Consider the following 56567-nt stretch of genomic DNA (forward strand, 5'->3'; position numbering starts at 1 on the left):
GCGACGGCACTCCTGCGCGGCGGCGACGAGCCGGTCCCGAAGGCCGGGTGACACGTCCGCCGACCGCAGTTCGTCCGCCCTCAGCACGTGCACCAGGTCGTCGATCATGATCTGCGCGCCCTGCCTGGTCTGTAGCGGCTGCGCGAACACGGAGATGGCGGCGGCCGGCACGACGAGGGCGGCCACGAGCGCCGCCGCGCACGTCACCCACGTACGGCGCCCCGGAGTCCGCCACAGGGCGAGGACGAGCATCACGAAGACGGGGATCGCGGCGACGAAGGCGTTCTTGCGGACGAGCATGGCGTAGGCGAGGAACAGCACGCCCAGCCAGAGCAGCGCCCACCGCACGGCGGGCCGGGGCCGGGTGTCCCGCAGCCGCAGCCCGGTGAACGCGACCGCGCACGCGGCGAGCAGCGCGAACGCCGCGTGGACGTCCTTCCACACCACCCCGGCGAACGTCAGCACGAAGGGCGTCAGCCCGAGCCCGAGCACGGCCAGCGAACCGCCCCGGCTCCCGGTCAGCGCCCACACGCACCGGGCCAGCGCCCAGAGCGCGCCCCAGAAGACGACGGACTGGAGGACGAGCATGGAGGTGATCGAGCCGGTCACCGCGATCAGCGCCCGCCACACCAGGCTCAGCACGGGCGGGTGCCAGTCGGTCAGGGGCCGCTTGCCCTCCGCCTGCTGGAGCTGGTCGAGGCTGTCGGGACTCAGGTACCCGGGGGCGAAGACGAGGACCGTGGCCAGGCAGCAGACCGCCGCGAGGGCGGCCAGTGCCCAGGCCCAGCGCTGCCGCACCCATCCTGTTTGTCCCATATGCCGGATGCTAGCCGGTCGCCGGGCGCCGGCCGCTCAGGGTGCGACGAAGACGTAGCGCCGGTAGGCGTAGAAGCGGAACAGCGTCGCGAGCGCCCAGCCGAGGATGCGGGCGGTGTTGTCGCTGAGCGCCGAGTCGAGCCCGAGCAGGTTCCGGGAGGCGAAGACCGTGCCCGCGGTGATGGCGAGCCCGACCCCGTTCGCGACGAGGAACAGGGCGAGTTCGTGGCTCACCTTCTCGCGGTGCTGATGGCGGTAAGTCCAGTAGCGGTTCCCGGCCCAGCTGAAGAGGGCCGCCGCAGCCGTGGCAATGACCGACGCCTGGACGGGGGCGTCCCGCATCGCCCCGCCCGCGGCGCCGCCGGGCAGGCCGAAGACCAGCAGGTTGTAGCCGCCGTTGTCCACGACGAAGGCCAGGGCGCCGACGACCCCGAACTTGGCGGCCTCGCGCCAGATGCCCCTGAGGGTGTCGCGCACGCGCAGCGTCACAGATGCGAGGACCGGCACACGGCGAGCGTAACGACCCGGCGCGCCCTCACCGCTCAGACGCGCTCATATCGCATGATTTCCTACCGAATGAGACATCGGTCCGGGTGAGGAGTGGTCGTGGAACCGACGATCGCGTGTGTCGTGCCGTGTCACAACGAGGAGGCGGCCGTCGGCAAGGTCGTCCGCGACCTGCGCGCCGCCCTCCCCGAGGCCGACGTCTACGTGTACGACAACGCCTCCACCGACCGCACGGTGGAGATCGCCCGGCAGGCGGGCGCGATCGTCCGGCAGGAGCCCCGCAAGGGCAAGGGCAACGTCATCCGCCGCGCCTTCGCCGACGTCGACGCGGACGCCCTGCTCATCGTCGACGGCGACGACACCTACGACGCCTCCCGCGCCCGGGACCTGGTGGACCTGCTCTTCGAGGGGCCCTACGACCAGGTCGTCGGCGCCCGCCGGGTGACGGCCGACGGGGCCTACCGGGCCGGGCACGCGGTGGGCAACAAGCTGCTCACCGGGGCGGTGCGGTCCCTGTTCGGCAACGACGTGACCGACATGCTCAGCGGCTACCGGGTCTTCTCCCGGCGCTTCGTGAAGTCCTTCCCGGCCCTGGCCCGGGAGTTCGAGACCGAGACCGAGATGACCATCCACGCCCTGCACCTGCGGCTCCCCACGGCCGAGCTCGTCGTGGACTACCGGGTCCGGCCGGCGGGCGGCGAGAGCAAGCTGCGCACCTACCGGGACGGCTGGCGCATCCTGCGGGTCATCCTCGACCTGGCGCGGCGCGAGCGGCCCTCCCTGGTACACACCGTCATCGCGGGCGTGCTGGCCCTCGTCTCCGTCGTCCTCGGCATCCCGGTCATCACCGAGTTCGTACGGACGGGCAGCGTGCCCCGCCTCCCCACGGCGGTCCTCGCCGCCGCGATCATGACCATCGCGGCGCTCGTCCTGCTCGTGGGCTACATCCTCGAATCGCTCACGCACATGCGGCAGGAGCAGTCCCGGCTGGTCCACCTCGCCTACCCGGCACCGGCGCGCTCCCCGCGCCACACCCCCCACGGCGCCGGCACCGGCCCCGTACCGGTCCGCAAGACCGCCGGCGGGCCCTGAGCCGCCAGGGGACCGGCACGCGCGCAGTACGATGATCGGAACCCCGGGTGTGCGGGGTCCCGTGACTGAGGAGATGCGTGCCGGTGCCTGCCCGACTTCCTTCGTGGGCCTGGGTGACCGGGCTGACCGTGGGAGCGATCGCCGCGGTGACGGTCCTGGCCGTGCAGGCGGACCGGGGCCCGCACCCCACCGCCACGTCGGCCAAGCCGAGCAGCTCGGCGTCGGCGCAGCCCACACCGACGGCGTCCGCCCCGGCGCGGGTGCCCGACGGCTCCGGCACCGGCCGGCGCATCGTCTACTCCCTCGGCGAGAAGCGGGTGTGGCTGGTCGACGCGAGCGAGGCGACCCGCCGTACGTTCACGGTGTGGCCGGGCACGGTCAGCCCCGACCCCGGCACGTACACGGTGTCGTCCCGCAACGCCGCCACCACCGGCTCGGACGGCGTCCAGATCGAGCACATCGTCTACTTCGCCGCGAAGTCCGGCGTGTCCGTCGCCTTCTCCAACGCGGTCGACGGAGCCTCGCCGCCGCCCGCCGCCTCCGGCACCCAGACGGGCGGGGTCCGGATGCGGAAGGCGGACGGCACGGCACTGTGGGCGTTCGGCACGGTCGGCACGACCGTCACCGTGGTCAAGTAGCGGACGTCTCCGACCGCGCGGCCGTCAGCTGGTTGACGATCAGCACGACGCCGCTGAACAGGAAGATCCGGGTCGCGGCGTCCAGCCCGTTCCAGCTCTTCGACTGCCACATCGAGAACCACTCACCGCCGATCGCGATGAACCCGGCCCCGAACAGCAGCATCACCATCAGCAGCCCGTACGTCGACATCCGCCGGGCGCGCACGGCGTCGCGTCTGACCCACAGCCAGGTCCCGTATATGAGGACGAGCGCGGCGACGGTCTCCCACGCGATGATCGCCACGTAGGCGGCGTCCTGGAGCCCCTGACTCGTGATGGCCCGCCACATCAGGTCCTCGTCCTTGAACGTGGTGTCCATGGCCAGCACATGACGGACGAACTGCTGGTTGGTTCCGAAGTCGGTGATGTTCCCGAAGGCGACGAGCGCCATGTAGAGGGCGATGGTGCCGGTGAGCAGCAAGGCGGCGAGGGACAGCCCGCCGCGTGAGCTTGTGGAGGTGGCCATGACGATCATTCTCCCCGGACGCGGCGGGAGTTGTCCCCCCAACGGTTGAGCAAGAATGACGGCGGAGTCCGGCCGGGCGAGGCAAGGGGACGTACGGATGGCGCAGGCGAGACCGTCGATGCAGGAGCTGATACGCCGGCGCAGCCGGGCCGGTTTCGTCGGCCGGGCCGCCGAACGGTCCGCCTTCCGCGCCAACTTCGACACCGCGCCGGACGACGAACGCCACCGCTTCCGCTTCCACGTGCACGGCAACGCGGGCGTGGGAAAGACCTTCCTGGTACGGGAGTTGGAGCAGATCGCCCGCGAGCGGGGCGCGCTGACCGCGTACGTCGACGACAGCGCCGGCAGCGTGCCGGAGGCGATGGCGGAGATCAGCCGCCAGTTCGCCGCCCAGGGCAGGCGCCTGAAAGACCTGGACCGCCTGCTCGCCGCCCACCGGGAACGCCGGCACGAGGCGGAGCTGGCGGCGCTGGCCGCCCTGGAGGCGGAGGCGGAGGAGAACGGCCGGCCGTCGGCGGGCGGGCGGCTGGTGGCCCGGGCGGGCGTGGTGGCCGCCGGGATGGTGCCCGTGGTGGGCCCGCTGGCGGGACTGCTGGACTCCGACCAACTCGCCGAGGGCGCCGACCGGTTGCGCGAGACCCTCGTCGCCCGCTTCCGCGACCACGAGGACCTCCAGCTGGTCCTCGCCCCCGAGCAGGTCCTCACCCCGGTCCTCCTGCGCGAGCTCTCGGACGCCCCCGCCCCATGGATCGTCCTCTTCCTGGACACCTACGAGCGGACGGGCCCGTACCTCGACCCCTGGCTCCACACCACGATGACGACCGACCGTCACGGCCCCCTGCCCGCCACCACGGTGGTGGTCACGGCGGGACAGCGCCCCCTGGACACCTCCCGCTGGGGCGGACTCGCGGACTTCGTGACGGACCTCCCGCTGGCCCCTTTCACGGAGACGGAGGCACGCGGCCTGCTGGCCGCCAAGGGCGTGACCGCCGAACCGGTCGTCGAGGAGGTCCTCCGCCTCACCGGCGGCCTCCCCGTCCTGGTCTCCACCCTCGCCGAGTCCCGCCCCGCCGACCCGGACGACGTCGGCGACCCGAGTGCCACGGCGGTGGACCGCTTCCTGAAGTGGGAGCGGGACCCGGCCCGGCGCGCCGCCGCCCTGTCCTGCGCGCTGCCGAGGTGGCTCGACGGGGACGTGTTCCGGGCGGCGGCCGACTGCCCGGGCGAGGACGCGGAGGCCGTCTACGACTGGCTGCGGTCCCTGCCCTTCGTCACCGACCGCGACGGCGGACGCCTGCGCTACCACGACGTCGTACGGGCACCGATGCTGCGCGCGGAGCGGCGCCGGTCGCCGCGCGGATGGGCGGAACGGCAGCGGCGGCTGGCCCGGGCGTTCCGGGAATGGCGCGAGGAGGCCGGCGCGGGCCGGGACGCCGGGGAGCTGTGGGCGGACGAGACGTGGCGGGAACTGCGGCTGGCCGAGACGTACCACCTGCTGTGCGCGGGGGATCGGGACGCGCTGGCGCAGGCGCTGCGGGACTTCGTCCCCGCGTGCGACGCCGGTGCGGGCGTGGCGGCGCGGTGGGCCCGCGCGCTGCTGGACGCCGGGCAGGACGCGGACGCGGAGGCGACGGCCCACTGGGGGAGGGACCTGACGGCGGCACTCGACACGGAGGGCATCACCACCGCCCTCGGGCTGCTCCTGCGCCACGCGGCACTCGACGCGCCGACCCAGGCCCGGGCCCGGCTCGTACGGGGCGACGAACTGCGCGGCGAGGGCGCGTACGCGCAGGCCCTCGCCGAGTACGACCAGGCCGTCGCCCTCGACCCGGAGCTGGCCCCCGCCTACCGGCACCGGGCCGGAGTCCGGGGCGAGCTGGGCGACCACGACGCGGCCATCGCCGACCTGGACCGGGCCGTCGCGCTGGAGCCGGGCAACGCCTGGTACCTCGCCCTGCGCGGCGAGCACCACCGGATCGCCCGGCACGACGCCGAGGCGATCCGGGACCTGACCGAAAGCATCCGCCTCGACCCGGCGGCCGAGTTCCCCTGGGCGTCCCGGGGCGCCACGCACGCACGCGCCGGAGACCTGGAGGCCGCCCTGGCCGACCTCGGACGCGCACTGGACCTCAATCCCGACTACGCCTGGGCGCTCGCCCGCCGGGCCCGGGTGTGGCGAGCCATGGGCGACTCCGCACGTCAGTTGGCCGACCTCGACCACGCCCTCACCCTGACCCCCGACTGGCCCTGGGCCCGCTGCGAGCGCGGCGACGCGCTGCGGGCGGCGGGCCGCGACGAGGAGGCCGTCGCCGACCTGAACATCGCGCTGACCCTCGACCCCGCCTACACCTCGGCCTACGCGAGCCGCGGCGCCTCACTGACCCACCTCGGCCGCCACGCGGAGGCACTGGCCGATCTGAACCGGGCGGTGGAACTCCGGCCGGGGTACGTCTGGGCGCTGTGCCGCCGCGCCGTACTCCACGCGGCCATGGGCCGGTTGGACGAGGCCCGGGCCGATGTGGCACGCGTCCGCGAACTGGATTCCGAAGCGGTGGAACGCTTTTCGGATACCGACCGCGCGGTACTGGGCCCTGTCCTCGCCGGGTGAACAGCATGCGAATTACCTGTGTGCGGGCGTAATCCGACCGTGACGTAATGCGCCCGGGTGGGGTAACCTTTGAGCCAAGAGGCTTGTGGTCTGGTCGAGTTGATTTCTGGGAGGTGTGCGATGGTGCGGCGGCTGATACCTGACGAATCCCACCACCAGTCGGCACCCTCGCTCCCGGCCCACAGCCGTCCCCGGTCCTGACGCACTTCCGCCGGACCGTCCCCACCCCCTGGATTTTTCCTTTCAACACCCCTGCATCAAAGGAGGCATCGGTGTTCGACGAGCGCAAAGAAGCGGAAATGCGGCTGTACTCCGAAAAGCTGGCGCGGGAACTCGCCCTGAAGAAGGAGCGCGAGGAGGACGCCGAAAACGCCGAGAACGCCGAGAAGTCAGAAACGCCCCACAGCCAGGACTGAAGCCGGTCGCCCCGGGAACGGGGATGATCAGGGGCATGACCTCTCAGAACCACGGGCCCTCCGACGCATCGGCCGTCCGGATCGGTGCTCTCGTTCCGCTGACCAGGCCCGGCTGGGTCGAGGCGGGCCGGCACCTGCTCGCCGGACTCGAACTGGCCGTCGACGAAGTCAACGACGACGGCGGGATCGCTGGAAGGCCACTGGAACTGGTGGTCCGGGACACCGCCGCCGATCCGCAGAAGGCCACCGCGGCCGTGGCCGAACTGGCTCGCCTGGGCGTGGCTGCCCTGGCCGGCGAGTATCACAGCGTCGTCGCTCGCGCCGCCGCCGCCGAGGCAGACGCGCTCGGCCTGCCGTTCCTCTGCTCGTCAGCCGTGCTCGACGGGCTCACCGAGGAGCCGACGGAACGGGTCGCGCGTATCGCCCCCGCGCAGTCGCACGGCTGGCGGATCTACGCGGACTTCCTCCTCGGCGCGGGCCACAGCCACATCGCCGTGGCAGCCGAACCGAGTGTGTACTGGGCGTCAGGGACCCGCATCCTCCGGGACCACCTCGCACCACGCGGCGGCACGGTCACCGAACTCGACCTGCGCGCGCTCACCCCCGCGGCCGTGTGCGACGAACTCGCCGACAACGGCGCGACAGCCCTTCTCCTTCTGGCGGGCTTCCCGGAGCCGGCCGTGCCGATCGTCAAAGCCGTCCGTAGCGACCAGCGCCTCGCCGAGATCATGATCGGTGCTCCGGCGGGCCAACCGGAGTTCACGGAATGGTCGACGCTGCTGGGCGACGACAGCGCCGCGATCCCGTTCCTGCGCTACCTGCCCGAGCGCCTCGGCCCACTCGGCCTGCGAGTCGAGACGGCCCTCCGCGAACGGCTGGCCGAAGCGCCCTCCTTCGTCGCGTTCGAGGGCTACGACACGGTCGCGGTCCTCGCCGACATGCTGCGCTCCCACGGCCCGGACCGGACACGCCTCGCCGCATCCTGGCCGCACGTCGCAGTCGAAGGCACCCGCGGCCGGATCCGGTTCTCCCGCACGCCCGGCATCAGCGTGTGGCAGTGGGCCTGGCCGCCCACCCAAGTCGTGGACCGTGATCCGGCGCAACCGGACCGCTTCCGGATCCTCCACGTCGGCTGAGAGGGCCGATTGAGAGGATCAGCGTCCCGCCGCGAACTCCAGGAACTCGCACCAGGCCCCGTCGCTGAAGGCCAGACGGGCGCCGTCCTTGTTCTTGGAGTCGCGGATGTGGATGGTGGGTTCCGATATCGCGACCTCGACGCAATCAGGGCCGTCGTTGCCGCTGTAGCTGCTCTTGATCCACGTCAGCGGAGTGGGCTTCACGTCTCTTCTCCCAGCACTTTTTCGATGAAGGCCAGTGACTCGCGGGGCGAGAGGGCCTGCGCCCGGATCATGCCATAGCGCATATCGAGAACCTGTACGTCCTTCGGATCGCTGATCACCCGGTCGTACAGCTGGCTTTCCGTGTGGCCGAGCGCTTTGCCGTCCTGGAGCTTCAGCAGCCGGAACGAGCCCATCACGGCCGCGTGGTCCTCCCTGTTCATGGGCATCACTTGGATCTCGACGTGCCGCAACTCGGCTACCTGCAACAGGTGTTCGAGCTGGCGGCGCAGCACCATTTTGCCTCCGAGCGGCCGCCGCAGTGTCATCTCTTCCTGGACAAAGGTGACCAGCGGCCGGGGCGCCCGATCGAAGACGACCTTCCGTGCCATGCGCGCGGCCACATGGCGCTCGATCTCGTCCTCGGAGTAGGCCGGCCGCCGCATCTCGTACAACGCCTGGGCGTACTCCGGCGTCTGCAACAGCCCATGGATGTGCAGGGCCGCATAGGCCCCTAGCTCGACTGCCTGATCCTCCAGCTTTGTCAGATCCCGCACAGTCTTCGGGTACCGAGCCTTCTCCACGTCCTCCTTCATCGCGGAGATCTTGCCGCCCGCGCCCAGCACTTCATCCGCCTTGTCGAGAAAGTCCGGCTTGGGGATCCGCCGCGCCCGCTCCACGGACGACACCATCTCCTCGCCGTACCCGATGGCCGACCCCAACTCCGCCTGCTTCAGACCCGCGGCCTCGCGCCACATCTTGATCTGCCGCCCGACCGCCGCTTCCTCGTCCTCCACGCCTTCCCCTCCTGACGTACGAGCCGGACGACCCCGACACGCGTCCGGACAGTCACGCTCCGTACCGGGGTCGTTGCTGTTCAGAGTAGGGACGGATGGCCACGCTGGGTGACATGAGTCAGAAATCCCTCGCTGAAATCTCCACGCCCGTGCGCCACTTCACGATTCAGCTGTCGGCCACTCGAAGGGGTGCGCGACTGGCCCGCCTGCTCACCGAGCGCCAACTCGACGAGTGGGGCGAGCCGTACGAGGCTGCCGCGCACGTGGTGGCGGAGCTGGCGTCGAACGCGGTGCTGCACGGACGCGTCCAGGGAAGGGACTTCAGGCTGGGCGTGAAGCTGCACCCGGACCGCACCCTCCGCATCGAGGTCACCGACGCCCGGGGCGACCGGATGCCGCGGATCCCGGACCCGGTGGCGGACGACGCGGAACGGGGCCGCGGCCTGCGGATCGTCTCGGCGTACGCGGCCCGTTGGGGCGTGGAGGCGGCACCGGCTCACGCCAAGACGGTGTGGGCGGAACTGACGCCGGATCGCGGCCCGTCATGACCCGGCCGGTCCCGACGCCAACAACCAAAGAACCCGGGAAAGAACCAACCCGCCCCCACCGCCCCCGCGGCTCACCCGCAGGAGTGAACATCACCAACTCGGCTGGCGCGGAGGGCAGTCCGTGGTGCACCGTCGGCACAGATAACCGCACAAACGAATACGGCCCCCGCCGGGACTGCCATCCCAGTGCGAGGGCCTGATCACCAAGGAAGCAGGACCTTCCCGATGACTGACCAGCAGCCTAGCGCGCCCCACGCGCGCAGTCCGGCACTTCCGGTGTCCAGCACGTGACGGAACGCCACGACGAGAACTTCACGGTGGTCGGCAACCACCTCGCCCAGCACCCGGACCTGTCGCTCACGGCGATCGGTCTGGCGGTCCACATCCAGTCGCTGCCCGCCGGAACGCCGGTCGGCATCAAGGCACTGGCGGCCAAGTTCCGCGAGGGCGAGATCCGGATCGCCGCGGCCCTGCGGGAACTGGAGACCCACGGCTACCTGACGCGCACCAAGGAGCGTCTTCAATCGGGCCGAGTCGTAACCCGCACGGTCTCGTACAACAAGCCCCACTCCCCGGTCGTCCCCGAGCGCCGCCCGGCCTCCCCGCCGCCCAGCACGGAGCCCGCCGCCCCGAAGCCCCACCGCACCGCCGCCGACCTCCTCACCGGCCTGCGCGCCCTCGACTCCCGCCTGCTGCTCAGCGAGCGCGACGTACACCGCCTGGTCCCGCAGGTGTCGGCCTGGCTGGAGCGGGGCGTCCCCGCCACGGCGGTCCAGCGCACCCTGACGACCGGCCTCCCCCAGGACCCGATCCAGCACCCGGCGGCCTTCCTCGCCCACCGCCTCACCACCCTCCTCCCTCCGCCCCTCCCCACGGCACCACCCTCCACACCCACCTTCCGCCCGGCCCCCCTCCAGACCTGCGACGGCTGCGACCGCGCCTTCCGGGCGGCACAGCCGGGCCGCTGCCGCGACTGCCGGACCGGCGAGCAGAAGGTGGCGTAGGCATGGCAGACGGCCCGTACGGGCCGCTGATCCCCATGCCTCAGCTGACGCCGGACGCGCTGCGTGATGCGCACCCCTGCGCGCATTCGTGCACTCCTGGGCGTGTTCGTCGCGATCGAGCGTCACCCTGCTCGTGCCGAGCGCCTGCGCGAACTGGAGCGCATCGTGGACGCCGGCCCACTCAGAACCACTCAGCCCACACCCCACACTGTTCCGCCCCCTGAACCCCCCGTCCCCGTTCGAATACAGTGCTGAGCTGTCGGACGTATGGACGGTGCCCTGGGGAGGTCTAGGTGGGTGCGACTGCCGGTGCCGTCTGGGGCCGTACGGAGCAGCAGGACTTTCGCAGCCGGGTGCGCGGGACGTTGCTCGGCGTGGCCGTCGGGGACGCGTTGGGGGCGCCCGTCGACGGGCTGAGCATCGGGGGGATCCGGGAGGCGTACGGGGCCGAGGGCCTCGTGGACCTGGCGCCGGCCTATGGCAGACGCGGTGCCGTCACGCACCTCACGCAGCTCACCCTGTTCTCCGTGGACGGGCTGATACGGGCCCAGGTGCGGCGGGACACCGGCGCCTGGCATCCGCCGACCGATCTGCATCGCGCGTACCGGCGCTGGGCCGCCACCCAGCGGGACTGGGGGCCCGACGAGCGCCGCAAGGACGACGGGTGGCTGGCGCGCGAGGAGTGGCTGTACGCGCGCAGGGATCCCACCCGCGCCCTGCTCCTCGGGCTCGGCGATGACACCATGGGGACCCCGGACGCGCCCAAGAACCCCGGGGAGGCCGGGCCCGAGGCGGCTGCCCGGTCCGCACCGTTCGGGTTGCTCGTGGGGTGGGAGCCGCAGCTGGTCGCCCAGCTCGCCGTCGAGTGCGCCGCCCAGACCCACGGGCATCCCACAGCCTGCCTCGCGGCGGGCGCGTACGCCGTGATCGTGCACGCGCTGGCGCTCGGGGAGAGCCTCGACGGTGCCGTGCAGCGAGCCTTCGCCCTGCTCGCCGCCCGGCCCGGGCATCAGCCCGTGGCGGATGCGTTGCAGCACGCACTGGGCGCCGTGCGGCAGGGCATGCCCGGCCCCGAGCGCGTGGCCGAGCTGAGCGGGTCGGGTACGGCGGAGGGGCTCGTCGGTGCCGCCGTGTACTGCGCGCTGGTCGCCGCCGACGTCCGGCACGGGCTGTGTCTCGCCGTCAACCACGACGGGCCCTCCGCCGCCACCGGCGCGCTCACCGGCGGCCTCCTCGGTGCCCTGCACGGCGAGACGGCCCTCCCCCCGGCCTGGCTGGCCGAGCTGGAGGGCCGCCCCACGATGCTGGAACTGGCCGACGACTTCGCCATGGAGATGACCCAGGGCCCGGCCCTGCACGGCCCGGCGGGCTCGTCCCCGGGCTGGCTGGCGCGGTACCCGCGAGGTGCCTAGGGCCTGTCGTTTGGATCACGCCGCAGACGCGGGGTCTGGCACGCACATCTGCCGCGTTGTCGAACGCTACGGGCCATGTGACAGGGTCTACGACCTGTTCCGCCGCTGGCAGCGGGAGGGAACCTGGGCCCGGATCCTCACCCAGCTCCAGGCCGAAGCCGACGCCAAGGGCCTGATCACCTGGGACGTGAACGTCGACTCCACCATCTGCCGGGCCCACCAGCACGCCGCTGGTGCAGCAAAAAGGGGGAACTGCAAAAGGAGCCGCCTGGCGGGATCTCCGTCGAGCCGGCCGACCACGGACTCGGACGCTCTCGCGGCGGACTGACCAGCAAGATCCACCTCGCCGTTGAACAGGGCCAGAAGCCCTTGTCCCTCGTGATCACAGCCGGTCAGCGGGGAGACTCCCCGCAGTTCGAGAGGGTGCTGGAAGCCATCCGGGTCCCCCGGCTCGGGCCCGGCAGGCCGCGCAGGCGCCCTGACCGAGTACGGGCGGATAAGGCGTATGACTCCCGCAGCAACCGCTCCTACCTGCGCAGACGCGGGATCACGGCAACGATACCCGGGCCTGCGGACCGGGTCCGCAGCCGGCTCAACCGCGGCTCACGCGGCGGCCGACCGCCGAAGTTCGACAAGGACGTCACTTGCGCCACGGACGCTGGACCCGGGCGGCACTCAGGTGTGCGCTCGACCGTCCGGAAGTCCACTGGTCCGCCCGCGCAGGGCGAGGACGACGAGCACGACGAAAGCCGAGATGCCGCAGAGTGTCCGGGCGTCGTTGAAGAGTTCCCAACGGCTCAGCAGTGCCGCCGTCTCGGGCTCGGGACCGCTGACCGCCCACTGCTTGATCCTGCCGTTGATCGGCACGTTGCCGAAGCGGGTGATCAGGAAGGACGCGAAGGTGAGCAAAGAGGCCGCGGCGGCGGCGAGGCGGGTCCCGCCGCGGGTGAGGACGGCGAGGGCGAGTGAGCCGAGGGTGGAGACGACCATCGCGCCCTGCACGGTGATTCCGTTGGTTTTCATCAACTCCGTGTGGAAGTCGAACCGCATGTCCTGCGGTACGGCGTCGAAGGTGGGTACGAGGTTGGCTGCGCCGTACCCGAAGGCGCCAGCGAGGAGACCGGTGGCGAGCAGCGCGACCCCGTGCACGATCCGGACCCGCGCCCTCACTTCGCCCGCTCGCTCGCCTCGGCGGCCGGCAGGGCACGGGTGAGCTGGTGCGCCCGGCGCATCCGGCCGTCCTCCGTGAACTCCCCGAAGAGATGCACCTCCGTCGAGGTCGGTCCGCCTTTGCGGGTCCGCGCGTGGATGGTGAGACGGGCGGCGATCCGGTGGCCCTCGGCGACGGCCTCGTGCACCTCGAAGCGATAGTCGACGACGTTCTTCCGTACCGGGCGGAGGTGGGCGAGAAGCCGGTCGTGGTCGAGCGGCAGGCCATCGCTGACCTGGACGACGTCGGGCGTGTAGTGACGGGCCATCACGGAATCCGGGGCATCACCCCGGACGGTGGAATCCGTCAGGGAGGTGAAGAAGTCCGCGACGAACCGTGCCGGGTCGGGGGGAGAGGTGGGCATGACGCTCCGATCCAGAGACGCTACGATCTCTTACACTTCTGTAAGATATTGGCCGTCGCCAACTTAGACAAGGCTGTAAGAGATGACTGCACCTGGGGAACCTGCCGCGCCCCGCGCCCGCCGACGCCGGGCCGACGCCGAGCGCAGCAGGTCGGCCATCCTCGACGCGGCCGTCCGCCTCCTCCGCGAGCGACCGGAGGCCAGCCTGGAGGCCGTCGCCAGGACCGCCGGAGTGACCCGGCAAACCGTCTACGCCCACTTCTCCTCCCGTGACGAGCTCCTCGCCGCCGCCGTCGACCGCGTCACCACTGAGGCCGTCGCCTCGATGGACGCCGCTGCCCTCGACGAGGGCCCCGCCGTCGCCGCTCTCCTGAGGTTCCTCGACGCGTCCTGGCAGGCGCACGAGGCCAACGCTTTCCTCCTCCAGGCCGCCGCCGCACGCACCATCGAGAACCAGAGCGGCCGGGAACGTCACGAGCCCGTCACAGACAGGCTCGCCCGTCTCTTCGAACGGGGCATTGCGACCGGCGAGTTCGTGACCCGCCAGGACTCTCGCTGGCTGGTCGCAGCCGTGGTCGCACTCGGCCACGCGGCCGGCGACGAGATCACCGCCGGCCGCCTGACGGCCCCCGAGTCCCAGGCCGCCCTTCGTGTCTCCGTGTTCCGCCTGCTGGGCGTCGAGGACACCTAGGGCCTGTCGTTCGTGTCACGCCGCAGAGGCGCCCTGGGCGAGACGACCGCAGGGCCGCTCCGAAGATCGCCCGAGGGTTCCGAAGACCGCCCGAGGACTCAGAGCGCGCCCCGGCTCCACGGGCCCGTGATCGCGAACGTGATGCCCGGCGTCTGGATGTTCACGAACAGCCAGTTGCCGTTCTTCGGCTCGAACACCGAGCCGGCCCACTCCGAGCCCCGGTGGTCGGCCGCCGGGACGTTCTTGCCCGCGGTGCCGCCGCGCAGATCCACGTCGTTGGCGGCGAAGCGGAAGATCTCGCCCTCGGTGGTCAGCCCGTGCACGTACTCCGTGCCGCCGCCGTCCTCGCAGAGCACCAGGCCGCCGCGGGGGCTGACGCACATGTTGTCCGGGGCGTTGAGGACCTCCGCGCCGGGCGAGGCGAAGAGCACGCGGAACTCGTCGGTGGCCGGGTCGAGTTCGAAGACCTGGCCCTGGCGGGCGGGGCCGCCGTCGGTGGTGATGACGTAGATGCGGTCGTTGCCGTACCAGGCGCCCTCCAGGCGGCTGAACACCGCCGCGCCGTTGGCCTGCGCCTGGAGCCGCACCGTGTCCGTCGCCGGGTCGACGTCCTCCACGGGCACCCAGGAGACGGTGCCGTACGCCTTCTCGCCGTCGAGGCGGGTGTCGTACTTGGCGGTGCCGATGCGCAGGGCCTCCAGCCGGCCGCCCTTGGACAGGTCACCGGGGACAGCCGGGACGAACCGGTACAGGCAGGCGTCGCCGCGGTCCTCGGTCTCGTAGACGTAGCCGGTCGCCGGGTCGACGGCGATCGCCTCGTGGTTGAAGCGGCCCATGGCCTTGTAGGGCTCCGGGTTGCCCTTGCCCTGCGAGGCCACCTCGAAGATGTAGCCGTGGCGCTTGCCCGCGGTCGTGGAGAAGGTCTCCTCGCAGGTCAGCCAGGTGTTCCACGGGGTGGGGCCGCCGGCGCAGTTGCGGAGGGTGCCGCCGAGGCTGCCGTAGGACTCCAGCCACTGGCCGGCGTCCGGGTCGAAGACCAGGGTGGTGGTGCCGCCGCCGGCCGCGGGGTTGTAGGCGGGGGCGGTGAAGGCGGGGCCCTCGCCGCGCTCGTGGTTGCGGACGAGGTGGACCCGGTCGCCGTAGCGGAAGGCAGCCATGCCGTCGTGCGCGCCCGGGGTGCGCACGCCGTCGTCCATGAGGTCGTTCGTCCACCCGTAGGAGATGTACTCGAACCCGCGCGGCAGTTGGAGCAGCTCCAGGCCGGTCGCCTGGTCCTTCACCGGGCCCAGCGGGCCGTACCCGGCGTCGAAGGCCTGCTTGACCGGCGCGGCAGACGCCGTGCGCGCGGCCAGGGCCTGGAAGGGGACGGAGGCGGCCGCGGCCACCGCCGCCCCGCGCAGGAGGGTGCGTCGTTCGAAACCGGGACCGGCCGGTCTTCCTGCGGACGTGCCTGTCATGGGAGTCCTCTCGATGCCATGAACGGGAAGAACCGGGGGGCGGCGCCCGTCACCCTAGAAGGGAACGCTTCGACCGATTACGAACAGAAAGTGAGCATTGGAAGAACCTCTTCCGGCCACCGGACCGCCGCGTTCCCATTGCTCACCGCCCTGGCATGACCGCGTCACCAGGCGGCGGCCACCCCGTCACCTTCGGTCCTGAGGATCTGCACGGCCCGACGCGGGGATCACCTCCCCGGCGTTGCCCCACCGGGTCTCGTCCGTTCTTCCCCCCTTCGTGGAGGCACTGTGCGCAACCTGCGCGGGACACAGACGGCCGCGATCCTCGCGGCCCTGACGGCCATGGCGGTCCTGCCCACCTCGGCCCAGGCATACGACTCCGGGCTTCCGGGGGTGACCGCCACCACCGAGACCCCGGCCCTGTACGGCGACGACGCCGGCGGCAACGCCGACGCCGACGACCCGGCGATCTGGCGCAACGCCGCGAACCCGGACGCCAGCCTGGTGATCGCCACCGCCAAGGAAGGCGGCCTGCGCGTGTACGACCTGGCCGGCAAGGAGGTGCAGTCGATCCCGGCGCCGCCCGCCCCCACCCCCGACGACAAGCCGGGCCGCTTCAACAACGTCGACCTGATCTCCGGGTTCCCGCTGCCGACCGGCCGCGCCGATGTCGCCGTCGTCACCGACCGGGGCCGTGACCACCTGCGGATCTACCGCATCAACCCGGGCGCCGACCGGCCGCTGACGGACATCACCGACCCGAACGCCCCGCTGGTCTTCTCCAAGACCCTGGACGAGGTCAACGACCAGACCACGCCCTACGGCCTGGCCACCTGGCAGGACAAGGCCACCGGCCGCTCCTACGCCGTCGTCAGCCAGCGCAGCCGCACCCGGCTCGCCCTGCTGGAGCTGAAGACGACCTCCACCGGAGCCGTCACCTACCAGCAGGTGCGCACCTACGACCTGCCCGCTTCCTTCACCCTCCCCAACGGCCGCTCCTGGACCCCCTGCGCCGACCCCGGTGACCTCCCGCAGGTCGAGGGCATGGTCGTGGACCCGGTGAACAAGGTCCTGTACGCCGGTCAGGAGGACGTCGGCATCTGGCGGATGCCCGCCGACCTCGGGGGCAAGCCCAAGCTGATCGACAAGGTGCGCGAGTACGGCGTCCCGGCCACGTACGACGAGGCCACCGAGGAGTGCGTCGCGGGCGCCGACCCCGGCTACGGCGGCACGCACCTGTCCGCCGACGTCGAGGGCCTGACCATCCTCGACGAGGGCTCCGGCGACGGCTACCTGCTCGCCTCCAGCCAGGGCGACAACACCTTCGCCGCGTACGACCGCGAGGTGGCGGACGACAACGAGTACGAGAGCGGCTTCAGGATCACCGCCGGCACCGTCGACGGCTCCGAGGAGTGCGACGGCGCCGCCGTCCTGAACGCCCCCCTCGGCTCCCGCTACCCGAACGGCCTGCTCGTGGTCCAGGACGGCCACAACACCCCGGCCGAGACGGACGCGGACGGGGAGGTCCGCGACAACACGAACTTCAAGTTCGTCGACCTGGGGAAGGTCACCGGCGCGCTGGACACGGACGACTGAGCAGCACGTAGGCCTCCGCCCCTCGGGGCGGAGGCCTACCGGTCAGTCCCTCACCGTCGTGCGCACGGTGTCCTCGACTCCGCCCGCCGGCGCGGGGATCGCGGCCGCCGCGGCCCCGTCCCCGTCCGTGTTGATCTTCTCGATGATCGCGAGCCGCTCCGGGGTGTCCTCCGGCTTCACGAAGCCGATCAGGATGTAGAGGATCAGCGACACGGCCAGCGGGATCGACACCTGGTACTGGAGCGGGACACCGCCCTCGACGTTCCAGTTGATCGGGTAGTTCACCAGCCAGAAGGCCAGCAGACCCATCGACCAGCTGGCGAGGGCCGCCGTCGGGCCGGAGCGGCGGAAGGGCCGCAGCAGGCCGAGCATCATCGGGATGGCCATCGGGCCCATCAGACCGGCCACCCACTTGATGACGACGGTGATGATGTCCTTGAAGGTGGGGGAGTTGACCTGCGTCGCCGCCGCCATGGACAGGCCGAGGAAGACGACCGTCGCGATCCGGGCGACCCGCAGGCCCTGTCCCTCGCTCCACGCCCGCGCCCGGCGCCAGATCACGGGCGCGCAGTCCCGGGTGAACACCGCCGCGATGGCGTTGGCGTCGGAGGAGCACATGGCCATGGTGTGCGAGAAGAAGCCGACGATGACCAGGCCCAACAGGCCGTGGGGGAGGAGCTGTTCGGTCATCAGGGCGTAGGAGTCGGAGCCGTCCGGCTTCTGCGACTCGACCAGCAGCGGCGACATCCACATGGGGAAGAACAGCACCAGCGGCCAGACCAGCCAGAGGATCGCCGACAGCCGGGCCGACCGCTCGGCCTCCTTGGCGTTCGGGGTGGCCATGTAGCGCTGGGCCTGGTTGAGCATGCCGCCGTTGTACTCGAAGAGCTTGATGAAGAGGAAGGCGAGCAGGAACACCGTGCCGTACGGTCCGACCAGCGGTTTCTCGTGGCCCTGGAGTTCGGGCGAGTCCCAGACGCCGAAGAAGCCGCCGTGGTCGTCGAGCCGTACGAACACCGCCACGAACATCGCGATGCCGGCCAGCAACTGGATGATGAACTGGCCGAGTTCGGTCAGCGCGTCCGCCCACAGGCCGCCGATGGTGCAGTAGATCGCCGTGATGCCGCCGGTGATGAGGATGCCCTGGTTGAGGGAGATCCCCGTGAAGACGGACAGCAGCGTGGCGATCGCCGCCCACTTCGCGCCCACGTCGACGATCTTCAGCAGCATGCCGGACCAGGCCAGCGCCTGCTGGGTCTTCAGGTCGTAACGGTTCTTCAGGTACTCCAGCGGGGAGGCCACATGGAGCCGTGAGCGGAGCCGGTTGATGCGCGGGGCGAACAGCTTCGACCCGATGGCGATGCCGAGGGCGATGGGGAAGGACCAGGTGACGAAGGACGTGACGCCGTAGGTGTAGGCGATGCCCGCGTACCCGGTGAACATCACCGCGCTGTAGCCCGACATGTGGTGCGAGATGCCGGAGAGCCACCACGGCATCTTGCCGCCGGCGGTGAAGAAGTCGCTGACGTTGTCCACGCGTTTGTGCGACCAGACGCCGATCGCGACCATCACGGCGAAATAGCCGATGAGCACGGCCCAGTCGAGACCGTTCATGTGCGCCCTCCCAGGGATCAGCCCGGCGCTCATCGTGGGCGCTGTCGCGTGAACACGACAAGTGACCGTATGGTCAAGGCGAGGTAAAGATGTTCGGCGTGATGGCTTTGGTTCAGCTATCTGAACGTCAGCGCATCAGCTCCCCCGCGTTGACCAGCAACGACTGCCCGGTGATCGCCCGCGCCCGGTCCGACGCCAGGAACACCGCCGCGTCGGCCACATCCGTGTCCGTGGCCAGATCGGGCAGTGCCATCCGTCCGGTCAGCCGCTCCAGAACGGTCGCCTCGGACACGCCCTCCGACTGCGCCGCGAACCGCACGTACGCCCGCACCGGCGGCCCCCACATCCAGCCCGGCAGCACGGTGTTGACCCGGATCCGGTACGGCCCGAGCTCCCGGGCCAGCGAGTACATCGCGCTCGTCAGCGCCCCCTTCGACGCCGCGTACGCCGCCTGCCGCACCTGCGACGGCGCCGCCACCGCCGACTGCGTCCCGACGAACACGACCGATCCGCCGTTCTGCTTCAGTGACGGCAGGCAGGCCCGGGTCATCCGCAGCGTGCCCAGCAGGTTCACGTCCAGCACGGACCGCCAGGCCTCGAAGTCGGCGTCCTCCAGCCCGCCGAAGTAGCCGTCCAGTGCGGCCACGTTCACGACGGCGTCGATCCGTCCGAACCGCTCCACCGCCAGTCCGGCCAGCGCCTCGCACTGCGCCTCGTCGCAGATGTCGGTGGCCCGGTACGCCGTGCGCGCCCCGCCCGGGTCCAGCTCCTCGGCGGTCTTCGCCAGCTTCGCCTCCGTGCGGGCGCCGAGCACGGCACGCCCGCCGTCCCGTACGACCGCCGCCGCGACCTGCCGCCCGAGCCCGACCCCGACCCCCGACACGACGACAGTCTTCCCCGCGAGCAGCGACATGGCAGGACCTCCCCGGACCTCTGGCGCATTATCTGACGGGCCGTCAGAGTATGGGCCAGCCGCCAAGGAAGGGGAAGGGCATTGAGCGACGACACCCGCAGCGAGCTGTACGCCGAACTGGCCGCCGTCGGCCCCTACGGCACCCGCCCCGGCCACGCCCTGATCACCATGGTCGAACCGCATCCGGGCCACGAGTACGCCTACAACCGCTGGTACGAGGACGACCACTACTACGGCGGCGCCATGGCCATGCCCTGGATGTACGCCGGCCGCCGCTGGGTCGCCACCCGGGACCTCCAGCTCCTGCGTTACCCCGAGAAGTCGGCGATCGCCCAGCCGGTGACCGCCGGCTGCTACCTCTCCACGTACTGGATCACCGCCGGCCGCTACGACGACCACATGCGCTGGACGGTCGCCATCAACAGGCGCCTCAACCGCGACGGCCGCGTCTACCACGACCGCACGCACGTCCTCACGGCCTTCCAGGACCACGAGGCGACGGTGTACCGCGACGGCGCGGCCGGACCCCGCGACGTCCACGCCCTCGACCACCCCTACACGGGCCTGGTCCTCCAGGTCGTCGAGTCCGGCACCTCCGAGCAGCGCGCCGCACTGCTGGAGTGGCTGCGCACCCGCCACCTCCCCAAGCGCCTCGCGGGCTCCCCGGCCGCCCTGGTGACCGTCTTCCGCCCGACTCCCCTCCCCGGCGACCGCATGACCTACGTCAAGCAGGTCGAGGGCGTCGACACCCGCCTGACCCTGCTGTGGTTCCTCCAGGCGGACCCGAGGGAGTGCTGGGAGCACTGCTTCACGGGCCTGGACACGGCGGTGGCGGAGTCGGGGCTCGGCAGGGTGGAGCTGGTGGCGCCGTTCATCCCGACCGTGCCGGGGACCGACCGGTATGTGGACCGGCTGCGCTGAGGGTCAGCGCAGCTCCTCCGGACACGGCGTTCCCCGGGGCAGCTGGTAGGGCGCCGCCAGGCGGTACGTGCCCGCCTTCGGGGCCAGCAGCTCCGTCCACCGGTCGCCCTGCGCGTCCTCCTCCGTCTCCCGCAGGCAGCCGTTGACGTTGACGTACGTCTTCGGCTCGCCCTCGGGGCGGTCCTTGGACTCCTCCGTCTCCTGGGGCGGCTTCAGGCTCCTGCCCTCCGCGTCGACGATGCTCAGCCACGGCGAGTACGGGATGCGGACCAGGATCCGGCCCGCCTTCTTCACCCGGAGGACCATCTCGCCCTGCTCGGCCCGGTCGACCACGGCGTTCGGCTCGGCCAGCGGGGTGGGGGCGGTCACCTTGAACAGCTGCCAGTTGGCGTCGCCCCAGACCTGGGTCAGATACGGCAGCCCGCGCTGCACCAGCGCCCGCTCCCGCTCACCGCCGTCGCCGTCCGGCTCGTCCTTCGGCAGCACCACGTAGTGCACCGCCCAGCGCTTCAGCCACTCGTGGTAGTTCGCCGAGTTGAGCGTGTCGTCGTAGAAGAGGGGGTTGCGCTCCATGTCGGCCTGGCGGTTCCAGCCGCGGGCCAGGTTGACGTACGGGGCGAGAGCGGAGGCCTCGCGGTGGGAGCGGGCGGGGACGACCTCGACCCGGCCCTTCTCGGCACCGACCTCCTGCAACTCGTTCACCAGCGGCGCCAGCTCGCGCGACCAGGACGCCGCCGGGGCCGTGTGGACGATGTCGTCGACCGACTTGAAGCCGATCCACACCGTGAAGCCGGCGAAGGCGACCACCACCGCGTACCACTTGCGGCTGCGCGGCACCGTGAACGGGAGCGCGGCGACCAGCGCGACACCCGCGAACAGCATCGCCAGCCGCGTGATGTTCGAACCGATCTGGGAGCTGATCAGCCACACCAGCACGACCGCCAGGCCGTACACCGCGGCCGTGAGCCGGACCGTCTTCCAGTCCCGCGGCACCAGCAGGAAGACCAGGACCGAGAACGCGAACGGCAGCAGGACCGAGGCGATCGTCATCGGCTGCGTCCCGGAGAAGGGGAACAGCCAGGCCGACACCGCCACCACCGCGCTCGGCGCCAGGCCCAGGGCCCACGCGCCGGGGCGGCGCTTCTGGAGGAACAGCGCCACGGCCACGAACCCCACGAACAGGCCCGCGACCGGGGACGACATGGTGGCCAGCGCGGCCAGGGGCGCCGCGCACAGGGCCTTCGCCCAGCGCTTGTACCGCCACCGGTACGGCCAGCAGAACACGACCGCGACCGCGCCGAGCGCGAACATCATGCCCAGGCCGAAGGTCACGCGGCCGGACACGGCGTTGCAGAACAGCCCGAAGACCCCGGCCAGGGACGCCCACAGGGGGTTCCGGACAGCGCGGCTACGGAGCAGGAGCAGGGTGAGCAGGCCGGCCGAGACCGTGCCCGCGATCATCATCGTCGTCCGCACGCCGAGCACCGACATCAGATACGGCGACACCACGCTGTACGACACCGGGTGCATACCGCCGTACCAGGCGAGGTTGTACGCCGAGTCCGGGTGCCGGCCGACGAACTCGGCCCACGCGTCCTGCGCGGCCAGGTCGCCACCGCTGTTCGCGAACGTGAAGAACCAGACGACGTGGAGGACTCCGGCCAGCCCGGTGACGGACAGCACCGGGTGCCGCAGCATGCGCTCACGCAGGGTCAGCACGAAGCCCTGGGTGCCGTCCTCCGGCGGTGCGGGCAGGCGTATTCGCGGGCCGGATACCGGGCCCGGATCGGCGTCGTCGGCGTGTGTCGGCTCCGCAGTGGCCACTCGAAGGCACTCCCCGTGTCCCGTCTTCCGTTCTCGTCTTCTTTTCTTGGCCGCGTCCCGTTGGTCAGCGGTTCACGGCCTGCCCGGTTCGCGACGCTAGCACGCACCCCGCCGGGCGGCGCCCGGACGGGCCGTTACCGGCGGGGTGCGGTCGTGCGGGGCGGCGTCCCGGGTCAGCCGAGACGCGTGAGCTTGTCCGCGAAGCCCGGCTCCACCAGGTCCTCCTGGAGCGCGACCGGGACCTTCACGGCGCTGGTGGTGCCGTCGCCGACGGTGAGCGTGCCCACCTTCGTGCCGGCCTTCGCCGTGTGCGGCAGGTCGTCCGGGGCGAAGGTCAGCTTGACGGACAGGCCCGCCCAGCCGACGGCCGTGACGTCCTCGGTGACGGCGACCGGCGTCCGGCCGCCGAGACCGTCGTCGGCGTACCCGACGATGTCACCCTTCTTCAGGATCGTCGCCGACTCCAGCGCGCCCTGCGCGGCCCGGATCAGCTTGTCGCCCTCGTGGAGCGCGGCGCCCAGGATGGTGTTGTCGGGGCCGCCGGCGGGCTGGCGCACGACCGCGCCGACGATCCGGCGCGTCTCGCCGTCGACGTCCTTCCTCGCCGAGAAGACGAGGTTGCCGAGCGCCGAGGTGGTGGTGCCGGTCTTGATGCCGGTGACGTCGTTGGAGCCGACCAGGCGGTTCCAGTTGTCGTGCCTGACGCCCTTGTAGTCGACGTACGACATCATCGCCGCGACCTCGCGGAAGGCGGGCTGCTCCATGGCCGCCTTGGCGAGCTTCACCTGGTCCACGGCCGTGGAGACGGTCGTGTTGTTCAGGCCCGACGGGTCGGTGTACGTCGTGTTCTTCATGCCGAGGTCCTTGGCGGCGTCGTTCATCTTCTGCACGAACGCCTTCTCGGACCCCGCGTCCCAGCGGGCGAGCAGCCGCGCGATGTTGTTCGCGGACGCGATCAGGATGCTCTCCAGGGCCTCCCGCTCGGTGATCTTGTCGCCCTTGGTCACGTCGACGGTGGACTCCTGGCCGGCATCGGACTGGTCCTCGGCGGCCTGGTCGATCTCGATCTTCGGCCCCTCGTCACCGCTCTTGAGCGGATGGTCGCGCAGGATGACGTAGGCGGTCATGACCTTGGCGACGCTGGCGATCGGCACGGGCTTCTGCTCGCCGGACGAGCCGAACGAACCGATGCCCTGGACGTCCAGCGCGGCCTGGCCGTCGGTCGGCCAGGGGATGTCGACCTTGCCGCCCTCGAAGGTGTAGCTGTCCTCGGCGGTGAGTTCGAGGGTGGGCGCGGGGAGCGGGCGCACACTCTGCACGACCGCGAAGACGACCACCAGCAGCAGCACCAGCGGCGTCCAGATCTTCACCCGCCGTACGGCCGTCCGCAGCGGGGTGTCCGGGGGCGGCGGGGTGTTCGTCAGCTCGGCCAGCAGATCCAGCGGCGGCTTCGGCGGCAGCGGCTGCTGCGTGGTGCGCTCCGGGCCGACGGTGGGCACGGGGGCGGTCGCGTCGGCGGGGGCGGCCGGCTTCCGGGCCGAGGGGTCGTCCAAGGGCTTGAGCGCGACGAACTTGCTCGTCCGCTCAGACTCCCTTTCGGGAGTCTCCGGAGCGCCCTTGGCCGCGCCGCCGAGCTTCAGCATCGTGGTGGGCTGGTCGACCGGGGGCCGTACGGCCTTGAAGACGGCGGTGGGCTGGTCGACGGGGGGTGTGGCGGGGCTGTCGCCGTCGGCCTCGTCCGACTTGGCGTCCTTGCCGCTGCCTCCGGCGCCGGGCGCGTCGTCGGCGTCAGCGGCGGGCTCGGTCTTGCTGCCCTTGTCGGCGTCGGCGGGGGTGTCGTCCGCGTCGGTCTCCGGCTCGGCGTCGGCGTCGTCGGACACACGCGGGTCGACGGGCTCGGCGGCCTTGCCGCTCTGCCGGTCGGCCTTCACCTGGGCATCGGCCTCGGACGCGGCAGGGCCCGCCTCGTTGCCCGAGCCGTCCACCGCACCACCGCCAGTGCCGGAACGGTCCGCCTCGGCTTCAGGGGCCCCGTCAGGGCCCTCTTCGCCCTGGCGGTCGGAGTCGGCCTCCGTGGGCTCGCCCGCGCGTTCGGCCTCAGGGCGGTCCTCGGCGTCCGTGTCGGCTTCGGGGGTCCCGCTGGGCTTTCCGGCGTCCTGGGCGTCCGTGGGCTCGTCCGCGCGCTCGGCCTCAGGGCCGTCCTGGGCGTCCCTGTCGGCCTCCGGCGTCCCGGTGGGCTCCTCGGCCTCCTGGGCGCCGGTGTCGGCCTTCCTGGGCTCCTCCGCGCCATCGGCAGCCCGCTGGTCGCCCTCGGCGTCCTTGTCGGCGCCCTTGGCGGCCGCAGGCTCCTCGTCCTCGTCCGCCGACGCGACCCACGCGGCCACGGCGTCCCGCAGCCGCCCGTCACCGGCCGCAGCGTCACCGCCCGGCTCACCGGAGCCGGAAGCCCCACCAGAGCCCTCAGCAGCCGCCTCCGCAGCCCCCTGGCCCGCCGCAGCCGCCCCCTCGGCCCCCGAGCCGCTCTCGCCCCGCTCGGCGTCACCCGCCGCTGCCTCGGAGTCCCGCTCGGCGTCCGCCCCCGCGGCCTCGGAGTCCCGCTCCGCGTCAGACGGTCGCTTCTCAGAGGTCGGATCCTCAGCCGTGCGTGCGGAGAGGACGCGGGTCGCCGTATCGACACCCCCGCGCGTCGAGGACTTCTCCGTGTCCCGGGCCACCGCGAGGCGGGGGTCACGCGGCTCGCGTGTGTCCGCGGCCTCGCTCCTGGCCTCGGGAACCGGACCCGCGCTCCCCGACGTCGGTTGTGCCGACGACTCGCGCTGCTTCGACCTGTCGGGGGACTCGCCCGCCACCGATGCCTCCTCCTCGCGCCGCACTCCCCGCGTGCGCGTACCGAAACCGTGAACCGCCGCCCTGACACCGCTCCCCGGCGATGTCCGAACCATGTACCAGTGTCCTGTGTGCGGACCGGACCCATCCGGTAGACGAGAACGACATACCTACTGGTTCCACTACGAACCGGTCACGCACCCTCGACAGACCAATGTGAGAGGGGTCACCCTGTCATTCATCCACGCGGGGAGGCATGGATGGGCAGGAGCCGCAGAACACTTCCGGAGGAGCTTCTGCTGCTGGCATTGGACCCGACCACGGGTACCACTGCACAGCCGCAGTCGCTCGACCTCGGTCTGGCCGGAGCACAGCTAGTAGAGCTGGCGCTGGCCGGACGGATAGCCCCAGACGGGGATCGTATCGCCGTGGTTGTACCACGGCCGACTGGAGATCCAACGTTGGACTGCGCGTTGGAGTTGCTGCGTAGGCGCGGCGCTCCCGTGCGGGCAGTGAACTGGATTGGCGGGCCGCGTCTCGGGCTCCGCCAGACCTACCTCTCGCATCTGGAGCGGTGCGGCATGGTGCATGCCGTGGCGGGCCAGATGTGCGGAGTGCTGCCGACGACTCGCTACCAGGCGACGGACACCGAGATCAGCCGGGAGATCAGGGCCCGGCTGGACTCCGCGATCCGCACCGGCGTACCGCCGGACCCGCGGACCGCGGCGCTCGCCGCCCTCGCACACGCGGTCGGCCTCGGCAAGCACCTGTATCCGGGTAACGAGGGACGTTCGTCCCGCTCCCGGCTGCGGGACCTGATCAGGCACGACCCCATGGGCGGTCTCGTCGCGCACGCGGTGATGGACGTCCAGAATGGCGTGGCGGCACAGCCGCGCCGCAGCCCGGCCCCGCCCGGCCGTCCGGCCGCCGGCGGAACCAGGGCAGCAGCGGAACCCGCCCGCGGTGTTCCGATGCAGCCGCGCCGCGGCACCATGGCGCGCGCCGCGGCCCACTGAGCCGCGCCGCACCAGCACGGCACCGCACGACCAGCAGCACGGCACCGCACGAGTACGGCCTACGACCGGCACACGCAGCACGGGACCCCCAGAACCCGGTCACGGGAGCCGCGGTCCGAGCGGGGCGGAGAGAGTGCAGACTCTCGCCGCCCCGCTCGGCATGCCGTGCCCGAACTGGCGTGTACCCGTCGCATATCCACCGTTTCCCAGCGGTAGGAAGCACCTTGGTGGCAGTCTGCTCAACAGCAGATACGCAAAGTAGAGGCACGCAGCCGGAGGTGCACGTCCCGTGGCGTCCAATGTCAATCCCACCGTCAGGCGGCGCCGGCTGGGCCAGGAGCTCCGCAGGCTCCGCGAGCTCAAGGGCATGACGGCCGAAGAGGTGGCCGAGCGGCTGCTGGTGTCGCAGTCGAAGATCAGCCGGCTGGAGAACGGGCGGCGCAGCATCAGCCAGCGCGACGTGCGCGACCTGTGCGGGGTCTACGAGGTGGAGGACCAGCGCATCGTCGACTCGCTGATGCAGATGGCCAAGGATTCCCGGCAGCAGGGCTGGTGGCACGCCTTCGGGGACATTCCGTACAGCGTCTACATCGGCCTGGAGACGGACGCCGAGTCGCTCCGGGTCTACGAACCCCAGATCATCACCGGCCTGTTGCAGACGCGCGCCTACGCCGAGGCCATCATCCGGGGCGGTTCGCCCGAGGCGACGGAGGCGGACAACGACAAGCGCGTCGAGGTCCGGCTGCGCCGGCAGGGCCGTATCACCGCCGAGACGGACCCGCTGCGGCTGTGGGTGGTGCTGGACGAGGCGTCCCTGCACCGGGTCGTGGGCAGCAAGGAAGTGATGCGCGAGCAACTGGAGCATCTGATCGAGATGTCGCAGCTGCCCCACATCACCGTGCAGGTGCTGCCGTTCGAGGTCGGCGCGCACGCCGGCATCAACGGCCAGTACTCGATCCTGGAGTTCGCCGACGCGGCCGACTCCAGCGTGGTCTACATCGAGGGCGTCACCAGCGACCTGTACCTGGAGAAGCCGCTCGACGTGCAGAAGTACACGGTGATGTACGAGCACCTGCGCGCGCAGTCGCTGAACGTGGACCAGTCGCGGCAGCGCATCGAGCGCCTCGCGAAGGAATACGCCCGCTGACGCTCCCTGGGACGAGGACCATCCGTCGGGCAAAGCGCGGGATGCTACACCCCTGACACGCCTGACTGGAAGTCTCCCCTGGAATATGCCATCCGGTCGAGTGAATGGCTGCTCCGAACGAGGATGTTGGCGAGTAGCGTCGATCACGCCAGCCACCAGCACGGGTTGGCGTAAACGCAACTGGCAACGGAGCGAACATGGCAATTCGTCTGGGCGCCACGGAAACGTGGACGACGTCCTCCTACACCAACAACAACGGCGCCTGCGTGATGGTCAGGTCGACCGTCGAAGAGGCCCTGGAACTCGGAGACACCAAGATTCCCGAGGGTCCCAAGCTGGCGTTCCCCGCCGACGCGTGGAACGCCTTCGTGGCCTCGGTCAAGGCCTGACCCCCGCGACCACCATCGCACAAGCAGCACCGACAGAGCCCTCTCGACCAGCATCGCCGTCCTTGCCGAGAGGGCTCCGCTTGTGCCCGCGGGCTTTTGAAGGGGATCAGCTCACCGGGAACGCCACGTCGCAGACCGGGTCCTCGGCCCCCGCCGTCGGCCAGTCGGCGAAGTACAGCTCCCGGCAGGGTCCGGTCGCCGTCAGCCCCTGCGCCGCCATCCACTCCTCCACCGCCTCGAAGGCGGCCAGGATCTGCGGGTGCGCCACCTGCGCCTTGGTGATCCTGGTGTACGCCAGCCGCCCGGCCGGCTCCACCCGCACCGCCGTCTCCCGCGCCCGCCCCTGCCGCTCCGCCCAGGCCCGGGCCGCCGCCTCGTCGGCGACCGGCACGCAGGCCTCCGCAGGGCCGTCGCTCTCCATCGACACCTCGGCGTGATAGGCGACGTACGGCACCCCGGCCACGCCCCCGCACTCCCGCGCCGCTTCCTCCAGCCGGCCCAGCGCCGCCCCGATCCAGGCCGGCAGCTCGTCCGCCAGCGTGTGCCGCTTCTCGGTGATCACCACCTGCGCGGGCATCTCCACCGTCTCGACCGTGAACTTCCCGTACATCTCGGAGCTCCTCCCCGACAGTCGTCCACGGAGGTACTCGGCGAGCGTCCGCTGCCCCGCCACCCGCGCCTCGACGTCCGCCCAGTACGCGCCGAGCAGCTCGGCCGCCGCGGGCCCGTCGCCCGCCGCGACCACCTCGGCGATCCGGGCGAGCGGCATGTCCAGCTGCCGCAGCAGGGCCACCAGCCGGGCGCGTTCGACCTGGCCGGCGCGGTAGTAGCGGTAGCCGCTGACTTCGTCGACGTACGCCGGGGCCAGCAGCCCCAGCCGGTCGTACAGCCGCAGGGCCTTGGCCGACAGCCGGGCGCGCGCGGCGAACGCCCCGATGGTGAGCAGCTCCTCGTCCGGTACGTCCACCACGGCATCCTCCGTCATCGGGCGGCTCTTCCGCCCGATGACAGGGACGCTCGGCCCTGCCCCAGGGGCAAGGTCAACCGGTGTGGTGTCAGGCGAGCTGGGCCTCGATCGCCGCCACGAGCTCCGCCGCCTCCGGCTCGGTCTGCGGCGAGAAGCGGGCCACGACCTTGCCGTCGCGGCCGATCAGGAACTTCTCGAAGTTCCAGCGGATGTCCCCGCTGTGCCCCTCGGCGTCGGCGAAGCCGGTCAGGCGCTCGTACAGCGGGTGCCGGTTCTCGCCGTTGACCTCGACCTTCTCGGTCATCGGGAAGGTCACGCCGTAGGTCGCGGAGCAGAACTCGGCGATCTCCTCGGCGCTGCCCGGCTCCTGGCCGAGGAACTGGTTGCAGGGCACGCCCAGGACGGTGAAGCCGCGCTCGGAGTACCGCTCGTGGAGCTTCTCCAGCCCGTTGTACTGCGGGGTCAGGCCGCACTTGGAGGCCACGTTCACCACGAGCACCGCCTTGCCCGCGTACTGGGACAGGTCGGCGGAACCGCCCTGGAGCGCACCGATCTCGACATCGAGGGGAGAGGAACCGTTGGTAGTCGTCATGAGCGGATGCTAGCTCCGCCGGGTGTCGGGCCGGTTCTGGGCCTCCACGAGCACCTGCCCCGCCGCCGTCCGCGAATACAGCACCGACCTGCCCGCCCGCCGCCGCTCCACCAGTCCCGCGTCCAGCAGCACCCGCAGATGCCGCCCGACCGAACCGAGCCCCTGGCCGGTCACGGCCACCAGCTGGCTGGTGCTCAAGGGTGAGCCGAGCCGGACCAGCACACCGGCGCGGGCGGTTCCGAGCAGCGCGGCGAGGCTCTCGGGCACGGGCCTGCCGCCGGGGTCGGCGAGCGCGCCGGCGCACGGATAGACGAGCGCGTACCGGTCCGTCCCCTCCCACGACACCCAGCCGATCCGCTGCGTGGTGATGGGCACGAACACCAGCTCGCCGCCGGGGATCTCGCGCGGCGGATACGCGCGCGCGTTGACCTGGAGCCGGTTCTCCCCGAGCCACCGCGTCCCCGGCCGCAGCGTGTCCAGCGCGCTCGCCCAGCCGCCCCGGCTCACCTGCGCCGTCCGCGCGACCACATCGGCTTCGAGGATGCGCCGCCGCCGGGACCAGTACGGCCGCACGGCCGTGGTCCAGACGTACGTCAGCAGGTCCGCGGCGCGCTCCGGCAGGTCGTCCCGCTCCAGCCGGGCCGGGACCGGGCCGCGCAGGGAGACGGTGAGGTCGGCGCGGGCCGCCCGCGGGCAAGCCGCCCGGACCTGCGCGACCCCCTGCTCGAAGGTCTCCCCGTCGCGTGGGGTGGGGGAGAGGAAGTCGGCCGTCCAGTCGGCCCCGATCCCGGCGTGGACGAGCAGCGCGGTCACCGGGTCCCGCGCCAGCCGCCGCCGGTAGTCCGGCAGATGGGCGTCGAGCCATCGGCGCTCGCCGGGATGTGCGGCCTCGGCCGTGTGCAGCAGCCGCAGACTCCCGAAGGCCTCCGCGAACGGCGAGATCACGAACCGGCTCCCCGCGAGGGTGTCGGCGTTGATCTGCCACCAGCCCACGTCACGCCCTCCTTTCGCGTGTGCGCGAAACACTAACCCCGGCCTCCGGGCCGGTCGGAGACTCCGCGCATGCGCAGCTACCGCGAACTGTTCCGCACACCCGAGTTCACCCCGTTCTTCCTGGCCGCGTCGGCGCAGACGGTCGCCCGGACGATGGCCGGACTGGCCCTGGGCACCCTGGTGTACCGGGAGACCGAGTCGCCGCTGCTGTCCGCGGTGAGCATGTTCGGCTCGTCGCTGGTGCAGGTGCTGGGCGCGACGTTCCTGCTCTCCGCGGCCGACCGTCTGCCCCCGCGCGCGGCCCTGACGGTCCTGCCGCTGCTCTTCGCGGCGGCCACCGCGGCCCTGGCCCTGCCCGGCCTGCCCGTCTGGGCGCTCTTCGCGATCGTCCTGGCCACAGGGCTGGTGGAGTCGGTCGGCGGGGGAGTGCGCTGGGGCCTGCTGAACGAGATCCTCGCCAAGGACGGCTATCTGCTGGGCCGCTCGGTCTTCAACATGATGAGCGGCCTCATGCAGATCGCCGGCTACGCCACCGGCGGCGCCCTGGTGGCACTGCTGTCCCCGCGGATCTCCCTGCTGGTGGCCGCCGCCCTCTACCTGCTGTCGGCCGCGGTCGTCCGTCTCGGCCTGACCAGCCGCCCACCCCGTACGACGGGCCGCCCCTCGGTGACGGCGACCTGGCGCGCCAACGCGCTGCTGTGGTCGTCCGCGCCCCGCCGCCAGATCTATCTGGCCCTCTGGATCCCCAACGGCCTGGTCGTCGGCTGCGAATCCCTCTACGTCTCCTACGCCCCCGACGCCGCCGGCACCCTGTTCGCCTGCGCCGCACTGGGCATGCTGGCCGGGGACGTGCTGGTGGGCCGCCTGCTCCCGGCGCGGCTGCGCCCCCGCCTGGGCTTCCCGCTGCTGCTGCTCCTGGCCCTCCCGTACGTGCCCTTCCTGCTGCGTCCGCCGCTCCCGCTCGCGGCGGTCGCCGTCACCCTGGCCTCCGTCGGCTTCGGCGCGAGCCTCGTGCAGCAGGAGCGGCTGGTGGCCCTGACCCCCGACGGGCTGACGGGCCACGCCCTGGGGCTGCACTCGGCCGGGATGCTCACGATGCAGGGCGTCGCGGCGGCGCTCGCCGGGTCGGTGGCCCAACTGACGTCTCCCGCCGCGGCGATGACGGCGATGGCGGTGGCGTCGGCCGCGGTGACCCTGGGGCTGATGGCGGCGGCGAGGCGGGAACAGCGGCCGACGGCGCCACTGCCCGGACAGTGAACCGCCCTCGCGATTCCGCTACTTGGGGCCGAGGACCTCCCCGGCCTCCACGAACACCTCGGGAACCGCGTTGTCCACCACGACCCGCGACAGCAGGACGGCCAGCCGGTCCCGCTCGGGGCCGCTGAGCCCGGACGGCAGCGCCTCCATCCGGCGGCAGGTCTCGGCGTAGAACTTCTCGGCGAGCGCGGCCCCTTCCTCCGTCAGTCCCACCCGCACGGCCCGCCCGTCCCGCTGGTCGGCCTCCCGCCGTACCAGCCCCCGCCGCGCCGTCCGGTCCACGAGCCCGGTCAGACTCGACTTCGCCAGCCCGAGCGTCTCGCCGAGCTCACCCATCCCGTACGGCTGGGACATCAGCACGCACAGCAGCTGCCCCTGCTGCGGCGTCAGCCCGTACGACCGGCTGGCCTCCGCGTACACCCCGTCCACCAGGAACGCCGCCCGCACGAGCGCGGCCACGACTCCCACCCGCCCGTCTGCCCCTTTCCCCATCCGGTCAGGGTACCGACCGGTCAGTCCCGCCCGGGTCACTCCTCGTCGGGGGCCTCGCCCTCGATGAGCCGCTCCGCGATGTCGTCGGCCCACTCCTGGGCCCAGCGGCGGAGCCCGGCGACGGCCCCGGCGTCGAGGCCCTGCGCGGTGAACGCGCTGTCGTCGAGCCAGTCCGTCCCGGTCAGCCGGGCCTGGAGGTCGGTGAGGTCGAAGGTGTCGGGGGCGTGCCGGCGGCCGAGCTCCTCGAGCTCGGGGTGGCTCCAGCGGGCCGAGGCGGCGTGTACGTCGACCAGGTCGCGGGCGAGTCCACGGTCGGCCAGGTCCCGCACCCGGGTGCCGACGAGGTCGTCGAGGGAGAGCGCCGGCCCGAGCCCCGTGAGCACGGGCGGGCGCCACAGCACCTCCTTGTGGAGGCCGACCTCGAACTCCTCACCGCTCGCCGCGTCCGTGACGAGGAACTGGGCGGCCAGCGGGTCGGTCTCCAGGGTCCGCACGAGCCAGCCGCGTGCCACCAGCCCCGTGCGGACGGTGTCGGCGATGGCGTCCATCCCGGCGGGGTGCTCGGTGGCGACGTCCACGTCCTGCCCGGCCCGCGCCACCAGCCCGTGGGCCAGCACGGCGTACCCACCGGCGAGGACGAGGGAGTAGGCCTCACCCACCGCGACCAGATCACCGAGAAGGCGGAGGCACGGCTCCGGGACGGGGGGTGGGGCGGACATGTGCTGATTATCGCGTGAGGGGCGCGGCGGGGGCCGGGGTGACGGACCCGGACGGGTGAAGGGGGCTTCTTGCTCAGGGGCGCGGGGCTCCATCGATGTGCGGCTCCGCCGCGTGGGCGCGACCAGCCCCCACGACGCCGCACCGAACCACGGTCTACGACTTCCGCCCAACACCGCAGTACGCATCCACGGCACCGGCATGGCCCCCCTCGGACGGCCCAGGCCGCCACTCCGGCACCCGCACCACCCCCGGCTCGACCAACTCCAGCCCGTCGAAGAACCCGGCGATCTCGGCAACCTGCCGGACGTAATACGGCACGGCCCCACTCGCGTTGTAGGCCTCGGACGCGGCGATCATGCCCTCACTCGCCGTACTGTCACTGATCACCAGATGGCTCCCGGCCGGCAGCCCGGCCATGAGCCGCCGCACAAGCTCGCGCGCCCGCTCGTACTCGGCGACGTGCCCCAGCGTGTTGAGGATCATCAGCCCGACCGGCCGCGAGAGGTCCAGCGTGCCCGCGGCGGCCTCCAGGACGGCATCGGGGTCGTACAGGTCGGCGTCCAGATACGCGGTCCGGCCCTCGGGCATGCTGGTGAGCAGGGCGCTGGCGTGGGCCAGGACGATGGGGTCGTTGTCGACGTAGACGATCCGGGCGTCCGGGGCCACGTGCTGGGCGACCTCGTGGGTGTTGTCGGCGGTCGGCAGCCCGGTGCCGACGTCCAGGAACTGCCGCACGCGCTGCTCACCGGCGAGATACCGGACGGCCCGCCCCAGGAACCGGCGGCTCGTGACCGCCACGTCGACCAGGCCCGGAAAGATCGACTTGATCTGGTCGCCGATCTCGCGGTCGACCTCGTAGTGGTCCTTGCCGCCGACGAAGTAGTTCCAGAAGCGGGCCGAGTGCGGCTTGGAGGTGTCGATGCGGGCAAGCAGGCTGTCGTCGGGCACGGCAGGGCCTCCTGGGGGCGGGGAAGGGCGACCGGTCCACCAACCTAGGTGAACTTCTTTCTCCCATACGGACGTTGCGACCCCCGCCGCCGGCCCACCGTGGGGTTTCGGCCACGAGGGTCGGCCGCCGTCAGACCCCGCGGGAGGCGAACCCGCCCAGGTCGCCGCCACCGGGCCTGCCGCCGTCCCCGCTCCGGTCGGTCGCCAGCCACACGCTCCACGCCAGGGCCCACAGCGACAGCCCGGCGGCGACCGGCGTACCGAAGATGATCAGCAGCCCGGCTCCGATGTTGGCCCCCACGCCCCCCGCGGTGAGGATCCGCCAGCCCACACCCGCCATGAGCCCGACGACCACCAGCGGGCCGAGCACCCCCCACCAGCGCGGGTCCAGCGCCCCGCGCCGCGCGCCCCGCACGAGCACGGTCGCCCCCGCCGCCGCGAGCGCCAGCGCGAGAGCGCCGACGACCGCGGCGACGCCGTCGCCGATGTCCCACGGCTGGAAGGCGTAGTCGAGCTCACTCGCCGGCAGCCCCTCGTAGTTCTGCTGCCCCATCAGTCCCCACGCGGCGACGGGCACACCGACGACGAGCGCGGCCCCGGCCGAGAACATCCCCCGATGTCCCGTGCGGCTTCTCATACGGCTTCTCATACGGCCAGGATCCGGGTCCGAGGAGGGGAGCGTCATGAGCACGCGTACTCAGGTACGCCGGGCAGCCCCGAGAAGACCATGTCGACGCGCTGCTGGAAGGTGTCCGGGGGGGGCCAGGTCACGGGGCCGTCACCGCCGGGGACAGGGGCGGCGAGGGCAGGGCGAAGAAGCCGGCGACCGCGCGGACGATGCGGTCGTGGTCCTCGTAGTGGTGGTCGAAGCAGTCGTGCTCGGCCTCGTCCGCCTTGTCGCACTCGGCGTCGGGCCCGATCAGCTTCGCGGCGAGCAACTCGGCGGACAGGTAGTCGGGGTCGTCACCCGGGCGCTGCGTCAGATCCTCGAAGCTGAAGCAGGTGATCAGCCGCCCGTCCCGGTAGTACTCGAAGTGCGGCGGATGCGCCTTCACACTGCACGGCTCGGTCACGAACACCACGAGCTCGGCGCCCGCGCAGATCCGGCCGTAGGACACGGGGTCGTAGTCCTCGACATCGGCGTTGACCATGTCGTGCACCACCCACACCCACCCGTTCCCCTCCCCGCTCACGAGCGCCTCCCGCCGCAGCCCCCGCAGCCCCTCGACGAGCACATCGAGCCCCATGCCACGCGCGAAGACCAGATTCACCTCGTCGTGCCCACCGGACTCCAGGACAGGGTCGGCGACATGCATCCATTCAGGCATGCGGCGCATGGTAGGCGCGGGCACTGACAACGGCCCCGGACGAGGCCCTGCTCTGTCAGTCCGGTCGCGTAGGGTTCCCGCCATGGCACTCGCGGACATATCGCGCGTCGAGATAGAGAAGGCGATCGGGGAGTGTGACCGGCTCGGGCGGGACGCCTTCCTGAAGGCCTACGGTTTCCGGCGTGCCCGCCGCTATCTGCTGGTGCACCAAGGCGGGCACTACGACTCCAAGGCGATCGTCGGCGCGGCTCACGGTTTCCTGCCCGGTGAACGGCCGCTGGCCCCCGACTCGCCGGGTTTCTCCGGCGGCGCGAAGCACGCCGCCCGCCTGCTCAGGCGCCTCGGCTTCGAGGTCACCGAGGACCCTGAGGCGAGCGACCTGCCCCGCGAGCTGACTCACGACGAGCTGACTCACGACGAACTGACTCACGAGGAACTCATCCACCGCATCACTCACCTCAAGGTGAACCGCTCCGCCGGCCACCGGTCCCTGTACAAGCCGATCGTGCTGCTGTGGGCCATGGGCCGGGCCCTCCGCGGCGAGCCCCGGCTCCTCCCCTGGCCCGAGACCGAGGAAGCCCTCAAGACCCTGCTGGAGAGGCACGGGACAAGGGGCGAGCGCCTGCGCCCGGACTACCCGATCGCCTCCCTCCACCACGACGGCATATGGGAGTTGCGCGACTTCACCGGCCCGGTGACGACGGCCCACGGTGACGCGGGCGTGAAGCGCTGGTTCACCGAGAACCAACCGCGCGGCGGCCTCGCCGAGCCCGTGTACGAACTGTTCCGGCACTCCGCCGTGACCCGTCTCGCCGTCCTCGACGATCTCCTGGACACCTTCTTCGAGGACCTCGACCCGACCCCGCTCCTCACCGACGTGGGCCTGGACGACATCGACTCGGCCGAACCGCACACCGGGCCCGGCCGCGCACCGGAAGAGTGGCTCATCACCGCCGCGGAATACGAACGCGGCTGCAGACTCGTCGAGGAGCAGGAAGCCAAGAACCACGGCCGCCGTGCCGCCCGGACCACCCACCGCCCGGTCCGCTCCCGAGCCGCCCGCTACCTGGTCCTCAGCCGCAGCCAGGGCCGCTGCGAGAACCCCGACTGCACGGGCCAGCCCGCCGACGTCACCGACCGCAACCACCCGATCCTCGAGGTCGACCACGTCATCGACCTCACCCGCGGCGGCCGCGACCACCCCAGCCAGATGGTGGCCCTCTGCCCCAACTGCCACGCGGTGAAGACCCGGGGGCGTACGCGGGAGACCCTCCGGGAGGTACTGCTAAGGGTGGCGGGGGAGCGGCATGCGGCCGGTCGAGGCAGTGGGGCGGACGCTACCGAGCCGTCCGCGTAGGGCTGCCCCGGTGCGCGACGGCCCTGGTCGGCCGTCGCGCCGGAAGTGCCGTGTGTTCCGCGGTGTTCCCCGTGACCGATTCTCAGCCGGGTGCCACCGCGCGCCCCGTCTGGGGCGAGATCATGCCGGTGCACAGGCCGCGGGAGGTCAGGGCCTGGGCGATTCGGGGGATCGCGGTGAGGGTGTTGGCGGACCAGTCGTGCATGAGGATGATCTGGCCGTTGGTCAGGCGGGCGGCGGACTGCACGATGGCGTCGGTGCTCGCGCCGTTCCAGTCCTGGGAGTCGACGTGCCAGAGGATCTCGGTCAGGCCGTGGCGGGCCGCGAGCGACCGCACCGTCGCGCTCGTCTCGCCGTAGGGCGGGCGGAACAGTTTCGGGGTGCCGCCTCCCGCGTGGGCGATGGTCTGCTGGGTGCGGGAGATCTCGGCGTCGATCAGGCGCGGGAGGGTGTAGCTGTGGTTGCCGACCCACATGCCGGCCGCCACCTGGGCCCGGACCAGGGAGGGGTTGGCGGCGGCGTACTGGGCCTGGTTGAACATCGTGGCCTCGTCATGGTCCCGTGCGCACGGTGATGTTGGAGCTGCCGCTGCTCCGGAAACCCTCGGTCGCCATGATCATGTAGTACTTGAAGCTGCCCATGGGCATTCCGGCCCGAGCCCACGCGTCGAAGTGGTTGCCGGCGGTGATGGTGCCGCCCGTCCTCTTCGACTGCCGGACGCTCCAGTACTGGTCGAAGGTGCGCGTGCCCTCCACGGACGGGGCGTTGTACCGCGTCGTCTTGTAGATGTCGTACGTGCCGCCGTCGCTCGTGACGGTGCCCTTGTACGTTCCCGTCGGCCGGTACGTGCCCCAGTTGTCGACGATGTAGTACTCGACGAGCGGGTTCGCCGTCCAGCCGTAGAGGGTCAGATAGGCGTTGCCGGACGGGTTGAAGGTGCCCGAGTAGGTCACGCTGCGGCGGGCCCCGGTGCTCCAGCCCTTGCCGGCGACGAAGTTCCCGGTGTTCCGCCAGGAGGTGCTGTAACTGCCGCCTGCGGACAGGGTCATGGAGACCGTGCCCGGCGCGTCCGTCCAGAACGAGTAGAAGTAGCCGTTGTTGGTGCCGGTCTGGTTCGTCGTGACGACCGTGTCGGCGTGGGCGGTGCCCGGCAGGGTGATGGCCGCCACCGCGACCAGCAGCATCGTGCAGACGCTGCTGACGAGCAGCCGGAAGCGGCCTGATGACTTCTTCATGGGGGGTGCTTCCTCCTCGTCCTCGTGGGTGGGTCGATGGGGGAGCTCTGTCACCGGGGAGTGTTGGCCTGGCCCTGTCAACTGTCAATAGTTTCGGCGGGTGTTGCGAAATATTCGCCGCTTCGACGACTTCGATGCTGGTGGATTTCCGCTGTTCAGCGGGCAGTTGGGGTGGGTGTGGGCTGTCTTTGTGAGGGGACCCCCGCCCTTCCGGCCCGGAGGGCAGGGTTCCGTTATTCGAATGTTTCGAACTGCTTCCGGTCGCCGCCGACCTGGACCGCGAGCAGCGGCTCCTCGCCGTTCTCCACCCGAGCCGTCACATGGCAGGCTCCCCCGGCCGTTCGGCGAACCACGAGTCGCGTGAATCCTGCTCGCTGTCCGGGGCCGGGGGAGGGGTACTCACGGTATTCACGGTGCGTGCCGCCCCGGGGGGGGCGGGCACCTGTGCGGGGTGGGTCAGTCCTGGCGGACGATGTTCGTGCCGGGGCCGCCGGAGAGCGTGTCCGTGCCCCGGCCGCCGTACAGCTCGTCGTTCCCGCTGTTGCCGTACATCGTGTCGTCGCCGTCCTCGCCGTGGAGGACGTCGTGGCCCCTTCCGCCGTAGACGAAGTCGTTGCCGGCCCCGCCGCGGAGCAGGTCGTCGCCGTCGCCGCCGGACAGGTGCTGCCGGTCGGCTCCGCCGAGGATCGTGTCGTCGCCCGCGCCGCCGTCGACGTGGCTGTCCTCGCCCGAGGAGCGGATCGTGTCGTCGCCGTCACCGCCCTGCGCGATGGATCCGGCGCCGCCGCGGAGGGTGTCGTCGCCGGCGTCGCCCCGGACCACGGTGACCTCACCGACCGTGAGGCCGTCGTTCCCCGCGCCGCCGGAGACGCCGTTGCCGCTGACGTCGCCGGTCTCGGTGTACCCGTCCTGGCCGGCGCCGAGGTCGAGGGAGGCGAAGTAGTACGTCTGGTCGGTGGCGTTGTGATAGGCGACGACATCGTTGCCGTCGCCGAGGGACATCCTCAGGGTGGCGTACGGGTCCTGGCTCTCCAGGGTGCCGACCGTGCAGGCGACCCTGGTCCGGTCCGTGGCGCTGGGGTACGTGCAGTCGGTGCCCGCGTCGATCGGGACGGAGTCGTCGATCACGTAGGTGATCCGCTCGGAGTCGTCGGTGATCGACGCGGTGACGGTCGCGTCGTTGGTCTGCCCGGAGGCGGCGGTGTAGACGATCGCCCGCCCGTCGGACGCGACGGTGGCCGCCGGCGTCGCCGCACCGGCGGTACCGCTCAGGAGGAGCGGGGCAGCCACGCCCGCGCCGATCAGGAACGTCAGCGCCGAGGTGACACGTAAGGAGCGGCGGCCGGCCTGGGAAGAGGACATTGCAAAACCTCCGTGGGATGTAGTGGTTCTTGCAATGTGGTGTGACGGTGGGGAATTGGGTTCGGTTCGGTGGCGGGATCCGAACTCCTGATGGCCCTCTGCCGGTCGGCTTCGGTTAACCGTCACTTCATGTGGAGGCCGGGGGGAGCCCAGCCGCCCCTGGTCATCGCGAGGCCGCGTCGTGGTCGGCCAGGACCTCGTCGATGACGCGGCGGTGGACGGCCGCCTGCCCGGCATCCGTGTCGATGTCCAGCGCCGGGCAGATCAGGGCCTTCCACCTTGCTTTCGGGCAGGGTGCCCGGTCCTTCAGGGCCGGGGTGAATGCCCGCTCCCGCGTAGCGGGGCGGGGGAAGCCGAATCGCCGTCAGGGCGATTCGACGTCGCCGCCCATGGGGCTGAGGGTGACCACAGACAGGCGGTGGTGACGGGGAGTTGAGGGGCCTGTGGCAGGTGGTCGGCCGGGTCGGCAGTCGGGAGCGGTCACTCACACAGGTGATGTTGATCGATGGCCTGCCCGGTCAGGGAACGTGTGGGCTAGGTTCACGGCATGGCACGGTTTCGGATGTACCCGACGAGCGAGCAGGTGAGCATCATGCTCGACCACTGCGCGCACGCCCGGTACGTCTGGAACCTCGCCGTCGAGCAGCACTCGCACTGGTCCAAGGGCCGCAGGGCCGCGCCCGGTTTCGCTGAGCAGTGCCGCCAGCTCACCGAGGCCCGGCGGGAGAACGAATGGCTGCGCGCTGGTAACGCCGATGTGCAGCAGCAGGCCCTGAAGGACTTCGCCAAGGCCAAGAACGCCAGGTTCACCTCTGGCTTTGGTGAGCCGACGTGGCGCAGGAAGTATGTGCACGAGGGCTTCCGCGTCATCGGCACCGACCGGGTCGCGGAGTTCGAGACGGACGGGTCGCCGAAGCTGAACGCCAAGGGCAAGCAGGTCATGGGCCGCTTTGTCGTGGTGCAGAAGCTGAACCGGCGGTGGGCGCAGGTGAAGGTGCCCGGCTGCGGGTGGGTGCGCTTCCGCCTGTCCCGCAAGGGCAAAGGCGCCTGCCTGCCCGCCGCGAAGACGTTCCGTGTCACCTTCCGTAACGGTCAGTGGCATATCGCGTTCGCCGTCCTCCCCGAGCCGATCGACGTGCCCGGCGCGGGTGAGGTCATCGGCATCGACCGGGGTGTGAAGATCACCGCAGCCCTCTCCGACGGGCGGAAGCTGAACTGCCCGCAGCTCACCGTCAGGGAACGTGCCCAGATCCGCAAGCACCAGCGCCGGGCTGCTCGAGCCCCCAAGGGCAGTGAGGCCAAGACCGCCGAGTACGCCAAGGTCGCCAGACTCAAGGCGCGCGAAGCTGATCGGCGTAAGGACTGGTGCGAGAAGACCAGCACCATGCTCGCCCGCGCCTATGGTCTGGTGCGGTTCGAGAAGCTGAACATCAAGAACATGACCTGCTCGGCGAAAGGGACGGTCGAGCAGCCCGGCAAGAGGGTCAGGCAGAAGGCCGGACTGAACCGGGTGATCCTCGCCCAGAGCTGGGGGCTGCTGCGGCAGCGTACGGAGGACAAGGCTCCGGGCCGGGTCGAGGACGTCCCCGCGCCCTTTACGTCTCTGCGGTGTTCCGCCTGCGGATGGATCGAGAAGAAGTCGCGCAAGAGCCAAGCCGACTTCGTCTGCGTGTCCTGCGGGTTCACCTGCAACGCCGATGAGAACGCAGCGAACAACGTCGCGGCAGGACAGGGCGGTTTCCCCCGCCCCCGGCGCTCAGCCGGTGCCGGAGGGGTGACAGCGGCCACGGGCCGTTCGAGCGCCCGTGAACCTCAACCCACCTGGGTTGGAATCCCCCTCTTTTAAGAGGGGGAGGATGTCAAGGCACGGCGGAACGCCTCGCGGCTGTCGCCGGTGAACATCGTCCAGGCGATCACCAGGTCACAGGCCGGATCACCGACGCCGGAGGTGCCGAAGTCGATGACGGCGGCCAGCTTGCCGTCCCTGACCAGCAGGTTGTTGGCGGCGATGTCGCCGTGGAACCAGACCGGCCGCCCACGCCAGGCCGCCCGCAGCGCCGCGTCCCACACGCCGGCCGCCCGGTCGGTGTCGACGCGTCCGGCGAGCGTGGCCAGGGCGCCGCGCGTCTCGTCGTCGTAGTGGGCCGGCGGCCCGCCCCGGTGGAAACTGTGCGCTCCGGCCGGCGGCCCGCCCGTGGGATCGATGGTCCACAGCGCGAGGAGGAACTCGGCGACCGACTCCGCGAACCGCGGCATGTCGTCGATGCGTTCGGGGTGGGCCACGTCACCGTCCAGCCAGCCGCGGACCGACCAGTCGTACGGATAGCCCTCACCCGGCACTCCGCGCGCCACGATCGGCGGAACAGGAACCGGCAGCGACGGCGCGAGCACCGGAAGCCACCGGTTCTCCTTGGCGACCGCGGGGACGTAGTGCTCGGCGGTGGGCAGCCGCACGGTCATGGTCTCGCCGAGCCGGTAGGTCCGGTTGTCCCACCCGTCCACCTCGACCGGTGTCACGCTCAGATGGCTCCACTGCGGGAACTGCGAGGCGATCAGCCGCCTCACCAACGCGGCGTCGATGCCGGCCCGGCCGTCGGCGGGGGAACTGGAGGTCATACCGGAATGGTGTCCACCACCCTCCGGCACGGGCAACGGAATTTCCCACGGCCCGAAAGGACTTGTCCGACCCGTCGCCGCACCACACCGGCCAGTGGCTCGCCTACGGCGTGATCGCGGCGGGCTGGATCCTGTTCACGACGGTCACGGCCGGGGTGTCGCGGGCGGTGAGCCGCCAGTGACGTCGAGGCCGTCGGGCCCACGTGCGTGTGCAAGGGACGGGCACGAGAACCGCTTCGGTGGGAGGATGAAGCCCGACGATGCGTCTGAGGGGGCGTCACATGAATCGGACCGCACGATGGCTGCTGCTGGCCGTCGGTTCGTTGGTGGTGTTCGGGCTGTGCGTGTGGCTGGGGGACGCACTGCTTCCGTGGGACCGGCCCGAGCGGATCGGCGCGGGGGCGGGCGCCGGAGCGGTGCTCGCCGCGGTGCTGGTGGCATGGGGATCGTCCGCGATCAGCTCCTCCGCTCCGCCCCGCGGGACGGGCGGGAACACGGCGTCGGGTGAGCGGTCGGTGGCCACCGGGGACAACTCGGGGATCATCGTGACCGGGGACAACGGCACCATCCAGCGGTGAGCGCCGAGCACCTGCCCTCGTCCGCCACCGGCGACCGGGCCGCGTCCGCGGGCAGCAACCCGGGGGTGATAGCGACCGGCAATGACGCCCGGATCGAGCAGCGGACCGTCGTGCTGCCGCCGGGCGCGATGCAGCCGGCCGTCGACGGTGCGGCCGTCACGCAGCTGAACAACCTGCCCGCCTACGACAGCGCGGTGTTCGAGGGCCGCGACGAAGAGCTGCGCAGCCTGGCCGCCGTGCCGTCGTCGGGCACCGGCGTGGTGGCGCAGAGCGTGCGCGGTCTGGGCGGGGTGGGCAAGTCCACGCTGGTGCTCCACCACGCGCGGGCGTTCCTCGCCGCCGGCGGCGGTCCGGTGTGGTGGATCGACGCGGAGACCGAGGCCGGCATCCTGGCCGGGCTGGCGGGACTGGCCACCGCCCTGCACCCGGTGCACGCGGCCCTGCCGCTGGAGGAGGCCGCGGAATGGGCGCTGGTGTGGCTTCAGGGCCGCTCGGGCTGGCTGGTGGTCCTGGACAACGCCGAGGACCCCGCCGACCTGTCCCCTTATCTGGGCCGGCTGACCGCCGGCCAGGTCGTGATCACCACCCGCCGTGACCTGCCCTGGCGCCATCTCGCCGCACCCCTGTGCCTGGACACCCTCACCCCGGACTCGGCCGTGGCCGTCCTGGAGGGCATCACCGGCCGCAGCCGAGCCGACGACACGGCGTTCGGGGAACTGGCCGAGGAACTGGGCTGCCTGCCCCTGGCACTTCAGCAGGCCGGCGCCTACCTGGCACAGACCCGCACCTCGGCCCGCGACCACCTGACCGAACTCCGCCGGGACCCGGCCGGCATCCTCGCCACCACGCCCCCCGGCGACGCCCAGCAGCGCACCGTGGCCCAGGTGTGGAGCGTCACCGTCAAGGCCGTGGAAGAGGCCGACCCGCACGCGGTGCACTTGCTGCGCATCCTGGCCCACATGGCCCCCGACCCCCTGCCGCGCGGCGTCCTGGACGCCGCCCTGCCCACCCGCCGGGCGGTCGACCACGCCCTGGGCGTACTCGCCGCCTACAGCATGATCACTCTGACGGACTCCACCGTCACCACCCACCGCCTCGTCCAGAGCGTCATCCGCACCACCACCCCACCGCCCGCAGCACCCACCCGCCTGCAACGCCTCACCCGCCGGCTGCTCGGGCGCCCTCCCGCCCCACCTTCTACGCCACTGACCACCGCCCTGACGCTCCTGCTCAACGCCCTACCGCCGGGCAGCCCCAAAGAGACAGAGGGCTGGCCCGTCTGGCAGAGCCTTCTGCCCCATCTCCAGGCAGTGGTCACCTATCACCCCGACGACAGCAGGGATGTCCAACTGGCCGTAGCCCTGGGAGAGACCGCCCTCTACCTCCGCAGCCGCGGCCAGGCCCCCGTGACGCTGGCGCTGGAGGAACGGGCCCTGGCGATCGTCGAGGTGGCGTTGGGGCCGGACCATCCCACGACCGCGGTGCGGCTGGGCAACCTCGCCTCGGCGTTCTCCGCGTTGGGCCGGCATGGCGAGGCGCTGCCGCTGGCACTGCGGGCGCTGGAGATCACGGAGGCAGCGCTGGGGCCGGACGATCCCGATACCGCGGTGCGGCTGGGCAACCTCGCCGCGACGTTCTCCGAACTGGGGCGGCCTGGTGATGCGCTGCCCCTGGCCGAGCGGGCGTTGGCGATCGGCGAGGCGGCGTTGGGGCCGGACCACCCCGATACCGCGGTGCGGCTGAACAACCTCGCCTCGACCTTCTCCGAACTGGGGCGGCCTGGTGATGCCCTGCCCCTGGCCGAGCGGGCGTTGGCGATCGCCGAGGAGGCGTTGGGGCCGGACCACCCCACCACCGCAGTGCAGCTCGGCAACGTCGCCTCGGCGTTCTCCGCGTTGGGGCGGTACGACGAGGCGCTGCCCCTGAAGCAGCGGGCGTTGGCGATCACGGAGGCAGCGCTGGGCCCGGACCACCCCGACACCGCGCTGCGGCTGAACAACCTCGCCTCGACGTTCTCCGAACTGGGGCGGCCCGGTGATGCGCTGCCCCTGGCCGAGCGGGCGTTGGCGATCGCCGAGGTGGCGTTGGGGCCGGACCACCCCACCACCGCAGTGCATCTGGGCAACGTCGCCTCGATGTTCTCCGCGTTGGGGCGGCTTGGCGAGGCGGTGCCGCTGGCCGAGCGGGCCCTGGCGATCACGGAGGCGGCGTTGGGGCCGGACCACCCCGACACCTCGCTGCGACTGGGCAACCTCGCTGTGATGTTCTTCGAGTCGGGGCGGCGTGACGAGGCGCTGCCCCTGGCCGAGCGGGCGTTGGCGATCGCCGAGGCGGCGTTGGGCCCGGACCATCCCACCACCGCGGTGCGGCGGAACTACCTCGGCGAGCTTCACCGGTGGCTCGGGGAGGGTGATGAGGAGGAATCGCCGTAGGGGTGGGGCTGCGGGCGGGCTTGGGGGCTGCGTTCGTAGCTGACCGTGGCCGTGGCCCGCGCAACCCGGTTCACGGAACGGGGGGATTACAGGCCCGCAGCAGGGTTCCGCGCCGCCTCGCCCCGTCACGCCAGTTCGTCGCCCTCCAGCCGGTAGCCCTGCCCCCGCACCGTCACGATCCTCGACGCGCCCAGCTTGCGGCGGAGGTAACGGACGTATACGTCCACGACGTTGGAGCCCTCCGAGGCCTCGTAGCCCCAGACGTCGGACAGCAGGTCCTCCCGGCTGAGCACGCTGCCGGCGTTGCGCATGAGGTGTTCCAGCAGGGCCGCCTCCCGGGCGCTGAGCTGGATGATCCGGCCGTCGGCGTAGGCCTGGCGGGTGCGGGTCTCCAGGGCGATTCCCGCACGCCGCAGGACGGAGCTGTCGGCCTCGCGCAGGCGCAGGCGCAGGCGGACCCGGGCGAGGAGTTCCTCGAAGCTGAACGGCTTGGTCAGGTAGTCGTCGGCGCCGCCCTCCAGGCCGTACACCGTGTCCGCGACGGTGTCCCGGGCGCTGAGGATGATGACCGGGAGGGCGCTGGACGCCGCGCGGAGGCGGGCGACCACGGTGAAACCGTCCTCGCCGGGCAGGCCGATGTCCAGGATCATGAGGTCGTATCCGCCGGACATGGCCGCGCGGCGGGCCGTCTCCCCGTCGCTGACGACGGTGGTGCGGAAGCCGTGGGTGGTGAAGCGTTCCGAGAGGTAGGAGGCGATGTGGGCCTCGTCCTCGGCGATGAGGAGGCGGCGGCGGGGCTGTCTGCTCTGGCTCATGGTTTCCTGGGGCCGCCGTTCAGGGCATGTGTGACGTACGGGATGCGAAGCGTGAAGGTCGCCCCCTGGCCCGGGGCGCTGTCCACCTGGATCTCGCCGTGATGCGCTTCGGCGATGGCTTTGACGATGGCGAGTCCGAGGCCCGCTCCGGTTCTGCCGCGGCTCTCCTCGGCGCGGGCGAATCGCTCGAAGATGCGTTGCTGATCCGCGAGTCGAATGCCGGGGCCGGTGTCCTTGACCCACAGTTCGACCCTGTCGGCCCCGGCCCGGCCGCCGATCCAGATACGGCCGTGTGCCTCGGTGTGCTGAGCGGCGTTCTGGGCGAGCTGGATCATGGCCTGGGTGAGGAGATGACGGTCGGCGTGGAGGGTGTCGCGGTGCGGGTTCTCCTCGAAGTCGAGAAGCCAGCGGCGTTCGGCCAGCGCGGCGGCCTTGACGTACACCTCCTCGATCAGTTCGGAGATGCTGAGGTCCTCGGGGCGCAGGGCGTCCGGGCGGCGGGCCTTGGCCAGCATGAGGAGTTCCTCCGCCATGCGGTGCATGCGGTGCAGTTCGTCGGTGATGACGGCGACCGTCTGGGAGCGGGCCTCGGGTTCGTCGGGGAGGGTCTCCAACTGGCTGAGCACGATGGTGATAGGGGTGCGCAGTTCGTGGCCCACGTCGTTCATGAACTGCCGCTTGGTGGTGAAGGCGTCGTCCAGGCGGTCGAGCATGTCGTTGAAGGTGCCTGCCAGTTGTCCGATCTCGTCCTTGTCGTGGACGGGGATACGGCGGGTGATGTCCGACTCGTGGATCGAGCGGGCCGTGTCCCGCAGGACCCGCAGCGGAGCGACGATACGGGTCGCGAAGATCCAGCCGACGCACGCGGAGAGCAGCATGGCGCCGAGGCCGAGATAGATCTGGGTGCGGATCGACTCGTTGATGTGGCTGCGTTCCTGCTGGGTGAAGTGGGCGATGATGAGCACGCCTCGTGCGGAGTCGCCCGCCACCGCGACGGGCACGGCCACGAACCGCACGGAGCCCGCCGTGCTCTTCGTACTCCCGTAGCAGGGTGAGCGGACCGCGGCGGCCCGGCGCATCAGCGCGCGGTCGGTGTCCAGGCGGGCCAGCGGCTCCTCGGCGGAGCGGCGGTACGGCTCTCCGTCCACCAGGGTGATCAGGGTCTGGCCGTGTTCCGGTATAGAGCCCTCCAGATAGGAGACGAAGAGTGCGCGGACTCCGCCCGGGGCCGGCCCCGAACCGCCTGCGCTCTTGGCCGCGAAGGAGCGGAACGCGGCTACGTCGTGGGCGAGCTCGCGGTCGACGCGTTCGTTCAGGCGAGCCGTGAGGATGAACGATTCCGCAACCGTGAGGCTCGCCAGCGTCAGTCCGACCAGCACCAGCATCCGCCCGAGCAGGCGCACGCGGATCGACCGGAGCGGGTGGTGCCCGAACCTGCCGACGGCCTGCTGCGGCGCTTCGGACTCAGTCGTCCCCACCGGTGTCATCGTCGTCTCCGTCGTCCGCCGGCGTGCTCGGCGTCCGGGAGGTGGCCGATGCGGCGGGGCTGTAGGTGGGCGTCGGATCGTCGTCGGACGACTCCCCGGCGGGGACGGGGGACTTCGGGGGCACGGGCTGTGCCGTGTCCGTCTGTTCCGGGTCGGTGTCGTTCGGCTGCTCCGCACCGGCCGGGGGGACGGCGTCCTCGCCGGCGTACTCCTCCGAGGGCGTCGTCGCGCCGTGGGTCGGTGACCTGGTCGGGGTCCGCTCCGTCGCGCGGCTGTCCGGAGACGGTACGGAACTCCTCGCGGGTCCGGGTCCGGGTCCGGTGCGCTCGACGACTACGGGCTCACCGAGATCCGGAGGCGGCCTCTGATGGGCACCGGAGACGGGAATTCCGACGAGCAGGAGCGCGCCGGCCGCGAGAGCGGCGAGACGCTGGCTGCGGGTCACGTGGGTACGACCTCCTCGGTGCCCTGGGACAAGCGGCTGGTGGGCCTTCCGGCATGGGGCCAGGCCTGAAGAGGTACCAGCGGGGCCCGGCGGCGGCCCGCTGAGCGCATTACCTGCTCTTGAACTTTGTGTGTGAGCCGCGCACGGCCTGTGTGGGGGCGGCACCCTGTAGGGCGCCACAGCCTGTGCGGGGGTGGCACCCCGTAGGGCGCCGCCCCCTTGCCCCACCCCGCCGTCGGCTCCCTCGCCGAGGCCGGGATCGTGGCCCACTGGCGCCCAGAGGCCGGCCCCTACGGCGTGCTCGGCCCAGTGGGGGTCCCGAGGGAAGAACGAACAGGCCGTTGACGGGCTTGTGCGACATGCTGGCGGTGGCGGTAGCGCACATACCACCCGCCGAGCAGTGCGCAGCACAGCGCCGGTATCCACAGCGCGTGCAGGGCGGCCATGTTCGCCCCATATGCACCGACCACGCCGCCGCCCGCGAAAGCCACCAGGGTGCTGGCCAGCAGCACGCCCCTCCACGCCTGCCCGTTGCGGTAACCGCGGCATCCGATCAGGACGCCGAGATCAGTCAACGTTCCGGTCATGTGGCTGGTGCGCAGCACCATGCCGCGGTAGTTGGAGAACATCCCGTTCTGCAGCCCGCACGCACCGGCGGCCAAGATCATCGCGCACAGCAGGTTCTGCTGTCCGGTGGCCACCAGCGGAGACAGGCCCAGCAGAACGGACTCCACCAGCAGGGCCACTCCGTAGCGACGGCCGATCCTCCGAGTCTGGGAACCGAGCAGGGCACCAGCCCCGATCGCACCAGCGAAGAAGGCGACCAGGATCGCTGCCAGAGTCCTCAGCTCACCGAGATTGCCGACGGTCACGTCCATGCTGGCCTTGGACACCGATCCCGTCACGTGACTGACCGGGAGGGTCAACGATGTGAGGAACACCGAGTTCACGAACCCGGCGACCGCGGACAACACCGCGGCGGCGATCACCAGGAACCACTTCAGTGAAGCATCATCCGTAGTCTCGGCGGCCTTGGTCACCTTCCGCTCGGCGGCCTTGGTCACCTTCGTGCCGGTATCCGTCATGTTCATGTCGGCCCTCACAGAGCGTTGTAGGAGTCGGTCTGCGGGTCGTGGGTCAGCACCGTGCCGGTGTGGACCTCGTAGAACCAGGCGTGCAGCTGGATCCGGCCCTCCTCCAGGCGCCGGGCGATTCCCGGGAAGGAGCGCAGCCGGGCAAGCTGCGCGAGGACGTGGTTCTGCACGGCCTCTGCCACGGCGGGGTCGTCGTGCGCTCCCTCCGGCTTGGCGGCCGCATGCGCGAGCCAGGCACGCACCGCGGGCACCGCGGAGAGGTCGTCGCCGCGGACGACGGCACCGACAGCGCCACAGTGCGAGTGGCCGCAGACGACGATGTGGGACACGCCGAGCACCTCCACCGCGTACTCGATGGTGGCGGCCTCACCGGACGGCTGCTCCCACCCGTAGTCGGGAACGACGTTGCCCGCGGTCTGCAACTCGAAGATCTCGCCGGGGCGGGCACCGGTGATCAGCATCGGGAGGACGCGGGAGTCGGAGCAGGTGATGAACAGGACCTCAGGAGACTGGCCCTTCGCCAGGGCCGCGAACTCCTCGGACCCGGCAGCGGCCTCCCGGAAGGAGCGTGCGTTGTCGATGAACTTCTTCATGTCGATCGTCTCCAGCGCGCAAGAGCAGCGCGTAGTTCTTTGAGGGTTTGCCAGACGCGCGGGGGCAGCGTCGATTGCCGTGTGGCGCACACGGACACACGGCATTGCGGAACGGTGTGGGGGGTGGAACTCGGAGCGGACCGCGTGGCGCACACGGGCACACGGCGTTGCGGAACGGTGGTGGGCGGGCCTCAGCGCCGACCGTGTGGGGCAGCGTGGTTGTTCACCAGCGGGGTCACGGCGTCGTCATCGTCGCCGCCGGCCGCGAACGCACCAGTCGGGATCCGGTAGGAGAAGCCCTCGGGCAGGGCGCGGATGCCCTTCGGGTCGGGGACCAGCGGGCCGTAGCCGACGGCGCCGCCGGTCGCGGCCGTGCCGGTAACGGCTCCGGGCGCCGTGAGCAGCACGTCCACACTGCCGATGAGCATGACTCCGGCGGCGGCCAGCGCCGATCGGCTCGGCAGTTCTCTGCGGTTCAGCGGCATCTCGCCTCCCGGGCGGAGTGGTGAGCGGAATCCGGCCGACCGGTGGAGGACGGCGCACCGCCATGCTGACGAGCCGGGACGAACCTCAGCGGAAGCCAAGGAGAAGTCGCGAATGTGGTGTTCTCATGTTTCTCATCCGCGAGACATACGGCCGCCTCCGTGCCGACCGGGGGCGCGGAGCCGGACGCCAGGGGTCAGTCGAGACTGACGAGCCTGCGCAACCGCCTGCGGGTCGTGATCACGGGATGCCACAGTTCAGTCATGCACGGTAACGAGGCTGGTGGTGGCGAAACCGTCGCCGAGCTGGCACGGCGACGGTGGGGAGTCGCACTGGGCGGGCAGCCTCCGACGCGGTTCGAGGAGCCGGGGTGGAGGTACGGGGAGGCGGTCGCTCGCAGTTGTCCGGCGTGCGGTGGTGTACTGCACTCCTTGCGCAGGCCGTATGAGTCACATGGTCGGTCCTACGAGTACACGGCGCTCGTCTGTCCCGCCTGCTCGGCTGCCTTCACCCTCGCGGACCTCGGGGTGCAGCGGTACGAGCAACTGGCCGGCGCGGATCGCCGGCAGGACGCGCCGAGGGCCCGTCCGGCAGTGATGCCGCTCGGGCCGTGTCCGGACGGCCCGGGAGCCACCGTCACCGCGATCCGGATCCCGGCGCAGCCGCGTACCGAGGCGCGGGAGAGCAGCCGTCCGGTGTGGCCGGACGACCTTCCGGTCACCGAACAGGTCGAGCGGCGCGCCTTGTTGTGGTGCATGACGGCCGATCCGCGGTGGCGGCCGGCCGAGGCGGCGCTCGCGGCGGCCGAGGACGTGCGGGTGATCCTGCCCGAGGGGCCGGAGTACGAGGAGCTGCGGGCGTGGCTGGAGGCGCGGGACGTCCCGTATCGCGTCAGCCGTTACTGGGAGGAGACCGGGCAGGTCGGCACGGTGAACGACGTTGGGGAGCGTACGGAGCTGCTTGTCGCCGGTCCGGAGGATGCCGCCCCGGCGGCCGGGCCCTGGGCGGTGGCGGCCCGGGACGCGTTCGCCGCCCAGTGGGACGCGCTGGAGGAACTGCCGGAGACCGATGCGGACAGCCACGTGCCGGTCGGGAAGCTGGTACCGGAGGACTGGGTTCCGCTGCTGCCGCACCCCTCGTTCAACCCGATGCAGGCCGTGGCCGTTCCGGTGGTCCTCGAGGACACCGGGCATCTCGTGGTCGTGGCGCCGACGGGGGCGGGAAAGACCCCGATCGGGATGGTCGCGGCGCTCCACGCGCACGCGCGTGGCCGCAAGGCGGCGTGGCTGGTGCCGCAGCGTTCGCTGACCGACGAACTCGACCGCGAGCTGGCGCTCTGGCGGCGCCATGGCCTGAAGGTGGTCCGCCTGACCGGCGAGGCGGCCGTGGACACGGAGTTGATCCGGTCGGCCGAGGTGTGGGTCGCCACCACCGAGAAATTCGAGGCCATCTGCCGTGCCGGATCACTGCACGACGCGCTCGCGGAGGTCGCCTGCCTGGTCGTCGACGAGATCCACCTGCTCGGCGACCCGACCCGCGGAGCCGTGCTCGAGGCACTGCTCAGCCGGGTCCGGGAGGACACCTCGGCCACCCGCATCGTCGGCCTGTCCGCGACGGTCGCCAACGCGGACGAGGTCGCCGAGTGGCTGGGAGCCCGTGTGGTCCGCACCACCTGGCGGCCCACACGGCTCACGTGGCAGCTGCCCATCCTGCACCCGGTCGACGAGGCGGACTGGTCGGGACGGGCCAGCGTGCGGACCGCGGCGGCCGTGCGCATCGCACGGCAGGTCACCGAGGACGGCGGCAGCGTGCTCGTCTTCTGCGGCAGCAAACGCCGGGTGCGGTCCACGGCGCTCGCGCTGGCGGCCGACCGGGGCGTGCCCACCACGGGGGTGGACGCCGACGACGTCGAAGCGGTGGAGCGGCTGTGCACCAAGGCGGGGGTACGGATCCACTATCGGGACTGGCCCTGCAAACGGGATGCCGAGCAGGCGTTCCGGGCCCGCGAGGCGGAGATCCTGGTAGCCACCTCCACGGTCGCGGCCGGCGTGAACCTGCCCGCCCGCGCGGTGATCGTCAGCGACACCACCATCGGCCTGGAGCGCATCGAGGTGTCCATGGTGCAGCAGATGTTCGGACGCGCCGGCCGTATCGGCGCCGGAGAGCGTGAGGGCTGGGCCTTTCTGCTCACCGACCCGACGGAACGGCCCCACTGGCAGGCCCGGCTGGCCGCCGGATACACCGTGCGGTCGCGCCTGGACGACCACCTGGCGGACCACCTCCTCGCCGAGGCCGTGCAGGAGAGGCTGTCGACCCTTGACGAGGCGGAGCAATGGTGGGCCGGGACCTTCGCCGCGCATCAGGGACACGACAGTCTCGAGCCCGTGCACGAGGCGGCGCGGTTTCTCACCACGTCGGGCTGCCTGCGCCGCACGGCGGACGCGAACCGTCTGCAGCCCAGCCCTCTGGGGCAGTTGACCAGCCGCTTCATGGTCGACACCGTGCTCGCCGACGAATTGGCCGCAGTGCTCAACCACGTCCCCGTGCCCGAAGGGCCCTTCGCCGCGGAGCACGTGCTCGCGGCCGTGCTCAGCGACCGGCTTCCCCTGCTCGAACAGGCGCCCTTCACGGACCGGGCCCGTGGCGCGCTGCGTCGAGCACTGCGTGACATGGAGCGCGAGGAGGACGAAGGACTCGACGATCCATGGGAGTTGGGCCCGCCGGAGGAATCCGTTCGGGACGAGGGCGATGCCAGACCGCGGGCCGGAGACCTCGCCCGGGCCGTACTGCTGCTGGCGGCGACCCGTCCGCGTCTCTTCCGCGGCCGTCCCTCCTACGTCCTCGGCATCCCGGTGGACTCCATGACCGGGATCCTGGAGGAAGCCGAGCGCTATCTGGCCTGGCTCGGCGCGCAGGGCCGGCTCGGGACCGTCCACCCCTGGGTGGCTGTCGTCGCCGGCGACCTCTCCAAGCGAATCCGCTGGCGCTCCCTGGGGCCTCGTCGCGGCGCCGGACGGCTGCTGTGGATGTGCGAGCAGATGGCCACGGCCCCGCTCGCTCCCACGCTGGTGCCCCGCATGTGGCGCGCGGCCCGTGACCGCGACATCACCGCACCCGACTGGCGCGGCACGACGCCACCGGGAGACTGCGCTCTCCCCGCTGACCGTTACCGCCGACTCCTCGCGGACCGGGCCACCGAGGTGCACCTCGCCCTCGAGGGGCATGCGGTTCGGGTCACTGCCCCGGCCGGAGCAGTGATATGCGTGTGGGACGGAGCAGCCACCGCTCCCCACATCTCGGAAGGCGGGACGACCACTCTGCTCCTGCCGCCGGCCGACCCGGACGATCCTTCGACGGGGCGCACCGGAGTCGCGGTCTTCACACGTGGTGACCATGTCGCATCGGGATGGCTCGAAGCGTACGCGGCAATACGCGCCTGACCGGTGGGTGGGGGGCCGGTGCTGTGGGGAGGGTCGACGGCGACCCTCCCCACCAGGGGTTCAGTCAGCGCTCGGCGAGGTGGACCTCTGTGCCGGTGTCGGTGTAGACCAGTGCGGCGTAGGCGTTGACGCGATCGGGCACGATTCCCGCGTCGGCGCTGACCGTTCGTCCGGTACGCCCGTCAACGACGAGTGTTCCGTGGTTGCCTCTGGCGTAGAACAGATCCTTGAAGTCGGCTTCCAAGGTGGCGCCCCAGTCCTTGGCGCCGTCCCCCGCCGCCCGGCGCCACAGGATCTTGCCGGCGTTGTCCACGGCGAGCGCCCCGTCCTGCTTCGAGGCGCACAGCACAACGGTGCCGCCCTCGCCTTGACTGCACTCCATGCGGCTGGTCAGGCCGGCTCGCTCGGACAGGACGAAGTCGCCGGTCGTGACGTCGATCAGCTGCGCCCGCTTGCTGCCGTCCCGTTCGAACTTGGCGAACGGTGAGCCGTTGATCGACGTGAGGGTGCCCTGCGGCATCTTCTTGGACCACAGGTCACGGCCGTCGGCCGGGGCGACGCCGGTCAACGGGTATTCCTGGTCCGGGTCATCGCGGAAACCCACCAGGGCGTCGCTGGATCCGCCGAGCTTCCAGAAGCCCGCACGCTGCCACACCATGCGGGGCTCGTCGTCCAGGGAGACCGCGAAGGTGCCCTGCGCGTAGTCGTCCTCCGTCCAGGTGACCGCCGCCACGCCGTCCCCGGTCGCCACCTGGAGCGCGCCGAGCTTGCCGTCCGGTTCGCCGTAGATGTCCACGGGGAGCCGCCAGATCAGCTTGCCGTTGTCCGCCCGGGCGGCGATCACCTCGAACCCGGCCTGCGCCGAACCCTTGCCCTGCTTGGCGAGTTGGACCGGCACGACGGTGAGCATGGCCGGTACTCCGCCGATCCGCACCGGCGCAGGGTGCGACACGCGCTCGCTGATCATGTCGGCCTGCTTCTTGCTCAGATCGCGCGGCGCCGGCAGGTCGTACGTGGGCGTGTTCCGGGTCGTGATGGTGGTGACGGCCTTCCCCGTGGCCAGGTTGTACATCGTCACGCCGGACGCGTGCGCAAGCCAGGCCGCACGGCCGTACAGAGCGATGGTGGGGTCGTCCGCCAGGCCGGTCGGCAGGACATGGGCGGCCTTGCTGTCGAACGTCAAGGGCGCCGCGGCCCGTGGATCGCCGCTGAGGTCGAGGGCCTTCCGGGTGGGCGAGCCGGTGGCCGCGGGACTGCCGCCTCCGTCCGCCGGGCTTCCGGTACACGAGGCGACCAGAGCCACTGCGGCCAGGGCGATGACACTTGCACGTACCGGACTTCTCATCCGACTCTCCGCGTTCCGTGACCTGCACTCCTGAAGTCAGCGGATTCGACCACGGGCGGAGCGGGACCGGTCCCGTCGCAGGACTGACACAGTGCCTCGCGGTTATTGACCACAATCGAAGCGAGGCCCTATGAGACGCATGTTTCATGCGCTGTTAGTGGGTGCGGTCTCCGTCGGAGTCTCAGGTGTGTTCCACCCGGTCGCATCGGCCGACACCTCTCCGCTGGAGGTCAAGAGCGTCACGGCGAGTGCCGATGACGGCAACGTTCCCGACGTCCAGTTGTCCGACGACGGATCGTCGTGGAAGACAGTCCTGGCCCGAAAGATCAGCAGCGGCGGCACACTCGGGCAGCAGAACCACGACTTCGCCGACGCCTCGGCCCGCTACGTGCGGATCGTCGGCCATGGCAACACGGTCAACGACTGGACCAGCATCACCGAGACCGACCTCAAGGGGGCCGACGGCGGCGGAGACGAGGGCGGTGGTGGTTGCTCCTGCGCGTACCCGGCCGACGTGCTGGACCTGACGAACTGGTACATCGGGCTGCCCGTGGGCAAGGAGGAGTCCCCCACCAACGTCTACCAGCCGGAACTCGCCACGTACGCGAACGACCCCTGGTTCACCGCGGCCGACGACTGCGCGGCCGTCCGGTTCCGGGCCCCGGTCAACGGGGTCACCACCAGCGGCTCCAAGTATCCCCGCTCGGAGCTGCGGGAGATGACGGACTCGGGGGAGACCAAGGCGAGTTGGTCGTCCACGTCCGGCACCCACACGATGGTGATCGACCAGGCCATCACGGACCTTCCCGAGGAGACCCCGAACGTCGTCGCCGGGCAGATCCACGACGCCTCCGACGACGTCAGCGTCTTCCGCCTGGAAGGCAGGAAACTCTACGTCACCGACGGCGACGAAAGTCATCACAAGCTGGTGACGTCGGACTACGAGCTGGGGACGAGGTTCCAGGCGAAGTTCGTGGTCGGCGACGGCAAGGTCAAGGCCTACTACAACGGCGAGTTGCAGACCACGCTGTCGAAGGAGTTCTCCGGCGCCTACTTCAAGGCGGGCGCGTACACCCAGGCCAACTGCGACAACTCCCGGCCGTGCAGCGACGACAACTACGGCCAGGTGAAGATCTACGGGCTGAAGGTCACGCACGGCGACGGCGAGGGTGACGGCGACGACGGGGGAAGCGGAGGCGTCGACGCCCGCGCCGACGAGCGGTCGTCGTCCACGGTCACGCGGGCCCCGCTCAGCGCGACGGACGTCGGCGCCGACGCCGTGTAGGACGCCCCGCGCGAAGGGACCGGTGGCGGGTCAGTCCCGCCACCGGTCGTGGGGTGAGCCGGCGGTCGGTCAGCGCTTGGCGAGGTGGACCTCTGTGCCGGTGTCGGTGTAGACCAGCGCGGCGTAGGCGTTGACGCGATCGGGCACGATTCCCGCGTCGGCGCTGACCGTCCGTCCGGTACGCCCGTCGACGACGAATGCCCCGGCTTTGCCGACTTTATCGGCTTTGCCCTTGACGTAGAACAGATCCTTGAACTCGGCTTCTACGGTGCCGTTCCAGCCGTCGGGGCGGTCACCCGCCGCCCGGCGCCAAAGGATCTTGCCGGTTTTGTCAACGGCCAGCGCCCCGTCCTGCTTCGAGGCGCACAGCAGGACGGTGCCGCCCTCGCCGTGAGTGCAGCTCATGCGCTTGGTCAGACCGGCTCGCTTGGACACGACGGAGTCGCCGGTCGCGATCTCGATCAGCTGCGCCTGCTCGCTGTCGTCGTCGAGTTTGGCCAAGGCCGTGTCGTTCGATTTGACCGCCCAGGTGACTCCGGCGGGCACCCCCTTGGCCCACAGGTCACGGCCGTCGGCCGCCGCGACACCGGCCATCGAGTATTCCTCGTCCGGCTCTTCGCGGAACCCCACAACGGCGTCGCCGAATCCGCCGATCATCCAGAAGCCCGCACGCTGCCACAGCATGCGGGGCTCTTTGTCCAGGGAGACCGCGAAGCTGCCTGTCACGTAGCCGTCCTCCGTCCAGGCGACGGTCACCACGCCGTCCCCGGGCTCGACCAGGATCGCGCCGAGCTTGCCGGCCGGGTCACCGTAGATGTCCACGGGAAGACGCCAGATCAGCTTGCCGTTGTCCGCCCGGGCGGCGATCACCTCGAACCCGGCCTGCGCCGAACCGCTGCCCTGCTTGGCGAGCTGGACCGGCACGACGGCGACCACGGCCGGTACCCCGCCGATCCGCACCGGCACAGGGAACGACACGCGGCTGCGTACCATCTCGGCCTGCTTCTTGCTCAGATCGCGCGGCGCCGGCAGGTCGTACGTGGGCGTGTTCTGGG

53 protein-coding genes and 2 pseudogenes (2 of these 55 cut by a window edge) are annotated in these 56567 nt (G+C 71.3%); 23 read left to right on the forward strand and 32 right to left on the reverse strand.

The genetic code is table 11. The features are described from left to right. Positions 1–816, reverse strand: partial view of a hypothetical protein gene (locus IE255_RS36425; RefSeq protein WP_190054707.1) — the 5' portion only. 588 nt of this gene lie to the left of the window's left edge; 816 of the gene's 1404 nt are visible here — the first part of the coding sequence; its start codon is at positions 814–816; the stop codon falls past the left edge of the window. A 36-nt stretch (positions 817–852) separates the two neighbouring features. Further along, on the reverse strand, positions 853–1323 hold the full coding sequence (locus tag IE255_RS36430) for a GtrA family protein (protein ID WP_190054708.1): 471 nt from the start codon (positions 1321–1323) through the stop codon (positions 853–855). A 93-nt stretch (positions 1324–1416) separates the two neighbouring features. Here IE255_RS36430 and IE255_RS36435 point away from each other — a divergent pair, with 93 nt between their 5' ends. Then, positions 1417–2415 carry a glycosyltransferase family 2 protein gene (locus tag IE255_RS36435; RefSeq protein ID WP_190054709.1) on the forward strand — a complete coding sequence of 333 codons (999 nt, stop codon included), beginning with the start codon at positions 1417–1419 and terminating at the stop codon, positions 2413–2415. Positions 2416–2498: 83 nt separating this feature from the next. Next, on the forward strand, positions 2499–3053 hold the full coding sequence (locus IE255_RS36440) for a hypothetical protein (RefSeq protein ID WP_190054710.1): 555 nt from the start codon (positions 2499–2501) through the stop codon (positions 3051–3053). Here the strand turns inward: IE255_RS36440 and IE255_RS36445 are convergent. Further along, entirely contained in the window at positions 3046–3558 is a 513-nt protein-coding gene (locus tag IE255_RS36445) for a DUF2165 domain-containing protein (protein ID WP_190054711.1), read from the reverse strand. The two genes, IE255_RS36440 and IE255_RS36445, sit on opposite strands and share 8 nt — an antisense overlap. Positions 3559–3655: 97 nt before the next feature. Between IE255_RS36445 and IE255_RS36450 the strand changes: the two genes are divergently transcribed. The 3 genes from IE255_RS36450 to IE255_RS36460 all read left to right on the forward strand — a co-directional run bounded on the left by IE255_RS36450 (position 3656) and on the right by IE255_RS36460 (position 7718). Next, a complete protein-coding gene (locus IE255_RS36450) occupies positions 3656–6166 on the forward strand; it encodes a tetratricopeptide repeat protein (protein WP_190054712.1) in 2511 nt (836 codons plus the stop codon). 272 nt (positions 6167–6438) lie between these two features. After that, positions 6439–6582 (forward strand): hypothetical protein, encoded by a 144-nt coding sequence (locus tag IE255_RS36455; protein WP_190054713.1) that lies wholly within the window; start codon positions 6439–6441, stop codon positions 6580–6582. A gap of 35 nt (positions 6583–6617) precedes the next feature. Further along, a complete protein-coding gene (locus IE255_RS36460; protein WP_229906766.1) occupies positions 6618–7718 on the forward strand; it encodes an ABC transporter substrate-binding protein in 1101 nt (366 codons plus the stop codon). An 18-nt stretch (positions 7719–7736) separates the two neighbouring features. On the opposite strand, the gene IE255_RS36465 is transcribed toward IE255_RS36460, so the two are convergent. Beyond that, complete coding sequence (locus tag IE255_RS36465) at positions 7737–7922, reverse strand: DUF397 domain-containing protein (protein ID WP_190054715.1); 186 nt, start codon at positions 7920–7922, stop codon at positions 7737–7739. Then, positions 7919–8716 (reverse strand): helix-turn-helix domain-containing protein, encoded by a 798-nt coding sequence (locus IE255_RS36470; protein ID WP_190054716.1) that lies wholly within the window; start codon positions 8714–8716, stop codon positions 7919–7921. The genes IE255_RS36465 and IE255_RS36470 overlap by 4 nt, the downstream gene beginning before the upstream one ends. 113 nt (positions 8717–8829) lie before the next feature. Between IE255_RS36470 and IE255_RS36475 the strand changes: the two genes are divergently transcribed. The 5 genes and pseudogenes from IE255_RS36475 to IE255_RS40510 form a co-directional block, all read left to right on the forward strand. Continuing rightward, on the forward strand, positions 8830–9264 hold the full coding sequence (locus IE255_RS36475; protein WP_190054717.1) for an ATP-binding protein: 435 nt from the start codon (positions 8830–8832) through the stop codon (positions 9262–9264). A gap of 287 nt (positions 9265–9551) precedes the next feature. Continuing rightward, positions 9552–10268: a helix-turn-helix domain-containing protein gene (locus IE255_RS36480; RefSeq protein WP_190054718.1), complete on the forward strand. Its 717-nt coding sequence runs from the start codon at positions 9552–9554 to the stop codon at positions 10266–10268. 293 nt (positions 10269–10561) lie between these two features. Continuing rightward, positions 10562–11680 carry an ADP-ribosylglycohydrolase family protein gene (locus tag IE255_RS36485; protein WP_190054719.1) on the forward strand — a complete coding sequence of 373 codons (1119 nt, stop codon included), beginning with the start codon at positions 10562–10564 and terminating at the stop codon, positions 11678–11680. 10 nt (positions 11681–11690) lie between these two features. Then, on the forward strand, positions 11691–12008 hold the full coding sequence (locus IE255_RS39725; RefSeq protein ID WP_229906767.1) for a hypothetical protein: 318 nt from the start codon (positions 11691–11693) through the stop codon (positions 12006–12008). A gap of 8 nt (positions 12009–12016) precedes the next feature. Beyond that, positions 12017–12196, forward strand: a pseudogene (locus tag IE255_RS40510) (transposase); the annotation flags it as partial. A 159-nt stretch (positions 12197–12355) separates the two neighbouring features. Here the strand turns inward: IE255_RS40510 and IE255_RS36495 are convergent. Together IE255_RS36495 and IE255_RS36500 are read right to left on the reverse strand one after the other, a co-directional pair. Next, complete coding sequence (locus IE255_RS36495; RefSeq protein ID WP_190054720.1) at positions 12356–12850, reverse strand: anthrone oxygenase family protein; 495 nt, start codon at positions 12848–12850, stop codon at positions 12356–12358. Then, entirely contained in the window at positions 12847–13254 is a 408-nt protein-coding gene (locus IE255_RS36500; protein WP_190054721.1) for a nuclear transport factor 2 family protein, read from the reverse strand. Before IE255_RS36500 ends, IE255_RS36495 begins: the two co-directional genes overlap by 4 nt. 82 nt (positions 13255–13336) lie before the next feature. Here IE255_RS36500 and IE255_RS36505 point away from each other — a divergent pair, with 82 nt between their 5' ends. Then, positions 13337–13945 carry a TetR/AcrR family transcriptional regulator gene (locus tag IE255_RS36505; RefSeq protein WP_190054722.1) on the forward strand — a complete coding sequence of 203 codons (609 nt, stop codon included), beginning with the start codon at positions 13337–13339 and terminating at the stop codon, positions 13943–13945. Positions 13946–14043: 98 nt separating this feature from the next. Here the strand turns inward: IE255_RS36505 and IE255_RS36510 are convergent, their stop codons facing one another. Continuing rightward, positions 14044–15402, reverse strand: coding sequence for an alkaline phosphatase PhoX (locus IE255_RS36510; protein ID WP_190054723.1), 1359 nt, complete (start codon positions 15400–15402; stop codon positions 14044–14046). Between the two features lie 288 nt (positions 15403–15690). On the opposite strand from IE255_RS36510, the gene IE255_RS36515 reads away from it, so the two are divergent. Next, positions 15691–16998, forward strand: coding sequence for a phytase (locus tag IE255_RS36515; protein ID WP_268255768.1), 1308 nt, complete (start codon positions 15691–15693; stop codon positions 16996–16998). 42 nt (positions 16999–17040) lie between these two features. Here IE255_RS36515 and IE255_RS36520 read toward each other — a convergent pair whose 3' ends face one another. Both IE255_RS36520 and IE255_RS36525 read right to left on the reverse strand, forming a co-directional pair. Beyond that, entirely contained in the window at positions 17041–18612 is a 1572-nt protein-coding gene (locus IE255_RS36520) for a sodium:solute symporter family protein (RefSeq protein WP_190054724.1), read from the reverse strand. Between the two features lie 127 nt (positions 18613–18739). Then, positions 18740–19525, reverse strand: coding sequence for an SDR family oxidoreductase (locus IE255_RS36525; protein WP_190054725.1), 786 nt, complete (start codon positions 19523–19525; stop codon positions 18740–18742). A gap of 81 nt (positions 19526–19606) precedes the next feature. Between IE255_RS36525 and IE255_RS36530 the strand changes: the two genes are divergently transcribed. Next, positions 19607–20446 (forward strand): hypothetical protein, encoded by an 840-nt coding sequence (locus tag IE255_RS36530; RefSeq protein WP_190054726.1) that lies wholly within the window; start codon positions 19607–19609, stop codon positions 20444–20446. 3 nt (positions 20447–20449) lie between these two features. Here IE255_RS36530 and IE255_RS36535 read toward each other — a convergent pair whose 3' ends face one another. Together IE255_RS36535 and IE255_RS36540 are read right to left on the reverse strand one after the other, a co-directional pair. Then, positions 20450–22270 (reverse strand): DUF8823 domain-containing protein, encoded by a 1821-nt coding sequence (locus IE255_RS36535; protein WP_190054727.1) that lies wholly within the window; start codon positions 22268–22270, stop codon positions 20450–20452. Positions 22271–22443: 173 nt separating this feature from the next. Next, on the reverse strand, positions 22444–25119 hold the full coding sequence (locus tag IE255_RS36540) for a D-alanyl-D-alanine carboxypeptidase (protein WP_190054728.1): 2676 nt from the start codon (positions 25117–25119) through the stop codon (positions 22444–22446). Between the two features lie 237 nt (positions 25120–25356). Here IE255_RS36540 and IE255_RS36545 point away from each other — a divergent pair, with 237 nt between their 5' ends. From IE255_RS36545 to IE255_RS36555, 3 genes are all read left to right on the forward strand, one after another. Beyond that, complete coding sequence (locus tag IE255_RS36545) at positions 25357–26112, forward strand: GOLPH3/VPS74 family protein (RefSeq protein WP_190054729.1); 756 nt, start codon at positions 25357–25359, stop codon at positions 26110–26112. 289 nt (positions 26113–26401) lie between these two features. Further along, positions 26402–27259 (forward strand): helix-turn-helix domain-containing protein, encoded by an 858-nt coding sequence (locus IE255_RS36550; protein WP_190054730.1) that lies wholly within the window; start codon positions 26402–26404, stop codon positions 27257–27259. A 197-nt stretch (positions 27260–27456) separates the two neighbouring features. Continuing rightward, positions 27457–27648 carry a DUF397 domain-containing protein gene (locus tag IE255_RS36555; RefSeq protein WP_031113406.1) on the forward strand — a complete coding sequence of 64 codons (192 nt, stop codon included), beginning with the start codon at positions 27457–27459 and terminating at the stop codon, positions 27646–27648. Between the two features lie 106 nt (positions 27649–27754). Here IE255_RS36555 and IE255_RS36560 read toward each other — a convergent pair whose 3' ends face one another. From IE255_RS36560 to IE255_RS36570, 3 genes are all read right to left on the reverse strand, one after another. After that, positions 27755–28633 carry a MerR family transcriptional regulator gene (locus IE255_RS36560; protein WP_190054731.1) on the reverse strand — a complete coding sequence of 293 codons (879 nt, stop codon included), beginning with the start codon at positions 28631–28633 and terminating at the stop codon, positions 27755–27757. Between the two features lie 70 nt (positions 28634–28703). Further along, a complete protein-coding gene (locus IE255_RS36565) occupies positions 28704–29207 on the reverse strand; it encodes a glutathione peroxidase (protein ID WP_229906768.1) in 504 nt (167 codons plus the stop codon). 9 nt (positions 29208–29216) lie between these two features. After that, a complete protein-coding gene (locus IE255_RS36570) occupies positions 29217–30200 on the reverse strand; it encodes an ArsR/SmtB family transcription factor (protein ID WP_190054732.1) in 984 nt (327 codons plus the stop codon). A 69-nt stretch (positions 30201–30269) separates the two neighbouring features. On the opposite strand from IE255_RS36570, the gene IE255_RS36575 reads away from it, so the two are divergent. Next, positions 30270–31457 carry an MFS transporter gene (locus tag IE255_RS36575; protein WP_190054733.1) on the forward strand — a complete coding sequence of 396 codons (1188 nt, stop codon included), beginning with the start codon at positions 30270–30272 and terminating at the stop codon, positions 31455–31457. 18 nt (positions 31458–31475) lie between these two features. Here IE255_RS36575 and IE255_RS36580 read toward each other — a convergent pair whose 3' ends face one another. The 5 genes from IE255_RS36580 to IE255_RS36600 form a co-directional block, all read right to left on the reverse strand. Next, positions 31476–31949, reverse strand: a complete 474-nt coding sequence (locus IE255_RS36580; RefSeq protein WP_190054734.1) for a MarR family winged helix-turn-helix transcriptional regulator — start codon at positions 31947–31949, stop codon at positions 31476–31478. 35 nt (positions 31950–31984) lie between these two features. After that, positions 31985–32668, reverse strand: a complete 684-nt coding sequence (locus IE255_RS36585; RefSeq protein WP_190054735.1) for a nucleotidyl transferase AbiEii/AbiGii toxin family protein — start codon at positions 32666–32668, stop codon at positions 31985–31987. A 154-nt stretch (positions 32669–32822) separates the two neighbouring features. Beyond that, entirely contained in the window at positions 32823–33617 is a 795-nt protein-coding gene (locus IE255_RS36590) for an SAM-dependent methyltransferase (protein WP_190054736.1), read from the reverse strand. A 130-nt stretch (positions 33618–33747) separates the two neighbouring features. Beyond that, positions 33748–34254 carry a hypothetical protein gene (locus tag IE255_RS36595; protein WP_190054737.1) on the reverse strand — a complete coding sequence of 169 codons (507 nt, stop codon included), beginning with the start codon at positions 34252–34254 and terminating at the stop codon, positions 33748–33750. Positions 34255–34384: 130 nt separating this feature from the next. Next, a complete protein-coding gene (locus tag IE255_RS36600; protein ID WP_229906769.1) occupies positions 34385–34945 on the reverse strand; it encodes a DUF6461 domain-containing protein in 561 nt (186 codons plus the stop codon). A gap of 82 nt (positions 34946–35027) precedes the next feature. Between IE255_RS36600 and IE255_RS40255 the strand changes: the two genes are divergently transcribed. Beyond that, the gene (locus IE255_RS40255) at positions 35028–36302 is read left to right on the forward strand and encodes an HNH endonuclease (RefSeq protein ID WP_308280926.1); all 1275 of its coding nucleotides are present in this window, start codon (positions 35028–35030) and stop codon (positions 36300–36302) included. Between the two features lie 82 nt (positions 36303–36384). Here the strand turns inward: IE255_RS40255 and IE255_RS36610 are convergent. The 3 genes and pseudogenes from IE255_RS36610 to IE255_RS36620 all read right to left on the reverse strand — a co-directional run. Beyond that, positions 36385–36852, reverse strand: a pseudogene (locus IE255_RS36610) (polysaccharide deacetylase family protein); the annotation flags it as partial. 1 nt (position 36853) lies between these two features. Next, complete coding sequence (xynA, locus tag IE255_RS36615) at positions 36854–37537, reverse strand: endo-1,4-beta-xylanase XynA (RefSeq protein ID WP_190054738.1); 684 nt, start codon at positions 37535–37537, stop codon at positions 36854–36856. Positions 37538–37993: 456 nt separating this feature from the next. Continuing rightward, positions 37994–38899, reverse strand: coding sequence for a calcium-binding protein (locus IE255_RS36620; protein ID WP_190054739.1), 906 nt, complete (start codon positions 38897–38899; stop codon positions 37994–37996). A gap of 547 nt (positions 38900–39446) precedes the next feature. On the opposite strand from IE255_RS36620, the gene IE255_RS36625 reads away from it, so the two are divergent. Further along, positions 39447–40745 carry an RNA-guided endonuclease InsQ/TnpB family protein gene (locus tag IE255_RS36625; RefSeq protein WP_190054740.1) on the forward strand — a complete coding sequence of 433 codons (1299 nt, stop codon included), beginning with the start codon at positions 39447–39449 and terminating at the stop codon, positions 40743–40745. Here IE255_RS36625 and IE255_RS36630 read toward each other — a convergent pair. Then, on the reverse strand, positions 40742–41515 hold the full coding sequence (locus IE255_RS36630; protein WP_190054741.1) for an aminoglycoside phosphotransferase family protein: 774 nt from the start codon (positions 41513–41515) through the stop codon (positions 40742–40744). The genes IE255_RS36625 and IE255_RS36630 overlap by 4 nt on opposite strands. A gap of 281 nt (positions 41516–41796) precedes the next feature. Here IE255_RS36630 and IE255_RS36640 point away from each other — a divergent pair, with 281 nt between their 5' ends. Both IE255_RS36640 and fxsT read left to right on the forward strand, forming a co-directional pair. Then, positions 41797–42093, forward strand: a complete 297-nt coding sequence (locus tag IE255_RS36640) for a hypothetical protein (protein WP_190054742.1) — start codon at positions 41797–41799, stop codon at positions 42091–42093. Further along, a complete protein-coding gene (gene fxsT / locus IE255_RS36645) occupies positions 42090–44525 on the forward strand; it encodes an FxSxx-COOH system tetratricopeptide repeat protein (protein ID WP_190054743.1) in 2436 nt (811 codons plus the stop codon). Before IE255_RS36640 ends, fxsT begins: the two co-directional genes overlap by 4 nt. A gap of 125 nt (positions 44526–44650) precedes the next feature. Here the strand turns inward: fxsT and IE255_RS36650 are convergent, their stop codons facing one another. The 6 genes from IE255_RS36650 to IE255_RS36675 form a co-directional block, all read right to left on the reverse strand. Next, positions 44651–45340 carry a response regulator transcription factor gene (locus tag IE255_RS36650; protein WP_190054744.1) on the reverse strand — a complete coding sequence of 230 codons (690 nt, stop codon included), beginning with the start codon at positions 45338–45340 and terminating at the stop codon, positions 44651–44653. Beyond that, positions 45337–46818, reverse strand: coding sequence for a sensor histidine kinase (locus IE255_RS36655; RefSeq protein ID WP_190054745.1), 1482 nt, complete (start codon positions 46816–46818; stop codon positions 45337–45339). Before IE255_RS36655 ends, IE255_RS36650 begins: the two co-directional genes overlap by 4 nt. After that, entirely contained in the window at positions 46805–47272 is a 468-nt protein-coding gene (locus tag IE255_RS36660; RefSeq protein ID WP_190054746.1) for a hypothetical protein, read from the reverse strand. Before IE255_RS36660 ends, IE255_RS36655 begins: the two co-directional genes overlap by 14 nt. 290 nt (positions 47273–47562) lie before the next feature. Further along, on the reverse strand, positions 47563–48363 hold the full coding sequence (locus IE255_RS36665; RefSeq protein WP_190054747.1) for a YoaK family protein: 801 nt from the start codon (positions 48361–48363) through the stop codon (positions 47563–47565). Between the two features lie 8 nt (positions 48364–48371). After that, positions 48372–48959: a carbonic anhydrase gene (locus IE255_RS36670; protein ID WP_190054748.1), complete on the reverse strand. Its 588-nt coding sequence runs from the start codon at positions 48957–48959 to the stop codon at positions 48372–48374. Between the two features lie 191 nt (positions 48960–49150). Beyond that, entirely contained in the window at positions 49151–49444 is a 294-nt protein-coding gene (locus IE255_RS36675; protein ID WP_190054749.1) for a hypothetical protein, read from the reverse strand. A 594-nt stretch (positions 49445–50038) separates the two neighbouring features. Between IE255_RS36675 and IE255_RS36680 the strand changes: the two genes are divergently transcribed. After that, positions 50039–52882, forward strand: a complete 2844-nt coding sequence (locus IE255_RS36680) for a DEAD/DEAH box helicase (RefSeq protein ID WP_372487624.1) — start codon at positions 50039–50041, stop codon at positions 52880–52882. Between the two features lie 64 nt (positions 52883–52946). Here the strand turns inward: IE255_RS36680 and IE255_RS36685 are convergent, their stop codons facing one another. Beyond that, positions 52947–54227, reverse strand: coding sequence for a PQQ-binding-like beta-propeller repeat protein (locus IE255_RS36685; RefSeq protein ID WP_190054751.1), 1281 nt, complete (start codon positions 54225–54227; stop codon positions 52947–52949). A 187-nt stretch (positions 54228–54414) separates the two neighbouring features. Between IE255_RS36685 and IE255_RS36690 the strand changes: the two genes are divergently transcribed. Next, positions 54415–55512: a polysaccharide lyase family 7 protein gene (locus IE255_RS36690; protein WP_229906770.1), complete on the forward strand. Its 1098-nt coding sequence runs from the start codon at positions 54415–54417 to the stop codon at positions 55510–55512. A 69-nt stretch (positions 55513–55581) separates the two neighbouring features. On the opposite strand, the gene IE255_RS36695 is transcribed toward IE255_RS36690, so the two are convergent. Beyond that, on the reverse strand, positions 55582–56567 hold the 3' portion of the coding sequence (locus IE255_RS36695; protein WP_190054752.1) for a hypothetical protein. The gene runs 43 nt beyond the window's last position; 986 of the gene's 1029 nt are visible here — the last part of the coding sequence; the start codon falls outside the window, past its right edge; its stop codon occupies positions 55582–55584.

Source organism: Streptomyces lomondensis (genome assembly GCF_014651035.1).
GTDB lineage: Bacteria > Actinomycetota > Actinomycetes > Streptomycetales > Streptomycetaceae > Streptomyces > Streptomyces lomondensis.

What these genes read in the sequence shown, in the direction of transcription:
- IE255_RS36445 (WP_190054711.1), bottom strand. Translation starts at nt 3,558, where the DNA reads ATGGCCACCTCCACAAGCTCACGCGGCGGGCTGTCCCTCGCCGCCTTG.
- IE255_RS36450 (WP_190054712.1), top strand. Translation starts at nt 3,656, where the DNA reads ATGGCGCAGGCGAGACCGTCGATGCAGGAGCTGATACGCCGGCGCAGC.
- IE255_RS36460 (WP_229906766.1), top strand. Translation starts at nt 6,618, where the DNA reads ATGACCTCTCAGAACCACGGGCCCTCCGACGCATCGGCCGTCCGGATC.
- IE255_RS36475 (WP_190054717.1), top strand. Translation starts at nt 8,830, where the DNA reads ATGAGTCAGAAATCCCTCGCTGAAATCTCCACGCCCGTGCGCCACTTC.
- IE255_RS36500 (WP_190054721.1), bottom strand. Translation starts at nt 13,254, where the DNA reads ATGCCCACCTCTCCCCCCGACCCGGCACGGTTCGTCGCGGACTTCTTC.
- IE255_RS36505 (WP_190054722.1), top strand. Translation starts at nt 13,337, where the DNA reads ATGACTGCACCTGGGGAACCTGCCGCGCCCCGCGCCCGCCGACGCCGG.
- IE255_RS36510 (WP_190054723.1), bottom strand. Translation starts at nt 15,402, where the DNA reads ATGACAGGCACGTCCGCAGGAAGACCGGCCGGTCCCGGTTTCGAACGA.
- IE255_RS36520 (WP_190054724.1), bottom strand. Translation starts at nt 18,612, where the DNA reads ATGAACGGTCTCGACTGGGCCGTGCTCATCGGCTATTTCGCCGTGATG.
- IE255_RS36525 (WP_190054725.1), bottom strand. Translation starts at nt 19,525, where the DNA reads ATGTCGCTGCTCGCGGGGAAGACTGTCGTCGTGTCGGGGGTCGGGGTC.
- IE255_RS36545 (WP_190054729.1), top strand. Translation starts at nt 25,357, where the DNA reads ATGGGCAGGAGCCGCAGAACACTTCCGGAGGAGCTTCTGCTGCTGGCA.
- IE255_RS36555 (WP_031113406.1), top strand. Translation starts at nt 27,457, where the DNA reads ATGGCAATTCGTCTGGGCGCCACGGAAACGTGGACGACGTCCTCCTAC.
- IE255_RS36560 (WP_190054731.1), bottom strand. Translation starts at nt 28,633, where the DNA reads ATGACGGAGGATGCCGTGGTGGACGTACCGGACGAGGAGCTGCTCACC.
- IE255_RS36565 (WP_229906768.1), bottom strand. Translation starts at nt 29,207, where the DNA reads ATGACGACTACCAACGGTTCCTCTCCCCTCGATGTCGAGATCGGTGCG.
- IE255_RS36575 (WP_190054733.1), top strand. Translation starts at nt 30,270, where the DNA reads ATGCGCAGCTACCGCGAACTGTTCCGCACACCCGAGTTCACCCCGTTC.
- IE255_RS36580 (WP_190054734.1), bottom strand. Translation starts at nt 31,949, where the DNA reads ATGGGGAAAGGGGCAGACGGGCGGGTGGGAGTCGTGGCCGCGCTCGTG.
- IE255_RS36585 (WP_190054735.1), bottom strand. Translation starts at nt 32,668, where the DNA reads ATGTCCGCCCCACCCCCCGTCCCGGAGCCGTGCCTCCGCCTTCTCGGT.
- IE255_RS36595 (WP_190054737.1), bottom strand. Translation starts at nt 34,254, where the DNA reads ATGAGAAGCCGCACGGGACATCGGGGGATGTTCTCGGCCGGGGCCGCG.
- IE255_RS36600 (WP_229906769.1), bottom strand. Translation starts at nt 34,945, where the DNA reads ATGCCTGAATGGATGCATGTCGCCGACCCTGTCCTGGAGTCCGGTGGG.
- IE255_RS40255 (WP_308280926.1), top strand. Translation starts at nt 35,028, where the DNA reads ATGGCACTCGCGGACATATCGCGCGTCGAGATAGAGAAGGCGATCGGG.
- xynA (WP_190054738.1), bottom strand. Translation starts at nt 37,537, where the DNA reads ATGAAGAAGTCATCAGGCCGCTTCCGGCTGCTCGTCAGCAGCGTCTGC.
- IE255_RS36620 (WP_190054739.1), bottom strand. Translation starts at nt 38,899, where the DNA reads ATGTCCTCTTCCCAGGCCGGCCGCCGCTCCTTACGTGTCACCTCGGCG.
- IE255_RS36625 (WP_190054740.1), top strand. Translation starts at nt 39,447, where the DNA reads ATGGCACGGTTTCGGATGTACCCGACGAGCGAGCAGGTGAGCATCATG.
- IE255_RS36630 (WP_190054741.1), bottom strand. Translation starts at nt 41,515, where the DNA reads ATGACCTCCAGTTCCCCCGCCGACGGCCGGGCCGGCATCGACGCCGCG.
- IE255_RS36640 (WP_190054742.1), top strand. Translation starts at nt 41,797, where the DNA reads ATGAATCGGACCGCACGATGGCTGCTGCTGGCCGTCGGTTCGTTGGTG.
- IE255_RS36650 (WP_190054744.1), bottom strand. Translation starts at nt 45,340, where the DNA reads ATGAGCCAGAGCAGACAGCCCCGCCGCCGCCTCCTCATCGCCGAGGAC.
- IE255_RS36665 (WP_190054747.1), bottom strand. Translation starts at nt 48,363, where the DNA reads ATGAACATGACGGATACCGGCACGAAGGTGACCAAGGCCGCCGAGCGG.
- IE255_RS36670 (WP_190054748.1), bottom strand. Translation starts at nt 48,959, where the DNA reads ATGAAGAAGTTCATCGACAACGCACGCTCCTTCCGGGAGGCCGCTGCC.
- IE255_RS36675 (WP_190054749.1), bottom strand. Translation starts at nt 49,444, where the DNA reads ATGCCGCTGAACCGCAGAGAACTGCCGAGCCGATCGGCGCTGGCCGCC.
- IE255_RS36680 (WP_372487624.1), top strand. Translation starts at nt 50,039, where the DNA reads ATGCCGCTCGGGCCGTGTCCGGACGGCCCGGGAGCCACCGTCACCGCG.
- IE255_RS36685 (WP_190054751.1), bottom strand. Translation starts at nt 54,227, where the DNA reads ATGAGAAGTCCGGTACGTGCAAGTGTCATCGCCCTGGCCGCAGTGGCT.